This is a genomic window from Roseiarcus sp. (genome assembly GCF_049514155.1).
Classification (GTDB): Bacteria; Pseudomonadota; Alphaproteobacteria; order Rhizobiales; family Beijerinckiaceae; genus Roseiarcus.
In genome coordinates this window covers 1-40,911 of sequence record NZ_JBEKVH010000047.1, presented here as the reverse complement: position 1 = coordinate 40,911, position 40,911 = coordinate 1, and the positions used below count along the sequence as shown (strand labels likewise).

25 protein-coding genes and 2 pseudogenes are annotated in these 40,911 nt (G+C 63.2%); 11 read left to right on the top strand and 16 right to left on the bottom strand.

The window, feature by feature from the left end; all coding sequences use genetic code 11:
* On the bottom strand, positions 1-1,581 hold a 1,581-nt coding region (locus ABSF49_RS09165), incomplete at its 3' end, for a plasma-membrane proton-efflux P-type ATPase (RefSeq protein WP_424112338.1).
* A 452-nt stretch (positions 1,582-2,033) separates the two neighbouring features.
* Entirely contained in the window at positions 2,034-3,116 is a 1,083-nt protein-coding gene (tal, locus tag ABSF49_RS09160) for a transaldolase (RefSeq protein WP_424112337.1), read from the bottom strand.
* 826 nt (positions 3,117-3,942) lie between these two features.
* Between tal and ABSF49_RS09155 the strand changes: the two genes are divergently transcribed.
* The 3 genes from ABSF49_RS09155 to glgC all read left to right on the top strand — a co-directional run bounded on the left by ABSF49_RS09155 (position 3,943) and on the right by glgC (position 10,096).
* The gene (locus ABSF49_RS09155; protein ID WP_424112336.1) at positions 3,943-6,372 is read left to right on the top strand and encodes a phosphoketolase family protein; all 2,430 of its coding nucleotides are present in this window, start codon (positions 3,943-3,945) and stop codon (positions 6,370-6,372) included.
* Positions 6,373-6,564: 192 nt separating this feature from the next.
* The gene (glgB, locus tag ABSF49_RS09150; protein WP_424112335.1) at positions 6,565-8,760 is read left to right on the top strand and encodes a 1,4-alpha-glucan branching protein GlgB; all 2,196 of its coding nucleotides are present in this window, start codon (positions 6,565-6,567) and stop codon (positions 8,758-8,760) included.
* A 52-nt stretch (positions 8,761-8,812) separates the two neighbouring features.
* Positions 8,813-10,096, top strand: coding sequence for a glucose-1-phosphate adenylyltransferase (gene glgC / locus ABSF49_RS09145; RefSeq protein WP_424112334.1), 1,284 nt, complete (start codon positions 8,813-8,815; stop codon positions 10,094-10,096).
* 183 nt (positions 10,097-10,279) lie between these two features.
* Here the strand turns inward: glgC and glgP are convergent, their stop codons facing one another.
* The 3 genes from glgP to ABSF49_RS09130 all read right to left on the bottom strand — a co-directional run bounded on the left by glgP (position 10,280) and on the right by ABSF49_RS09130 (position 16,652).
* A complete protein-coding gene (glgP, locus tag ABSF49_RS09140; protein WP_424112333.1) occupies positions 10,280-12,784 on the bottom strand; it encodes an alpha-glucan family phosphorylase in 2,505 nt (834 codons plus the stop codon).
* Between the two features lie 498 nt (positions 12,785-13,282).
* On the bottom strand, positions 13,283-15,412 hold the full coding sequence (locus tag ABSF49_RS09135; RefSeq protein WP_424112332.1) for an ATP-binding cassette domain-containing protein: 2,130 nt from the start codon (positions 15,410-15,412) through the stop codon (positions 13,283-13,285).
* Between the two features lie 43 nt (positions 15,413-15,455).
* Positions 15,456-16,652, bottom strand: coding sequence for a sugar ABC transporter substrate-binding protein (locus ABSF49_RS09130; protein ID WP_424112331.1), 1,197 nt, complete (start codon positions 16,650-16,652; stop codon positions 15,456-15,458).
* Positions 16,653-17,254: 602 nt separating this feature from the next.
* Between ABSF49_RS09130 and ABSF49_RS09125 the strand changes: the two genes are divergently transcribed.
* On the top strand, positions 17,255-17,524 hold the full coding sequence (locus ABSF49_RS09125) for a hypothetical protein (RefSeq protein WP_424112330.1): 270 nt from the start codon (positions 17,255-17,257) through the stop codon (positions 17,522-17,524).
* 258 nt (positions 17,525-17,782) lie between these two features.
* Here ABSF49_RS09125 and ABSF49_RS09120 read toward each other — a convergent pair whose 3' ends face one another.
* A complete protein-coding gene (locus ABSF49_RS09120) occupies positions 17,783-17,962 on the bottom strand; it encodes a DUF3309 family protein (protein ID WP_424112329.1) in 180 nt (59 codons plus the stop codon).
* A gap of 1,019 nt (positions 17,963-18,981) precedes the next feature.
* Here ABSF49_RS09120 and ABSF49_RS09115 point away from each other — a divergent pair.
* The gene (locus tag ABSF49_RS09115) at positions 18,982-20,325 is read left to right on the top strand and encodes an acyltransferase family protein (protein WP_424112328.1); all 1,344 of its coding nucleotides are present in this window, start codon (positions 18,982-18,984) and stop codon (positions 20,323-20,325) included.
* Positions 20,326-20,365: 40 nt separating this feature from the next.
* Here the strand turns inward: ABSF49_RS09115 and ABSF49_RS09110 are convergent, their stop codons facing one another.
* From ABSF49_RS09110 to ABSF49_RS09100, 3 genes are all read right to left on the bottom strand, one after another.
* Entirely contained in the window at positions 20,366-21,016 is a 651-nt protein-coding gene (locus ABSF49_RS09110; protein ID WP_424112327.1) for an HdeD family acid-resistance protein, read from the bottom strand.
* A 199-nt stretch (positions 21,017-21,215) separates the two neighbouring features.
* Positions 21,216-21,407, bottom strand: a complete 192-nt coding sequence (locus ABSF49_RS09105) for a hypothetical protein (protein WP_424112326.1) — start codon at positions 21,405-21,407, stop codon at positions 21,216-21,218.
* A gap of 304 nt (positions 21,408-21,711) precedes the next feature.
* Positions 21,712-22,647 (bottom strand): polyprenyl synthetase family protein, encoded by a 936-nt coding sequence (locus tag ABSF49_RS09100; protein WP_424112325.1) that lies wholly within the window; start codon positions 22,645-22,647, stop codon positions 21,712-21,714.
* Positions 22,648-22,966: 319 nt separating this feature from the next.
* Between ABSF49_RS09100 and ABSF49_RS09095 the strand changes: the two genes are divergently transcribed.
* From ABSF49_RS09095 to shc, 5 genes and pseudogenes are all read left to right on the top strand, one after another.
* Complete coding sequence (locus ABSF49_RS09095) at positions 22,967-24,142, top strand: glycosyltransferase (protein ID WP_424112324.1); 1,176 nt, start codon at positions 22,967-22,969, stop codon at positions 24,140-24,142.
* Positions 24,139-24,978: pseudogene (hpnC, locus tag ABSF49_RS09090) on the top strand (squalene synthase HpnC); the annotation flags it as partial. The gene ABSF49_RS09095 and the pseudogene hpnC, both read left to right, overlap by 4 nt.
* 63 nt (positions 24,979-25,041) lie before the next feature.
* Positions 25,042-25,857, top strand: a complete 816-nt coding sequence (gene hpnD, locus ABSF49_RS09085; protein ID WP_424112341.1) for a presqualene diphosphate synthase HpnD — start codon at positions 25,042-25,044, stop codon at positions 25,855-25,857.
* A complete protein-coding gene (gene hpnE / locus ABSF49_RS09080; protein ID WP_424112340.1) occupies positions 25,854-27,101 on the top strand; it encodes a hydroxysqualene dehydroxylase HpnE in 1,248 nt (415 codons plus the stop codon). Before hpnD ends, hpnE begins: the two co-directional genes overlap by 4 nt.
* Before the next feature lie 144 nt (positions 27,102-27,245).
* On the top strand, positions 27,246-29,207 hold the full coding sequence (gene shc / locus ABSF49_RS09075; protein ID WP_424112339.1) for a squalene--hopene cyclase: 1,962 nt from the start codon (positions 27,246-27,248) through the stop codon (positions 29,205-29,207).
* 69 nt (positions 29,208-29,276) lie between these two features.
* On the opposite strand, the gene ABSF49_RS09070 is transcribed toward shc, so the two are convergent.
* The 5 genes from ABSF49_RS09070 to dxs form a co-directional block, all read right to left on the bottom strand.
* Positions 29,277-30,119 (bottom strand): DUF2147 domain-containing protein, encoded by an 843-nt coding sequence (locus ABSF49_RS09070; protein ID WP_424112323.1) that lies wholly within the window; start codon positions 30,117-30,119, stop codon positions 29,277-29,279.
* Positions 30,120-30,269: 150 nt separating this feature from the next.
* Positions 30,270-30,497 carry a cysteine rich repeat-containing protein gene (locus ABSF49_RS09065; RefSeq protein ID WP_424112322.1) on the bottom strand — a complete coding sequence of 76 codons (228 nt, stop codon included), beginning with the start codon at positions 30,495-30,497 and terminating at the stop codon, positions 30,270-30,272.
* A 33-nt stretch (positions 30,498-30,530) separates the two neighbouring features.
* Positions 30,531-33,119 (bottom strand): hopanoid transporter HpnN, encoded by a 2,589-nt coding sequence (gene hpnN / locus ABSF49_RS09060; protein ID WP_424112321.1) that lies wholly within the window; start codon positions 33,117-33,119, stop codon positions 30,531-30,533.
* Between the two features lie 95 nt (positions 33,120-33,214).
* On the bottom strand, positions 33,215-34,372 hold the full coding sequence (gene hpnH / locus ABSF49_RS09055) for an adenosyl-hopene transferase HpnH (RefSeq protein ID WP_424112320.1): 1,158 nt from the start codon (positions 34,370-34,372) through the stop codon (positions 33,215-33,217).
* Positions 34,373-34,425: 53 nt separating this feature from the next.
* On the bottom strand, positions 34,426-37,296 hold the full coding sequence (dxs, locus tag ABSF49_RS09050; protein WP_424112319.1) for a 1-deoxy-D-xylulose-5-phosphate synthase: 2,871 nt from the start codon (positions 37,294-37,296) through the stop codon (positions 34,426-34,428).
* A gap of 610 nt (positions 37,297-37,906) precedes the next feature.
* On the opposite strand from dxs, the gene ispG reads away from it, so the two are divergent.
* Positions 37,907-39,184 (top strand): flavodoxin-dependent (E)-4-hydroxy-3-methylbut-2-enyl-diphosphate synthase, encoded by a 1,278-nt coding sequence (gene ispG / locus ABSF49_RS09045; protein ID WP_424112318.1) that lies wholly within the window; start codon positions 37,907-37,909, stop codon positions 39,182-39,184.
* Positions 39,185-39,241: 57 nt separating this feature from the next.
* Here ispG and dxr read toward each other — a convergent pair whose 3' ends face one another.
* Both dxr and ABSF49_RS09035 read right to left on the bottom strand, forming a co-directional pair.
* The gene (gene dxr, locus ABSF49_RS09040) at positions 39,242-40,411 is read right to left on the bottom strand and encodes a 1-deoxy-D-xylulose-5-phosphate reductoisomerase (protein WP_424112317.1); all 1,170 of its coding nucleotides are present in this window, start codon (positions 40,409-40,411) and stop codon (positions 39,242-39,244) included.
* Between the two features lie 296 nt (positions 40,412-40,707).
* Positions 40,708-40,911: pseudogene (locus ABSF49_RS09035) on the bottom strand (ABC-type transport auxiliary lipoprotein family protein); the annotation flags it as partial.

Below are 40,911 nucleotides of genomic sequence, written 5' to 3'. Positions count from 1 at the left end.
GGCGCCGCCGTCGAGAATGTTCGCGCCCATCCCCAGGGTCTTGGCCATCTCGCGCGCGATCGCCAGCGCGTCGCCAGTCACCATCTTGATCTTGACGCCCATCTTGGCCGCCGTCGCAATGGTCTCCTTCGCGTCTTCGCGCGGAGGGTCGAACAGAGGCAACACCCCGAGCAATCGCCATTTCCCGTCGTCCTCGGCTCGCGCGACGCCCAGCGCGCGAAAACCGCGCGCGGCGAAGTCGTTCACGGCCTTGTCGACTGCGTCCTTCACGGCCGCCGCGTTCTCGCACAGGCCTTGGATGACCTGCGGGGCGCCCTTGGACACCTTGAAGGTCTTGCCGTCGGCGCCTTTCACCGTCGCCTCGGTGCGCTTGTGCACGGGATCGAACGGTATGAAGTGCGTGACTTGATAGGGCTTCAAAGCGCCCTTGTCCTTCAGGCCGCCGAGCACGGCCAGATCGATGGTGTCGTCGTTCTCCTGTCGCGAGGCGAGCGCGCCGGCCAGGATGAGATCGTCGGGCGTGATCTTGTCGAGGCAGAAGGGCGCTCCAAGCGTCAGCTTGTTCTGCGTCAGCGTGCCCGTCTTGTCGGCGCAAAGCACATCGACGCCGGCCAATTCCTCGATCGCGACCAGTTTGCTGACGATCGCCTGCTTTTTCGCGAGCTTGCGCGCCCCCACCGCCATCGTCACCGACAACACCGTCGGCATCGCCACGGGAATGGCGGCCACGGTCAGGACCAGCGCGAATTGCAGCGTCGAGAGAATGGCTTCGCCGCGATAGATCGAGAGCGCGACGATCACGGCCACCATGATCAACGCGAGAACGATGAGAAAGTCGCCGATCTTCAGCACGGCCTTCTGGAAATGACTGACCGTGACCGCCGTCTCGACCAGTTCCGCCGTCCTGCCGAAATAGGTTTTCCCACCCGTCGCATAGACGAGCGCGTCGATCTCGCCGCGACGAATGATCGAGCCGGAGAAAACTGCATCTCCCGCATTCCGTGTGATCGGAAGCGACTCGCCCGTGAGCGCCGATTGATCCACGGAGATTTCGTCGCCGTCCAACAGACGCGCATCGGCGGGAACGATATCGCCTAAACGCAGGCGGACCGCATCGCCGGGAACCAGGTCCTTCGCCGGCGGCGTGACCCATTTTCCATCGCGCTTGACGCGCGCCCTGATCGCGAGCCGCGCCTTCAAGGCGTCGATCGCATTGCCAGCCTCGCGTTCTTCCCAGAAGCCGATGGTCGCGTTGGCGAGGAGCAGGACGAGAATGATGAAGAAGTCGGGCCAGTGGCGAACAATGGCGGACAAAATCACCGCGACTTCGATCATCCACGGAATCGGGCCCCAGAAATAGCCGAGGAATTTGAGCAGCGCGTTTGCTTTCTTTTCCGCGATCTCGTTGGGGCCATACTGGGTCAGCCGCTTCTTCGCCTCGGCCTCGCTGAGGCCGTCCGGGGATGAGCTGAGTCTCTTTTCGACCTCTGCGATCGGTAGCTTTTGCAGGTCGTCCTTGGCGACGGGCTTCGCGCCCGGCTTCGTATCGGGCGTTTTGGGAGGATCGGTGTGGGTCGCCATCTCGGAACTTCCTTCTTTGCCAGTCGGAGTCACGCTGGTCGCGAAGCTGTGGATGCGCCGGCCCGGCGCGCTCGATCGCAGCCACGCGAACCCGACCCCGCCTATGAGCGATCTGCGTTCCGGCGCCCTTTGTCGGAAGACCACGGGCGTCGGTGCGATCGAACGAGCGCGCGCCCGACGTCGCAGTTTGCGTCGCATCGGTCGCAGCGAGCCAGCCCCGGAAACTACTCAGGTTTCCTTGTCGCATGCGGATGTGGCGAGGATTCGGCGCCCCATTGCTACGCGCCTGCACGACCTGAGTCGGAGGGGCGCCCTCGGCGCGGAAGCGCTCCGACTGCCCCGGATCGTCAACGAACAGGGCGCGCGATGCACATCCTTGATCTGCGCATGATGCGCCGCGAGCGCCCGTCAGGATGGCGCAGCGGTAAGAGCGGTCATTGCCGTCTTCTAAGTCAGACCAGACTCTTGCTCTTGACGTCGATCGCTCCGAGCAGTTCACGCCAAGAATCGACAAAACCCTTGGCGCCGTCGGATTGCAGCCGCCCCGCCAGCGCCGGAAGGTCGACGCCCGCCCTGGCGTGCGCCGACAGCACCGCTTCCGATTCGCCGCCATCGCGCGGCAGCGCGGCAGGCGCCGCTCCATGATCGGCAAAAGCGAGAAGCGTCGCCTCGGGCATCGTGTTCACTGTATTCGGCGCCGCGAGGCCAGCGATATACAGCGTGTCGGGCGCGTTCTTGTCCTTGACGCCGGTGCTGGCGAACAGCAACCGCTGCGCGCGCGCGCCGAGGTTCTCCAACCGCTGAAATCGATCGCTCTCCAGCACATCGCGATAGGCCTTGTAGGTCTGCATGCCGACCGCGACGCCGAGCGTGTTGCGCAGTTCGGCTGGCCCCTCGTGCGCCACGGCGCGGTCCCACCGACTGACGAATAGCGAGGCGACCGAACGGACATCGGGCGAAAGGCCGGCGACGACTCGCCGCTCCAATCCCTTCAAGTAGGCGTTGGCCGCGGCCAGGTACTGCTGGGCGGAGAATAGCAGGGTGACGTTGACCGGAACGCCGGCGAAGATCGCTTCCTCGATCGCAGGCAGGCCTTCCGCGGTGCCGGGTATCTTGATGAGCAGGTTGGGCCTGTTCGCCTGGGCGTGCAGTCTCTTCGCCTGTTCGATCGTCGCCTGCGTGTCGTAGGCGAGCAGTGGCGAGACCTCCAAGGACACGAACCCGTCTACCCGGTCCGTCAGCGCATGGACGCCAGCGAACAGATCGGCCGCCCGGCTGAGATCCTGGATAGCGAGCGTGAAGAACAGCGCCTCGCCCGATTTGCCGTCTTTCAGGCGCCGGCGAATTTCCGCGTCGTACGACTTGCTGCGGGAAATGGCGTGGTCGAAGATCGTCGGATTGGAGGTGAGGCCGGTGACAAACTTCTCGTCGATGTAGCGCTTGAGCGTGCCGCTATCGAGCAGGTCGCGGGTTATGTTGTCGAGCCACAGGCTCTGTCCGAGTTGGCTCAGTCTCTTGGGCGCATTCGAATCCATAGCTGTTTCCTCATTCGCTCGGCGACTACGACTGCGCCGGGATCGAGCCGGCGCCGGATCGGTTGAAGGGCCCAGGGTGCGTCGAGCGTGGCCGTCGTCGCGACTGGCTCATTTTGGATCCCCCTGCCCGACCGCACGTGGCCGCATCGGGTCGACAGCCCATCATCAGCGAGCGCGGCGATCTTGGCGCCGCCATCGCGTCGCCTCACAGCCGCGATCCGTGCGATGTCGCGGGGCGGTCATAGGGCGCACGAAGACGGGCGGCCCCAAGATAAGGGCGCCGACAAGGGCGACAAGAAGAGCAACAGCATGCATTTGCGAAATCTCCCTCGGTCCGCCAACCGGCGCCGGCCGCCTTTGTGAACTCGTCGGCGGCGACGACTTCGTTCGGATCATACCGGCCGGAAAATCGAGCGCGGAAGACTCGGAATCTACTCGGGTCCAAATTCGCTCGCGTTCAAGCGCGAAGAACCGGTCTCGCGCGAACAGATTGAGCTTCGAGTGCGGCTCTCCGACCTGCTCGGCTCGGCTGACTTGGCTTGCTTCCCGGCGCATTCGGTCTTGCCGCACGCAGCCAAGCCAGCCCGGCGGCATAAGTACTTTCCGAGTCTGCCGCAGGCGATGTCCCGTCAGCTATGTCTGAAACTGGCGAGACCTTGGAGGGGTCGTCCGCCTTCGGCGCCGAGTTATTGGCGCTGTGGCGGCGCGACCGCTGGAGACCTTGCATGCGCTTGGCCAAGAGGCGGAAGGCCGACAATGCAGCCTCCGCGCAGCCCATCATCCGAGTGACCGAAACCCAAACCGGATTACAGAAAGGGTCGCGACAATGAACGTACCGACTTTGACGCTACGGTCTCGAGACGGCGCCGCCGCCGGCGCGATTCCTGTCAAGCAGGCTAGTCTGAATTCGGACGAGTTGCGCAAGATGGACGCCTATTGGAGGGCCGCCAATTACCTGTCGGTCGGACAGATTTATCTCTACGACAATCCCCTGTTGCGCGAGCCGCTGACACTCGCACACGTGAAGCCGCTGGTGGTCGGACACTGGGGTACGACGCCGGGCCAGAACTTCATCTATGTCCACTTGAACCGGGTCATCAAGAAGCACGATCTCGACATGATCTACATCGCCGGTCCCGGTCACGGCGGCCCGGCGTTGGTGGGCAACGTCTATCTCGAAGGCACCTGGAGCGAAGTCTATCCGAACGTCACGCGGGACGAAGCCGGCCTGAAGAAACTGTTCAAACAGTTCTCGTTTCCCGGCGGGATTTCGAGCCATGTCGCGCCGACGACGCCGGGGTCGATACACGAGGGCGGCGAATTGGGCTATTCGCTCAGCCATGCATTCGGCGCGGCGTTCGACAATCCTGATCTGATCGTCGCTTGCGTCATCGGCGACGGCGAAGCGGAGACGGGCCCGCTGGCGACCTCGTGGCAGTCCAACAAGTTTCTCGATCCGATCACCGACGGCGCCGTGCTGCCGATCCTGCACCTCAACGGCTACAAGATCAGCAATCCGACCGTGCTGGCCCGCATCGAGTCCGAGGAGTTGGAGCAGTTCTTCAAGGGCTGCGGTTGGACCCCCTACTTCGTCGAAGGCGACCAGCCGGAAGCGATGCATCAGCTCATGGCCGCCACGATGGATCAGGTGATCGAGGACATCCGCAAAATCCAAAAGAACGCGCGCGACAAAAGTGATGCTTCTCGGCCACGCTGGCCGATGATCGTCCTCAAGTCCCCCAAGGGGTGGACAGGACCGAAGGTCGTCGATGGCCTGCCGGTCGAGGGCACCTTCCGCGCGCATCAGGTTCCGCTGCTCGTGGACGCCGGCCATCCCGATCACGTCAAGCAGCTCGAAGAGTGGATGAAAAGCTACAAGGCGGAAGAATTGTTCGACGACAAAGGCCGCCTGATGCCCGAGTTGGCCGAACTGGCGCCCGAGGGCGCCCGTCGGATGGGCGCCAATCCGCACGCCAACGGCGGAATTCTCCTGCGCGACTTGCGCATGCCCGACTTCCGCGACCATGCGGTTCGGGTCCCCGCGCCCGGCGCCGTCACCGCACAGGATACCCTGGTGCTCGGCAAGTTCCTGCGCGACGTGGCTATGCTGAATCAGGATCAGCGGAATTTCCGTGTCTTCGGCCCCGACGAGACGCTTTCCAATCTTCTCGGCGCGGTATTTGAAGTCACCAACCGACAATGGGACGCGCGCGAAGTCGCGAATGATGAATTCCTCGCGCCCGACGGACGCGTGCTGGACTCGATGCTGAGCGAGCACCAGTGCGAGGGCTGGCTCGAGGGTTATCTGCTGACCGGGCGGCACGGGCTGTTCAACAGCTATGAGGCCTTCATTCGCATTGTCGATTCGATGTTCAGCCAGCACGCCAAGTGGTTGAAGGTCACTCTGGAACTGCCCTGGCGTCGGAAGATCGCGTCCCTGAACTATCTGCTCGCTTCTCATGTTTGGCAGCAGGATCACAACGGCTTCACCCACCAGGATCCCGGCTTCCTTGACCATGTGATCAACAAGAAGGCCGACGTCGTGCGCGTTTATCTGCCGCCGGACGCCAATTGCCTCTTGTCGGTCTTTGATCACTGCCTACGCAGTCGGCACTACGTCAACGTTGTGGTGGCCGGCAAACACGCTCTCCCGCAGTGGCTGACCATGGAGCAAGCGATCGTACATTGCACCCAAGGCATCGGCATCTGGCAATGGGCGAGCAACGATCAGGGGAGCGAGCCGGACGTCGTGATGGCCGGCTGCGGCGATACGCCGATGCTCGAGGTTCTCGCCGCCGTTTCAATCCTGCGTAAGAATCTGCCCGATTTGAAAATTCGGGTGATCAATGTCGTCGATCTGATGCGGCTTCAGCCTCGCGCGGAGCATCCGCATGGACTGAGCGAAGCGGACTACGACTCGCTCTTCACCAAGGATAAGCCGATCGTCTTTGGGTTCCACGGGTATCCGTCGCTGGTCCACGGACTGACCTACCGCCGAACCAATCGCAATCTGCATGTCCGGGGTTACAAGGAGGAAGGCACGATCACGACGGCATTCGATATGCGCGTGCAAAACGAGATCGACCGCTTTCATCTCGTTGAAGACGTCGTCGACAAACTGTCCAATCTCGGCAGCAAGGGCGCCTATCTGAAGCAGGCGATGCGCGACAAGCTCATCGAGCACAAGCAATACATCGACGAGCATGGCGAGGACTTGCCGGAGATCCGGCACTGGAAGTGGAGCGACGCCAAATGAGGGCGCAAAGGCTCATCGAAATCGCGAGGAAGCTCGTCAGCGACGATAAAGGCCTGCTCGCGAGGGACGAGAGCAATGCGCACCTCCCCGCGAGACGCCGGTCGTCGCGCTGTGGAGCGCCGCCCCGAGATCCCTACCCAACAGCCAATCGACGTGGTCCTTTCCGACCCCTCGCTTGAAAGGACGAGCGACATGCTCGAGAATTGGCGAGCGAAAGAAGAGGATGTGGACGCGATCGCCGCGGCGCGACAAAAGGATCCTTTCGCCGTTCTCGGACCGCACCTCACCGCCGAGGGATGGACGATCCGGGCGTTCGTCACCGATGCGCTCAGCGTGCGCGCGATCACGCGCAAGGGCGCTCCGATCGTCGAACTCGGGCGCCGGAGAGGCGATTTCTTCGAGGGCTTGATCCCGGAGGCGACGGAACGGCCAGTCTACCGGCTCGAAGTCGCGCGCGCCGAGGGCGTCGACTCGTATGAGGACTCGTACGCTTTCGGCCCTGTGCTGGGGCCGCTCGATGACTATCTGCTGGTCGAGGGGGCGCACACGCAGCTCTATCGTCGCCTTGGCGCGCAACTCGCCCGCCACGAGGGCGCGGACGGCGTTGTATTCGCAGTTTGGGCGCCAGACGCATCGCGCGTATCGGTCGTCGGCGATTTCAACCAGTGGGACGGACGCAAGTGTCAGATGCGCAAGCGCATCGACAGCGGCCTTTGGGAGATCTTCATCCCGCAGTTGAGCGCCGGGGCCGTTTACAAATACGAAATCGTCTCCGCCGACGGCGTGGTGCAGCCGCTCAAGGCCGACCCCTTCGGCTTCGAGGCGGAAATGCGCCCCTCGACCGCCTCGATCGTCGCCCGCACGACGGATTTCTCCTGGAGCGACGCCGGCTATCTTGAGAATCTCAAGCACGGCGAAGCGCGGCGCCGACCGATTTCGATTTTCGAGGTCCACCTCGGCTCATGGCGGCGCGGCGACGACAATCGCTTCTTGAGTTACGACGAGCTCGCGGATCAACTGATCCCCTACGCCGCCGATCTCGGCTTCACACATCTCGAGCTGCTGCCTATCAGTGAGCATCCGCTCGACGCGTCGTGGGGCTATCAGCCGATCGGTCTGTTCGCGCCAACGCGGCGCCACGGCGAGCCGGAAGCCTTCGCGCGCTTCGTCGATCGCGCCCACGCGGCGGGGCTCGGCGTGATCCTCGACTGGGTGCCCGCGCATTTCCCCACCGACGCGCACGGCTTGGCGCATTTCGACGGCGGCCCGCTCTACGAGTATGCGGATCCGCGCAAGGGCTTTCAACCCGACTGGAACACCGCGATCTACGACTTCGGCCGCCAGGAGGTCGCCAATTTCCTGTACGCCAGCGCGCTCTATTGGATCGATCGCTTTCACGTCGATGGTCTGCGGGTCGACGCGGTCGCCTCGATGCTCTACCTCGACTATTCCCGCAAGCCCGGCGAGTGGCTGCCCAACGCCGAAGGCGGCAACGAGAATCACGAGGCGATCGCCTTCCTCAAGCGCGCCAACGAGCTGGTCTACGGCCTGTTCCCCGGCGCGATGACGATCGCGGAGGAATCCACCGCTTTCTCGGGCGTCTCGTCGCCAACCAATCTCGGCGGCCTGGGTTTCGGCTTCAAGTGGAACATGGGTTGGATGCATGACACGCTCGAATACATGTCGCGCGATCCGATCTATCGGCGCTGGAGCCACGACAAGATGACCTTCGGGCTCCTCTACGCCTTCGCCGAGAATTTCATCCTGCCGATTTCGCATGATGAGGTTGCTCACGGCAAAGGATCGGTGCTCGCCAAGATGCCGGGCGACGAATGGCGGCGCTTCGCCAACGCCCGCGCCTATTACGGCTTCATGTGGGGCCATCCCGGCAAGAAGCTGTTGTTCATGGGCCAGGAATTCGGCCAGACCAACGAATGGAATTGTGACGAGGCGTTGCCCTGGTGGCTGCTCGACTTTTGGCCGCACCAGGGCCTCCAGGCGTTGGTGCGCGATCTCAATCGTCTCTATCGCGAAACGCCGGCTCTATATGCGCGCGACTGCGAGTCGCAGGGGTTCCGCTGGATCGTCGTCGACGACGAAATGCAGTCGGTGCTGGCGTTCCTGCGCATGGGCGAGGAAAGCGATCCGCCGGTCGCGGTCGTTTGCAACTTCACCCCCGAAGTGCGCCGCAACTACCGCATCGGATTGCCGTATTCCGGACGATGGCGCGAAGCGCTCAACACCGACGCGTCGCTTTACGGCGGCTCCAACGTCAGCAATATGGGCGCCGTCGAGGCTGAGCCGCGGTCGCTGCACGGCCTTCCCGCATCGGCCGCGCTGACCCTGCCGCCGCTGGCGACATTGTTCCTCATTTATCAGGCGAGGTGAGCCCCAACTCTGCCAGAAGGGCGAAACGGGCAAGAGTTTGCAGGAGGAGTGTATGAACCCCAGGGATGCGGCACGGATCTCGCACGCTGGCGCGCCCTACGCACGCCAGGCGATGGCCTATGTGTTGGCGGGCGGGCGTGGCAGACGCCTGATGGAACTGACCGACCGCCGCGTCAAACCCGCCGTCTACTTCGGCGGCAAATCGCGCATCATCGATTTCGTCTTGTCGAACGCGCTCAACTCCGGCATCCACCGCATCGCCGTCGCCACGCAATACAAGGCTCACAGCCTGATCCGACATTTGCAACACGGATGGAACTTCTTCCGTCCGGAACGAAACGAGAGCTTCGACATTCTGCCGGCTTCGCAGCGCGTCTCCGAAACGATGTGGTATCTCGGCACCGCCGACGCGGTCTATCAGAACATCGACATCATCGAGAGCTACGCGCCGCAGTACATGGTGGTGCTCGCCGGCGATCACATCTACAAGATGGACTACGAGAAAATGCTTCAGCAGCACGTCGAGTCGAAGGCCGACGTGACGGTGGGCTGCCTCGAAGCCTCGCTCGAGGAGGCCAAAAGCTTCGGCGTCATGCACATCGACGAAGAAGACGCCATTCTCTCCTTCCTGGAGAAGCCTGCTGAGCCGCCGCCAATGCCCGGCAAGCCCGATAAGGCGCTGTGCAGCATGGGCATCTACGTCTTCGAGACCAAGTTTCTCATCGAGGAGCTCAAGCGCGACGCCGCCGATCCCCACTCGTCGCACGATTTCGGCAAAGACATCATTCCCCACCTCGTCGCCAAGGGCAAAGCGGTCGCGCACCACTTCTCGGAATCTTGCGTCGTCGCCAACGAGGAGTCGGTGATCTACTGGCGCGATGTCGGGACGGTCGACGCCTATTGGGCGGCCAACATCGACTTGACCGACATCCTCCCCGATCTCGATCTCTACGATCGCGCCTGGCCGATCTGGACCTATGGCGAGATCACCCCGCCAGCCAAATTCGTCCACGATGTCGACGGTCGGCGCGGCGTCGCCACTTCCTCGCTGGTCTCGGGCGGCTGCGTCGTTTCCGGCGCGGCGATTTCGCGGTCGCTGCTGTTCACCGGCGTATGGGTGCATTCCTATGCGACCGTCCACGAGACGGTCGCGCTGCCCTATTCGCGGATCGGCCGGGGCGTCCGCCTGGGAAAAGCGGTGATCGACTCCGGCGTCGTAATCCCCGATGGTCTGGTCGTCGGCGAGGACCCGGAACTCGACGCCAAGCGTTTCCGCCGCACCGCGAACGGCGTCACGCTGATCACGCAGCCCATGCTCGACAAGCTTGGCCATTGACCGCGCTGGCCGCTCCGTCGACCGCCTCGGAAATCTCCCCGCAAAGATGTATGCGCATGCCGCCATGGGCGCTGGGGGGCTGCATCGGCGTATGTCGAACGACACGGTTCGACGCTTTGCGATCATCGCTGCAGGCCGGAGGTCATCGAGAAACCAATCGCTTCCCGACGGCTGGCGGACGAGTCATCGCTGCCAAAGGATTCGTGCGTCTTCCAATGGGATTGCGACGCCGTCGCTGGCCGATATCACGCGCGCCGTATAGTCCGTCGGTGGGCGGCCCGCAGGCACAAGCGCGCTGAAAACAAAGCAGCCCGGCGCGACGACCGATTGGTCAACGCATTCCATCTCCTGCTGCACAGGATCACTTCCGCCGACGCCGTCGGCGTACAGCTCTACGCGCACCGACTTGGGGTCGAGATCATTGAGGTGGACACGAACCTCAAATACGTGCTGTCCGCCACGTGTCGCGATCTTCGCTTCGCCGAAGCGCAGCGCCGCCCATCCTTGATCCAGAATGTGCCGTCTACCAACTATGTCCGCGCCGATTTTGCCTTTGTTCCCAGCGCGCTCAAGATAGGTTGAGGCGGCCTGCAAGTAGTGTTTCTCGGTGTATTCGCGCACGGCGCGGGTGGCGGAGAAGCGCTGCGTCAACTGCGCCATGCTTTCCCGCATCCGCGCCACCCAGGCGCCAGGAATACCCCTCTCGTCGCGCGAATAGAACTCAGAGATCACCTCATGCTCCAGCAGCTCATAGAGCGCCTCGGCTTCGACCGCATCCCGGGCCGGATCATCGCCATGTTCCCGTCCATCCCCCAGCGCCCACCCGACTTCGGGCGTGTAGGCCTCCGCCCACCAGCCGTCCAATTCCGAAAGGTTGATTCCCCCGTTGACGAGGACCTTCATGCCGCTTGTTCCGCAAGCTTCCCAAGGTCGACGCGGCGTGTTGAGCCAAACATCCACCCCCTGCACCAAGCGCTCGGTTAGAAGCATGTCGTAGTCGCTGAGGAAAATCACATGCGGGCGCGCCTCGGGCCGCCGGATGAAATCCGTCCATTTCTGGATCAGCGCTTGGCCTCCCTGGTCCGCAGGGTGAGCCTTGCCAGCCATGATGAGCTGCATCGGGCGCTGAGAATTGGTCAACAGGCGCAGCAGTCGCTCGGCGTCGTGCAGCAGCAGGTCTGGTCTTTTGTACGATGCGAAGCGGCGTGCGAAGCCCAGCGTCAATGTGTTGGGATCAAACAGGCGCCTGGCGTCCTCAACGGCCTCGGGCGACGCGCCCGACGCGGCAAGTTGCTGGGACAGCCGCTCGCGAGCGTATTCGATCAGCGACATGCGGGCGTCGTTGCGAAATTGCCAGAGGCTCTCGTCGGAGACGCGGCGAATGTCCTGCTCCAGGGTTTCCGTCGTCCCCAGCCAACGATCCTTGCCACATGCCTTCGTCCAAAGCTCATCGGCCTCCGACGAGTCCCAGCTCGGCGCGTGAACCCCGTTGGTCACGTGTCCCACGGGGACTTCCGCCGTCGGCCAACGCGGAAAGAGCGGCTCAAAGAGGCGCCGGCTCACCTCGCCATGCAGGCGGCTTACGCCATTCACCGCCCCGCTTCCCCGGATCGCTAGGTACGCCATGTTGAAGTTTTCCGCCGGGTCGTTCGGGTTTTCGCGGCCCAGCGCCAGCAAATCGTCGAGCGCGATGCCGAGCTTCTTCCGGGCGTAGCCGCCCAGGCAGCGTTCGATAAGGGCGGGTGCGAAACGATCAAATCCGGCGGCTACCGCGGTGTGGGTGGTGAAGAGATTGCCCGCTCGCGTGACCGACAGTGCGACCTCGAAGGACTGGCCTGTGGCCTGCATGAAACTGCGCGCGCGTTCCAGCACCGCGAGCGCCGCATGGCCTTCGTTCAGGTGGCACACTTGCGCTTCGATCCCGAGTGCGTCGAGCAACCGCCATCCGCCAATCCCAAGGATTAGCTCTTGCATGAGGCGCACTGACTGCCCGCCGCCATAAAGCTCGCTGGTGATCCCGCGATACGGCGGAAAGTTCGCGGCGTCATTGCTGTCGAGCAGGTAGAGCTTCGCTCTGCCGACCTGAACCTGCCAGACGCGAATCCAGATCGGGTAACCCGGCAGGTCGAGCTGCAACCGCAGCCACTCCCCATCTTCATTGCGCAATGGCGTGATCGGCAATTGTCCCGGGTCATTGTAGGGGAAGATGGCCTGTTGCGCTCCGTCCCGGTCGATCACCTGGCGAAAATAGCCTTGCTGGTAGAGCAGGCCCACGCCGATGACCGGCACGCCCAGATCGCCGGCGGCCTTGAGCTGATCGCCGGCCACGTTGCCGAGCCCGCCTGAGTAGATCGGCAAGGCTTCGCTCAACATGAATTCCATACTGAAATACGCGACGCAGTTCAGCGGAGATTGTGGGTGGGCTTGTTGAAACCATGCCGGCGCCGCCACGGCGTCCCGTCTGGCTTGCACCAGATCGTCGACGATTTTGCGGAAAGCGGGATCGGCTAAATCACGCCGGAGCGTTTCCCGCGAGACCGTCTGCAGCACGGCCCAAGGGTTATGCGTGATCTGCCACAGCACAGGATCCAATTGTCGCCATATCTGGTCGGTGGCATGGTTCCACGACGAACGCACATCCAGGGCAAGCTCCGCCAGGGCGTCAAACCCTTCTACGTTCGTGGACAAGAGAGGCTCCTTCGGGGGACCGATCCGGGTTCGTTCGCTCATAGCCTTTCTCCAAAATTTGTCCTGAATTCGCTTCCTCCGTCCGTCCTCGTGAAGGCCGGACTCTAATTCTCCATGGAGGAAATCCGCGCTGGCAGGTCATCGTCTATCGTCGCGCAGGAAGCCTTCACCGCCGCAATGCCCGCGCTGGTTGTCGCATGCGCGAAATAGATCGTCGACATTTTGGCTTCGATCGTTGAGCCGTCGGCAAGGACCGCCACGACGCGAGAAGCTCGCATTGCGACGCATTCTCGGCGAGAATCGGGCTCTACCCACGAGGCCCCGTCGCGTGCGTCGTCAGCCTTAATCTTCGCGCCGCTACGTCGATGAAAGTCGACGGTGTGGTCAATATTCGGAGTCAAAACACATTCGAGACGAGCAACATGCGCCGAAGAGTGGCAAAAAAGCGGAGATTGCCGCCGTCTAGCCGCGATCTTGCGCAGACGCGCGGACGCCGGGTCAATGGGAGGTCTCGCCTCTCCGGCGCACGACGACGTCGACGCTGATCGAGGCGAGCAGCACGAGGGCCGTAGCCATGAACTGGATCGCGGCGCTCAGGCCCAGCAGGGCCATGCCGTTGACGATCCCCGCAATGACGACGCCGCCGAGGACCGCGTGCAGCGGATGCCCGCGGCCGCCAAACAAGCTGGTGCCGCCGATCACGGCCGCGGCGACCACGTAGAGCACAATCGTGCCGCCGTCGAAGCTGGTGGAGGTCGAGCGCAGGCGCGACGCGTAAATGATGCCGCCGATGCCGGCGATCAGCGCGCCCATCATGAACGCCATCGTGCGGACTCTTGCGAGCCTGATTCCGGCGCGCCGCGCGGCTTCGGCGTTGCCGCCGATGGCGTATACGTAGCGGCCGAAGCGGGTTCGCCCCAGCAGGAAGGAACAGGCGATAAGGACAACGAACACGATGGGGATGACCCACGGCATACCGTTCAAGGGGAATGCGGGTACGCCCCGATCGACATTGCACAACAGCACCAACGCCACGCCCGCCACGGCCACCGCGAGAACCTTCAGGGCCGTGACGCCCGGCGGCGGGGCTGTCAGCCCGCTCCGCCTGTGCCGCTGGTCGCGGAACACGGTGACGATCGAATAGATGACCACCGCGAAGGCGGTCAGAATCCAGCCCTCGCCACGGCTCAGGGTGCCGTTGGCGAGATTATTGATGGTATCGTCCGCAATCGGGATGGTGCCGCCGGCGCCGAGCAGTTCGATCATGACGCCCTCGAAGAACAGCAGTCCGGCGAGCGTGACGATGAACGAGGGAATGCGAGCCCTGCTGATCAGCGTGCCCTGCAGCGCGCCGAGCGCCGCGGTGACGGCTACGGCCGCAAGGATCGCAGCCCACCACGGCCAGTCGACTTGCGGCTGCACGAGTTCGGTCACCACCGTGCCGCCGATCCCGGCCATAAAGCCAAGGGACAGGTCGATCTCGCCGAGCAGGAGCGCGAACACCTCTCCCATCCCGATCAGCATGAACACCGAGCCCTGGACGAGCAGGTTGACGACGTTGCCGGCGGACAGGAACTCAGCGTTCTGGCTCTCGAAGACGAGACTAATCAGGATCATGCCGAAAAGCACCGGCAGAACCCCACTCTCCCCGGCGAGAATTCCGGTCCACACGCTCCGCGCATAGTCCCCGAAGGTCTGGGCGCCCGCGTCGGGCGCGGTCACAGCCATCGCGCCGGCCTCGTTGGTCGCCGCCATTCCCCTCGGCGCGGCTTCCGGCTGCGAGGACGGCGTAGAGCCCGCGCCGGCGCCCGGCTCGTCGGGCGCCGTCGAATATATGGTTTTGGCGGCAATCCGGCTCGCGGGGTCCGCCTGGCGCGTCGAGCGGCCCATCGTCATGTACTCGACGGCGCGCTGTGGGTCGAACTCAGATATCTTGCCCGCGCCGACAAGTTGACCTAGGCGCATGATCGCGAGGCGGTCCGCGGCAGCGAAGACATCGTTCAGGTTGTGCGAGATCATAAGGACGGCGAGGCCCTGATCGGCCAATCGCCTGACAAGCGCGAGCACCTGCTTCGTCTGCGCGACGCCGAGGGCGGCCGTCGGCTCGTCGAGGATCACCAGCTTGGAGTTCCACATCACCGCCTTTGCGACAGCGACCGACTGACGCTGGCCCCCGGAGAGGAACGCCACCGCCTGACGGACGGATTGCACGGTCGTGACGCCCAGGCCCGAGAGCGTGCCCGCCGCGGCCCGCTCCATGTCGTCCTCGTCGAGCAGGCTGCGGCTCAGCCGTTCCCGTCCGAGGAACATGTTCTCGACCACGTCCAAATTGTCGCAGAGCGCAAGGTCCTGGTAGACGACTTCGATGCCCAGGGCGGCCGCTTCGCGTGGGTCGCGGATGCGGACATGGCGGCCCTCCCAGAAGATCTCGCCGGCATCCGGTTCATGGATGCCGGCAATGCACTTGATGAGGACCGACTTGCCGGCCCCGTTGTCCCCCACGAGGGCAGTCACCTGGCCCGCCGGCACATCGAGATCTACGCTGAGGAGGGCCTGCACGGCTCCGAAGTGCTTCGCAATGCCCCTCAATCGGAGGAGCGGCTCTACGACGGTCCCGGATTCAGTCATGCTCCGCCCCTCCCGAGGCGCCAGTAGGCGATTACTTGGCCGATTACTTGGAGATGCCTGCGGCGACGCACTGCTTCTTGAGGCCGCTCACACACAACTTCGAGGCGTCGACGAAGCCGTCCTTGACCACGGTCGAGGCTATGTTGGCCGGCGTCGTCCAGATCGGGGTGAGCAGCACCGACGGGACCTGCTTGTTCTCTTTGGAATCCATCGTCTCTCCGTTCACCAGGGTCGACGGGGGCTGGACGCCCGCGCGAAGGTACAGCGCGAGAGCCGCGGACGCTTGCGCCTCGAGATAGATGGGCTTGTAGACGGTGCCGCATTGATAGCCTGCCAGCACGTTCTGCAGCCCGGTCAGCGTGGCGTCCTGTCCGGTGGTGGGGAATTTCTCGGGCGGGACGCGCAGGGTCTTGAGATACGAGATGACCGCGTTGGAATTGTCGTCATTGGGCATCACGACCGCGTTCATGTTGGAATGGGCGGTGTACTGCTCCTCGAAGGTCGTGCGGGCCACCGAGGGATCCCAGGTTCCCGCGGGCTCCCCGACCTTGACGTATTCCTTCGAGTCGAAGTGCGGTTGGAGCACGCCGTCGTAGCCCTGGGCGAAGAGGGTCGCGTTATTGTCGGTCGCAGCCCCGCGCATCACGAGGATCTGCGGGCTGCTGACTTTCCAGGCCTTCAGGCACTCGACCATGCCCTGCCCGATCAGCTTGCCGACCTCGAGATTGTTGAAGCTCACATAATAGTCGCGACTGCCGCCGAGCGCGAGGCGATCGTAGTCGATGACCGGCACGCCGTGCGATTTGGCGTAGGTCTCAATCGCCGCGCCCACACCGGAGGAGATCGGGTCCATCAGCAGGACGGTCGCGCCTTGAGAGATGTCCGACTGCGCCTCGGTCAGCTCTGTCGCCTCGCTGCCCTGCGCGTTGGTGATGATGAACTGATCAGCCGTCAAGCCCGCCGCCTCAAGAGCCTTCTGGAGGTAAGGGGCGTCGAAGGACGTATAGCGAGCCGAGGTGGCCGTCTCCGGGAGCAAGATTCCGATCTTGCCTTTTCCCTGGGACGCCAACGTCTTGAGCTGCGCCATGGCGGAGAAGTCGCTGGTGAACGAGCTGGCGGACAGAGAGGGGGCTGCGGCCCCTTGCGCGAACGCGCCGCTTCCCAACACGCCGACCGCCACCGCCAGGCACGCGGAAGCGCTGACGCCCGCGAGCGACTGCTGCAATGCGAATGCTGACATCGAAAATTCCTCCTTGTTGACTGTCTTGGGGCGAGCACTCCATGTATAGGCTCGCGACAGCTCAAGCTTTATTATCGCCGATCTGCACAACCGTGGTAATTACACTTTGTCCAGTCGAGCGCGTCCACGGCCTCGGGACGCAGTTCTAGCGTTGTCATCGGTCGGCGAAAGGGTCGGAAAATACCTAGTATCGGCGCGGCTCAGACGCGGGGGGACGGGAGACGACGCGTAGAGGCGCGCGTCCGGATCGGCTGACTTCCATTCTCCGAGAAAAAGGAGATGCAAAAGATTGGGGAGACGAACTCGTGAGCCGGTCCCAGAGCGTCGACCTCGCGTCTCAGCGCCGGAGAGAGTGCGACGGGAGACCACATGAACAAGCCGTCGCTCGACAATTTGGTCACCGCCGTGCGCGTCGGGTAGGGAAAGCCAAGATGTAATCTGTCTCCGAGATCTTGACCCAACGATGACCAATCGTCTCAATGCGTTGCAACGCCGATCCGCGTCCGGACCCCGCTTCGAGTAACAGCCAGGCGGCGATCCCGCCCGTGAGTTGTCCGAAAGTTCCGAACAAATGCGCGCGACCTACCCCTGGAGACAAACCGATGAACGTCTATCGCCTGGATCCGATCGAGCCCGGCCATCCCAGCTGGCGATTTTCTGACGAAAAGGACACGGTTTGGGCCTGCGCTCCGACGGCGAAACAGGCGCGCGACTTGGTCGCCGCCAAGTCCGGCTTTGCCAAATATGGCGCGGAGGGGGACCAATCGCCGTGGCAAGACGAGGCCGTCACCTCGTGCGTCCCTCAGCCGACCATGTCCCTGATGAGCCCGGAAACCGTGGTCAGGGAAGACGGCAGCCTGGTCGACTTCTAAGGCAAAGGCGCCGCAGCGCCGCCGCCCCCCGCGTTGCCGCGGCGTTCAAAGGCGACCGAGACAATGTCGGCGATTGTCCCGAGCCGCCGCTTGGATGAAATGACGCCGGGTCGTACGCGGAGTTTGGACCGCCCGCCGCGGCGACTCTGCGGCCCTCCCGCACATGAGCGCGAAAGATTCGCGACCGGCGCGATCACGGAAACGAGCGACGCCGACGCGGCGCCCGCGAATGAATCCGACGGGAGCTGAAGCCGAACGCTAAAGGCGCCCCATGAGCGCGAGGACGACGACGACGATCAGGATGACGCCGACGACGCCGACGCCGCCGTGGCCATATCCATAGCCGTAGCCCCAATAGGGGAGGACGCTGCCGCCCCCAAGGCCTCCGAGTAGAAGCAAGAGAAAAATGACGACTAGGATGAAACCTACAAGTGACACGGCGGTCTCCTCCGGGCTGAGAAACTCGAAAGAGCCGGCGCAATCACGCCAGCGCCTGTCGAGCAGGGGCCGATCTTGGTGGACACGAAAAGAGAAAGGGGCGGTCGCATTGGATTTAGGGGCCGTTGCGACCGCCAGTCCGCAAGCGCCGGTCTACTGGGGGGACAAAGAGACTGGCGCTCGATGCGCTTACTGATGCGGCAAACCGTGCTCGCACGAAAGGATCGGATTCTACCTACTCGGCGCGATCGGCGGCCACTCGCTGGCGATGAGAATGTGTTCGGCGACGCGCCGGTCTGCGTCAATCTCCCGCCCGGGTCGCGTCTCAGTTCGAAAAATTGACGCGAACTGACAAACGCTGCGCAGCGCATCCGTCCCTTGATACGCCCAGCGCAATGCAGGAGGTGGGCGCACGCATGACGCCCGAACCGCCCGGTATTGCGGATCATCGGAAGCATACGCTCGAAAGGCGAGAGACCGCGGCAGCAATGTTGCCGAGTGGCCGCGCCTCGCCAACGAAAGGGAGAAACTGGCGCGTGAACAAGCGCTGTGGGTTGCCCCAAGCATGGCGTAGTTGATCGAGACGTTATCACGCTGATCGGCGTCCGGACCCTGCGCCGAATGACATACAGCGCCCTTAAGTCCGGTGGTTGCAGGCGCGCCGCAACGGCCGATGCGCCAAGATCGCCAACGGCTATCTCAACCGCCAGATCGACGATCTCCTACCGTCGGCCGACGTGCAGGCGGAGCCGCCTGGAGACTTGGCCTGAAGTCATTGCTTCCGCCAAAACCGTCGGCCGACGGGAAGCTGTCGGCTAGGTAGTTTCCGAGCCTATCCCGTCGAAGCGCAACGCTCCACATTGTCCGACTTGCGGCAATATCGAGCGATTTAGGCAAACAGGGGGCTACCTCTCTTGTCTGGGGGCGACGATCAATGTGGGGGCGACGGCCCCGCCATCGGAGGCAAGCGCACTGCCGCCCGTCCGGCGGATTGCGCGACCCCGGCGTTAGATATCGGGATGCATCCGGCGCCGGGCGAACGCCAATTTCACACGGCGGACCGGCTCGAGCGGGCGGATGGGCGCGGAATCGAGAAGATCAGCGACGTCGCGCCCAGCCTGGCTCTGCGGAATCTGCGGGGCCTTGTGATTCTTATCGTGCTCGCCTTCCATTCCTTTCTGCCCTACCTCCGGTACGCTAGGTCAGCCGCGGTTCCTTTCGACCAGCCGCCTTACGAATGGCGCGCCTTTCCCATCGTCGACAGTCAGCGCTGGTTCGGATTCGATTTGTTCTGCGCCTGGCAAGACGTTTATCTGATGTCTTTGATGTTTTTTCTCTCGGCTGTATTTGCGTCGCCGAGTCTCGCCCGCAAAGGAAGCCGGAAATTTCTAGGCGATCGATTGCTGCGGCTGGGCGCGCCATTTGTTTTCGGCGTGACCGTCGTCGCCCCGATCGCGCTTTATCCCGCCTACCGCATGATCGCGGTCGATCCAAGTCTGATCGCCTATGGGCGGAGCTTCCTGGCGCTGCCCTTCTGGCCCAACGGGCCGATGTGGTTCTTATGGCTGCTATTGGCTTTGACCATCGCGCCTGCCGGACTGCACCGTTTCGCCCCCCATTGGGTCGCGTTTCTCGGCCGTTTGTCGTCCGACGCCACTGCGCGTCCGGGCCGGTATTTTATCGGCCTGACGACGGTCGCCGCCCTCGCCTATGTTCCGCTGGCGATTGCCTTCACCCCTTGGAATTGGTCCGAACACGGACCGTTTTCGCTCCAGCTCAGCCGGCCGCTGCTCTATGCCGTCTATTACCTAGCGGGTCTCGGGGTTGGGGCGCACGGCCTTGCGCGCGGCCTGCTCGCCCCCGAGGGAATGCTGGCGCGGCGCTGGAGCGTCTGGCTTCTATGCGCGCCCGCTTCGCTGCTGCTGTGGATGGGGCTCACCGGGCTGACATTGACCTATGCGACACCCGTCCCGTTGATGCTGCAAATCGCCGCCGGCGTCAGCTTTGCGTTGGCTGGCGCGTGCAGCTTCTTTTTCGTGATGGCGGCTTGCCTGCGCTTTGGCGCTGTTCGTTCGCGATTGTTCGACGGCTTGTCGAAGAACGCCTTCGGTATTTACCTGTTGCACTATGCGCCGTTGGTCTGGCTGCAATACGCCTTGCTGGACGCTCCGTTCTCGGCCATCGCGAAGGCCATGATCGTGTTCGGCGGCACGCTGCTCCTCTCCTTCGCGGCGACCGCCGCCATCCGATTCGGTCGGTTCGGGTCTCGACTCATCGGCGAGGCGCCGCGGGCGTTGGCGTCACGCCCGCAAGGCCAGAGCCCTGCCCCCACATCGCCGGTGGTCGACGCGCGCGCGGCATAAAGCGCCAAGTTGTCTATCGCTTTGATACGGCCGAAAGCGATCACGCGTCGCGCAGAGGAATTGCGTTCGAGCCGGCGCGTTGCGTACGAGCGTGCAATCCCATCGCGAGCAGGGCGACGCCGCCGAGAATCATGTTGATCCCGACGAGGAGGCCCATCGTCCACGCCGAGGTCCCCGGAAGACCGAAAATAATGATGCTCGCCAAGCCAATGTCGACGACGCCGCTCGCCAACATCCAGGCCCAGCGCCCGGAGAACTGACGTCGGTGTTCGAAGGCGAACATGATCGACGCGCCCCCTTCGACCAGGAAGAACAGAACCAAAATCAGCCGCATTGGGCCGACGTTCTCAAACGGCCATCCCATCAGACCGCCATAGAGATCCTGCGATTTGTTCGCGATCAGGACGACGCCGACAGAAATCGCGAGCAAAGCCGAAACGAGCGACCACCAGAACCCCGGCGCCTGTCGCGCCCAGTACGTTGTCGCTAAGCCCAAGGCTCCGCTGACCAGAAAGAGCCAACCCAGAACAACCGTCACATTCAGGCTGGCGATCGATGGAACGACGATCGCCAAAAGGCCCAGAAAAATGAGGGCCGCTCCTTCGACAAGAAAAAGAATCCAATGGTCATGGACCGATCCTTCGACCGTTCCTGGAACGCGAACGCCGTCGGAGTGTTGGTCCCTAGCCATTGGAGGGCGCATCCCTGCGATGAGACGATAGCGTCATTGGGCGGGATCAGATTTCGTGCGGAGCGCTGCGCTTTCCGCGGGCAGCGAGCTTCACTGCGAGCGCCATAGCGCCGAGGTCAGAAGATCTCGCCGTGCAACTTGCCGCCGCGCCGCGCCAGCTTGTCTCGTCCGATTGGAAACGAGACAAGCCTTACGCGCTCTAGCGGTACCAGCAATGGCCATTCCGGCAGACGCGCTGGTGTGGGTAGAGTTCGGGAGGGCCGGCGCAGAAATGATACCAATGATATCCGGTCATGCCGAGCCGGTAGCAACCAGCATCGGCCGTGGTCGGCGTCAGGGCTACGGCCGACAACGTCGCTATGGCGGCGGCCAGCAAAGCAAGCTTACGCATCTTTTCCCTCCGATATTGGGTTTGGTAGGCCATGTCACTTAGTAGCCGCCCAGATTAGACAAAGGCGCGCGTCAGCGGCAGTCTCGGAATCTACTCACGGTCGCGAAGTCGGAGGAGCGCCAGCCTGTTTGCCTGTCGATCCGACATTCGCCAGATCGCGCCAAGTTCCGGCCCAAATCTGCGACGCTCTGGCGTTCCTGCCGATCCCGAGCCGTCGCGGCGCGCTGTCGACGGGCGCCGCGGCGGCCCGCCGGCGCTTTCCTTGCGACGCGCCGCGCGCTGCGCCGTCTCGCAGCCCCCGTCCCTACTTCCCTCGTTCCGCGATAAATTTAGCCGTCTCCACGAGCGTTCGCGCCCGCTCTCCGAACGACGCCAGAGCCGCGCCGGCTTCGCTAACGAGGTCCTTGAGGCGCGCTTTGGCGGTCTCTACGCCAAGGATCCCGACCAGCGTCGCCTTGCCGGCGGCCGCATCCTTGCCGGCGGCTTTACCGAGGGTCGCGCTGTCGCCTTCCACGTCGAGCAGGTCGTCGGAGATTTGAAACGCCTTGCCGATGGACGCGCCGTATCGATCGAGCGCGTCGCGCTCCGCGGCGCTGGCCTTGCCGAGAATGGCGCCGGCGGCGCAGGCGAATTGCAACAGCGCGCCAGTCTTCATCGCCTGCAATGCGCCGATCGCCGTTTCGTCGAGAGGGCGCGGCTTGCCGTCGGCGAAACGTCCTTCCGCGTCGAGGTCCAGCAGTTGACCGCCGACCATGCCGTCGACGCCGGCGGCGCGCGCCAGCGCGCCGACCAGATTGACGCGCACCTCAGCCTCCGGATGGACCGCAGGACGCGTGGCCACGTCGAAAGCCAGGGTGAGCAAGCCGTCTCCGGCAAGGATGGCGGTCGCTTCGTCGAAGGCCTTGTGAGTCGTGGGACGGCCGCGCCGCATATCGTCATTGTCCATGGCCGGCAGATCGTCATGAACGAGCGAGTAGCAATGGATGAGTTCCAGCGCCGCTCCCGCCATCAGCGACCGGCGCCGCGGGACGCCGAACAGATTGCCGCTCGCGACGACCAGCAGGGGGCGGATGCGTTTGCCGCCGCTCAGGCTGGAATAGCGCATCGCCTCGAGCAGACGCGCGGGGCGTACACGCCCGCCTGCGGCAGGCGCCTGCGCCAATAACTCGCTCAGCATCGCCTCGGCGTCGCTCGCCACACTCTTCAGCAGCGACGAAAAGGCCTCATGGGAAACGCTCATCAATAGCCTCCGTCGACCACGGCATGTCCTCTCGGATCGAACGAATAGGGCGCCGCCTCCAATTCACATAACGTGTTTCCCCGACTCGTTCATAGTCTCGCCTGAGCCCCTGCGTTTGGGTCAAACGAACGATGCGTTGACGCTCCGGCCTCGGCAATGCCGACAGCGCTCGCATAATTGCCCTAAACAGCCCGTCGCGCCCAAGGACGGCGAGGCGCTATGGGCCGTTCATCGCCAGCGGGCGACCTTCCTGGCTCGCGACAATCCTGAAGGCGTTTGACTCTTTGCCACTGCTTCGGCGCTAGTGGTACAATGGATTTTGGCGCCCGCCGAGAGCCTGCCGATGGTTGCAAGTCTGGTCGCCGCCGTTGCGCTCGTCATCTGGATTTACTTGGTGGCGGGGCGCGGCGGTTTTTGGCGCGCGGGAGAGCGCGACGGCGGCGGCCCTTCTTCGCCGGTATGGCCCGACGTAATTGCCGTCATTCCGGCGCGCGACGAAGCCGACGGTGTCGGCCACACTGTCGAGTCTCTGTTGCGTCAAGACTATCCCGGGTCGCTCTCGCTCATTCTGGTTGACGACGAAAGCGCCGACGGCACTGCAGACGTAGCCAGGCTTGCGGCCGCCGCGATTGGCCGCATGGACCGATTGACGATCATTCCCGGCGCCGCGCTTCCGGCCGGCTGGACTGGAAAATTGTGGGCCATGAAGCAAGGCGTCGAGCGCGCGGACGCGGCGGCGCCCGAATTCCTGCTTCTGACCGACGCCGACATCGTTTATCCGCCCGACACGTTGCGCCGCCTGGTTTCGCAATCGCTGAGCGAGGGTCTCGCACTCTCCTCCATGATGGCCAAGTTGCGTTGTGAGAGCTTTGCGGAGCGCGCGCTCATTCCGGCCTTTATCTTCTTCTTTCAGATGCTCTATCCCTTCTCCTGGGTAAACGACCGACGCCGCGCGACGGCGGCGGCGGCAGGCGGTTGCATGCTGGTGCTCCGCGAGGCGCTTCAGGCCGCCGGAGGCATCGAAGTCATACGCGGTTCGCTGATCGACGATTGCGCCATGGCGCGCATCTTGAAGAAACAGGGGCCGATACGCCTCAGCCTCAGCGAGCGCGTGATCAGCATTCGACCTTATTCGACAATGGACGAAATCCGGCGGATGGTCGTTCGCTCTGCCTACGCCCAGCTTCGCTATTCGCCGCTGCTGCTTGCGGTCGCCTTGGCTGGCCTGACGTTCGTTTTCGTCGTTCCCGTTCTTGCGGCGCTTTTCGGTCACGGCGCCGCTCAGATTTTCGGGCTTCTGACTTGGGTCGTCATGGCGGCGGCATTTCAGCCGACGCTCCGATTCTATGCATTGTCGCCGCTGTGGGGACCAATCCTGCCGGCGATCGCGCTCGTTTACATGGCCTTCACGTTGGAATCCGCCTATCAATCCGTGCGGGGACGGGGCGGTCTTTGGAAAGGCCGCGTTCAGGCGCGCGCGGCTAGGACCCCATGACGAACGCCAGCGACTTGCGGTCGGGCAAGACCCGTCGGGACGAAAACTTCCCGGTGGCGTCTTTGCTCGTCCGAGCGCAGCACCGTCGGCCAATTCTGGCCTTCTACGAATTCGCACGCGTCGCCGACGATGTCGCGGATCACCCCTCGTTGGCGGCTGCGGAGAAGATCGCGTTGCTCGATCGCATGGAGGCCGACCTCATCGGCGACGATCGCCCAGACGCCAATCCGCAGTCGGCGGCCTTGCGGCGCGCGCTCGCAGAGCGCGGACTCTCGCCCGACCACGCGCTGGACTTGTTGCGCGCCTTTCGCCTCGACGCTTCCAAGCGGCGCTATAAAGACTGGGCGGAATTGATGTCCTATTGCGCCCTCTCGGCCATGCCGGTCGGTCGCTTCGTGCTGGACGTGCACGGCGAGAGCCGTTCGACGTGGCCCGCTTCAGACGCAATATGCGCCGCGCTGCAAATCAACAACCACCTTCAGGACTGCGGCTTGGACTACCGCAATCTCGACCGAGTCTATTTGCCTTTGGACGATCTCGCCAAATACGGCCTTCGCGTCGAAGCGCTCGGCGCAGAACGGGCCTCGCCGGCGTTGCGTCGCTGCATCGCGGAACTCGCGCGCCGCGCCGAGACAATGCTGCACGAAGGGGACAGACTCGAGACCGCGATTGCAGATTGGCGTTTGGGGCTCGAGATTTCAGTCATTCATGCGCTGGCGTTGCGGGTCGCGCGCATGCTGACCGTGTGCGATCCTCTCAGCGCGGAGACCCATTTGGGCAAATGGCGCGCGGGGGGCATCGGTCTTCTTGCCGCTCTCAATAGCGCTTCGCGCCGCTTCGGCCCGCTCGAACGCCCGCCGGTCTCGACCGCACGCGCGAACGCGACACGTTTCGCGCCTGTGCCCGACGCTCGCGTGAGCGCCTCCGGCAGTTCGTTCTATTTGGCGATGCGGCTCATGCCGCCCGAGCAGCGCCAGGCAATGTTCGAGATCTATTCGTTCTGTCGCGCTGTCGATGACATTGCCGACAATGGCGGCCCTCGCGAAGCCCATCTTATTCAATTGCAGCGCTGGCGTCACGACGTTGATGCAATTTACGCCGGCGCCGGGCCTCCCCGCTTGCATGCGCTGGCCGAGGCGATCCGCGCTTTCAATCTGCGCCGCGAAGACTTCTTGGCCGTCATCGACGGCATGGAAATGGATGTGATCGCCCCGATCCGCGCGCCCGATTGGGCGACGCTCGACCTCTACTGCGACCGCGTGGCGAGCGCCGTGGGTCGCCTATGCGTTCGCGTATTCGGAATGGCTGACGCGCAAGGCGTCGCCCTGGCCCATCACCTCGGCCGCGCCCTCCAGCTGACCAACATCCTGCGCGACATCGACGAAGACGCCGCCGTCGGGAGACTCTATCTTCCGCAAGAAGCGCTGCGCGCCGCCGGAATTGCATCGAGCGAACCTCTGGACGCGATCGCCAATCCTGCGATTGACCAGGCCTGCGCGCCGGTCGTCGCGCGCGCGCGGCGCCATTTCGTCGAATCCGATGCGATCATTGCTGAGAGCCCTCGCCGGGTCGTGCGCACCGCCCGCATTATGAGCGCGGCCTACCGCTCGATCCTCGAGCATCTCGTCGCGCGTGGATGGCTTCCGCCACGCGCGCCGGTCAAACGGCGCCGCGCGCAACTCATTTGGATCGTTCTGTGTCACGGCATCTTGTGACGCCGCGTCGAATCCACGTCGTCGGCGCCGGATTGGCGGGGCTGTCAGCCGCCGTTCGGTTGGCGTCTCGCGGCTTAGCGGTCATTGTTCATGAGGCGACCAACCAAGCGGGCGGCCGCTGCCGTTCGTATTACGATTCCACACTCGGCATGGAGATCGACAACGGCAATCATCTTGTATTGTCCGGCAACAAGGCCGCCCTCTCCTACCTCGATCTCATCGACGCGCGCGCTGGTCTTGGCGCGCCGCCTTCTGCGAGTTTCCCCTTCATCGATCTTGCGACTGGCGAGCGCTGGACGGTGCGCGCCAACGACGGATTCGTGCCGTGGTGGATACTCGATCCGGCGCGTCGCGTCCCCGGCGCGCGCCTGCGCGAATATCTCGCGCTCGCCAAGCTGTTGCGGGCCAAAGCCGGCGCGACGATCGGCGAGACGATTTCGTGTTCGGGGCCGCTTTACGCGCGGCTGATCGAACCCTTGCTGATGTCCGCGCTCAACACCGAGCCGCGAAGCGGTTCGGCGGCATTGGCGGCGGCGATCGTCCGGGAGACGCTCGCCGCCGGCGGGCGCAACTATCGCCCGTTGATCGCTCACAATGGTCTTTCCAACGTTTTCATCGCGCCGGCGCTTCGCTACATCGCCGACCATGGCGGCAGCGTGAACTACGGTCGCCGGCTTCGCCAGCTTGCGCTCGGCGCCGGCCGTGTGACGGCGCTTGACTTCGGCGACGCGTCTATTCCGGTAACGTCGAGCGACGCGGTCGTTCTCGCCGTGCCGCCAACGGCCGCGGAGTCTCTCGTACCGGAATTGCTGACGCCGACGGAATTTCGCGCCATCGTCAACGCGCATTTCCGCATCGATCCGCCTAGGGGCCTTGCGCCCATGATCGGCGTCGTCAACGGCTTGGCGCAGTGGCTCTTCGCGTTCCCTGGGCGCCTATCGGTCACGATCAGCGCCGCAGACGATCTGCTGGACCTGTCGCGGGAGGATCTCGCCTCCCGAATCTGGAGCGAAGTCGCCGTAATCGCCAATCTCGCGGACGCCATGCCGGCGTGGCAAATCGTGCGCGAACGTCGTGCGACGTTCGCCGCCTTGCCGCGAGAAGAAGCCAAGCGCCCCGCCACGGAGACAGCCTGGGAGAATCTCGTCCTCGCTGGCGACTGGACCCGAACCGGGTTGCCCGCGACGATCGAGGGCGCAATCCGCTCGGGCGCAAAGGCGGCGGAAAGATTGGCGCCGCTGTGACAGCGATTTTCAGCCGAATTGCGTTGTCTTGGCGTTGAGAAGACAGTGAGCGACGGCGTCGATTGATCCTGGAGCGGGACCTATATCAAACGGCCGCAATTATGCGCAAAGCGAATGAGAGGCACATCGATGCGCGAGACCACGATGGCGTCCGGCAAGGTTCCGCCCTCGACCGAAGATGGCCGGCAATCGCTGGATCGAGCGATCTCCGCGGCGACCGAAGCCTTGCTGGCCGCTCAGCGCCCTGACGGACATTGGCTGTTCGAACTCGAGGCGGACGCCACCATCCCGGCCGAATACGTACTGCTTAGACACTACCTCGGCGAACCGGTCGACGCCGAGCTGGAAGGCAAGATCGCCAACTATTTGCGCCGCATCCAGGCCGCACACAACGGCTGGCCGCTGTTCTACGGCGGCGACTTCGATATGAGCGCCAGCGTGAAGGCGTATTTTGCGCTGAAGATGATTGGCGACGACCCCCAGACTGCGCACATGCGCCGAGCGCGCGAGGCGATCCGCGAGCGGGGCGGCGCGGCGCAGAGCAATGTCTTCACAAGGGTGTTGCTGGCGCTATTCGGCGTCGTCAGCTGGCGAGCGGTTCCGGTGATGCCGGTTGAGATCATGCTGTTGCCGAACTGGTTTCCGCTCCATCTCAACAAGATGTCCTATTGGGCGCGCACGGTCATCGTGCCGCTGTTGGTGTTGGGCGCCCTGAAGCCCCAAGCGCGCAATCCAAGCAGGATTGGCGTCGACGAGCTCTTTCTCGAGCCGCCCGAAACGATCGGCCTGCTGCCCAAGGCGCCGCACCAAAGTCTGATGTGGTCGAAGTTTTTCAATGGCCTCGACGCAATTTTGCGCGTTGTCGAACCGCATTTTCCGAAACGATTGCGCCGGCGGGCCGTCGACGCGGCCGTCGCGTTCGTGAAAGAGCGCCTCAACGGCGAAGATGGTCTTGGGGCGATTTTTCCCGCCATGGCCAATTCAGTGATGATGTACGACGCGCTGGGCCGCGATCGTCTGGATCCGGATTACCTCGCCGCGCGCCGCTCGATCGACAAACTTCTCATCGTCAAGTCCGAGGAAGCCTATTGCCAACCCTGTGTTTCCCCGGTGTGGGACACAGCGCTGACGTGCCAAACGTTGCTGGAGGTCGGCGACGAGCGGGCGATGGAGGCGGCCGCCGCCGGCCTGAAATGGTTGCTGCCCCGCCAAGAGCTGGACGTCGTGGGCGATTGGAGCGCGCGCCGGCCGAACGTGCGTCCGGGCGGCTGGGCGTTTCAATTCGCCAATCCGCATTACCCCGATCTTGATGACACCGCCGTCGTCGTGATGGCTATGGACCGGCAGCAAAGAGCGCGCGGCCATCAATCGTTTCATGACGCCATCGAGCGCGCGAGAGAGTGGATTTGCGGCCTGCAGAGCGGCAATGGCGGTTGGGGGGCGTTCGACGCCGACAACAACTACCTTTACCTCAACAACATCCCGTTCTCCGATCACGGCGCTTTGCTCGATCCCACTACCGAGGACGTGACGGGCCGCTGCGTGTCGATGCTCGCGCAACTCGGCGAACAACCCGAGACCAGCTCTGCTCTGCGCAACGCTTTGCGTTATCTTCGACAGACGCAGTTGGCGGACGGCAGCTGGTTCGGCCGCTGGGGTATGAACTACATCTATGGCGCCTGGTCGGCGCTTTGCGCGCTCGACATGGCAGGAATTGATCGGAACGCGCCGGAAATGGCGCGAGCCGCCGATTGGCTCGCAGCCATCCAAAACCAAGACGGCGGCTGGGGCGAAGATGGCGCAAGCTACAAACTCGACTATCACGGCCACGAGCCGGCGCCGAGCACGGCTTCCCAGACAGCTTGGGCGCTCCTCGGTCTTATGGCGGCGGGGCGAAGCCGCGATCCGTGCGTAGCGCGTGGCGTGAAGTTCCTGCTTGAAACCCAAGGAACGCACGGGTTTTGGGACGAGGAACGGTACACAGCGACTGGGTTTCCCCGCGTCTTCTATTTACGCTACCACGGCTATTCGAAGTTCTTCCCGCTCTGGGCGCTTGCCCGATACAAAAACTCGATATCCGGTCCGATCATCAAGTTTGGAATGTGACGCAGGCGGCTGATCGAACGCTTCGGGATGTCATAGGCGGCGGCGCGTTCGGGGCGACCGGATGAAGTTTCACTTCGGCGTCGCGTCCGGCCCGACGGAGTCCTCGGGAATGTCTTCTGGCGCGATCGCATCGTCCGGCAGCCGGGTCCAGATTTGTGTCTGGCCAAGAAGCGGAATGCCCAGATAGCCCCGCACCGAGAGTTGCTGCCCGTCCGCACTTAGCTCCATCTGAGCGTGATAGACCGTGCCGTCGCGGGGATCGAGGATGGCGCCGTCGGCATATTTGTTGCCGTAGCGTTTCATGCCTTTGACGATCGTCAGGCCCATCATCGGCGCATCTTTTTGGTCCCCCGTGCATTTCTGGCAGGTTAGGATCAGCTCTTGTTCTCCAGGCTCTTTGAACATCTTGACGAACCGCCCTTCGTAGAGCCCATCCTTCTCAACGAACAGAAACCAGGCTCCGGGACGGCCTTGGTCGTCGGTCTCCTGCCAGAACCCGGCGGCGGTGTTGTGGTCGTAAGCCGCCGAGGCTTCGGTTTTGGATGGGCTCGGCGCCGGAGCCGAGGCCTTGGATGGATTCGGCGCCGGCGCCCCGGCCTTGGATGGATTCGGCGCCGGAGCGGCGGTATCGGATGGGTTCGGCGCCGGCGCCGCGGTCCTGAATGGGTTCGGCGCCGGAACTGGGATCGCGTCTTGAGCAGCGGTCTTGAATGGACTCGGCGCGGGAGCCGCGGCCTTTGCAGGGCTCGGCGCCGGAGCCGCCGTATTGGGTGGGCTCGGCGCCGGAGCCACGGTCCTGAATGGGTTCGGCGGCGGAACTGGGATCGCGTCTTGATTCGACGCCGAACGAGCATAGCCCGTCGTCAACATCGCGATCGCCGCCGCGACGGCGAACCTGAGCCTAGTTCTCATCTTCCATCTCCCGAAGCGGCGATGGAAACATGCCCGTCGCTGCGACCAAGGCATGCCGTGTTGCGCCGTTCGCCGACGCGACCGACCGATCGAGAAACCCCGCCGCTGGAGCGCCGATTCGGGTTCTCTTGGTCGGACCGCTCAGCGAGGTCACCTGCCATGGTCCTTCAGCACGTCTCTGCAGGCCGTGGACAGGTTGTCGCGATGAAGCTCGAGGCAGGCGAGAAAGGCATCATCGCCGTCTTGTTCTTTGACCGTATGGCAGAAGCGACGGACATCGGGACGGCATGCGGCTTGTTCTTGCGGCGTGCCCGATTCGGCGAACGCCACAGACGAGAGGGCGACAAACGCCGCGGAGAGCAAAACCTTGGAAAGCATCGTTGAATTCTCCCTTCGCGTGATCGAGGATGGTCAGATCTCTGATGGCGCTTTTCGCGGCTTGCCCATCAGGATTGGTTGAAACAACACGGCCGCCGCCAACGTGCATACGAGCGAAAGGGCCAGCAGCTTGCCCATGCTCGACGTGCCCGGATGACTCGAGAAAATGAGACTGCCGAACGCGGTCGCTGTCGTGAGCGCGCTGTAGATGACGGCGCGGGTGAGACTGGTCTGCAGAAGGTTCGTTTGCCCTTCGCGCCAGGCCATAATGTAATAGATCTTGAACGCCACGCCGACGCCGAGAAGCAACGGCAAGGCGATGATATTGGCGAAGTTGAGCGGCAGACCCACCAACACAGTCAGTTCCAACGTCACCACGCCGGCGAGCGCCAGAGGAATCAGCGTCAACAGAACGTCGCCGAGGCGCCTGAGCACGAGCCACAACAGGATCGCTATCGACAGCAGCGCTAATGCGCCGGCCTCGACGAAGGCGTGGACGACCAAGTCGCCCGCCTCCAGAATGGTGATCGGCCCCTCAGTGGCGCTCGGCTCGACAGCCAGCACCGCGCGCGCGAAACGACGCATGGCGTCATTGTCGTCCGGATCGTCCTTTGGCGCGATTGAAACGCGAGCGCGGCCGTCCGACGTCACCCAATCCTGCGTAAGGTCCGGCGGCAGAGACAGTCGCGTGACCGGTGGGGTCTGGAGCGAGGCTTGCAACGAGTCCAAGACCTGTCCCAGCGACCATACGAAACTGTCCGTCGCCTTATCGCGAGCGGCCTGAGTCGCAAGCGCCAAGTTGGAAAGGTCGAAAGCAAGTCGCCGCGCCGCGTCGGCCCCAGATCCCGTCAGATTGCTCGCCGCCTCCGTCAGTCGCTGCGAGCCCTCGTTCAAGGCGTCGATATTTTCGACATCGGTCGGGGCAGGCTGAACGTTCTTGGGATCGAAGGCGGCGGCAAGCTTATTCGCGGCGTTTTGAATGACGGGGAGCTTTTCCGCCTGATCTTCCGGAATGAAGCTCGACAACGTCACGACGTGCGAAACCTCCGGCAGCTTCGAAACGCGCGCGCCGATCGCATTTCCCTGTTCGAGCGACGGCGCCAGCACCTGGATGGCGTTGGTGTCGGTGCTGGGATCGCGACTGAGTTCGAGATAAGTCGCGATCGACTCTGTTTTAGGACTCTGCAGATTGATCGGATTGAAGTCGAAACTGAGCCAATGCAGTAGCGGCAACCCAGCGACCACGACGATCGCGGTGCCAGCAATAATGCCGATCCGGTGTCGATTCATGTACGCGTCAACCGGCGCGAGCGACGAGTATCCGAGCGGCTCCGGTTCTCCGGGTGGGTTCAGCAGGACGATCAGCGCCGGCAGAAGCGTGATGGTGGTGGCGAATGCGATCAGCATGCCGCAACCGGCGATCTGGCCCAATTCAGACACGCCCTTGTAGTCGGTGGGCAGAAACGACAGGAACCCCGCTGCGGTCGCGAACGCCGCTAGAGTCAGCGGCGCGCCGACACGAAAGCTCGCATTTTGAATCGCCTCGGCGAGATTGTCGATATCGTGCCGTTCGGAGCGATAGCGGACGCTGAATTGGATGCCGAAATCGACGCCAATGCCGACGAAAAGCACGGAAAAGTAGACAGAAATGAGATTGTACGCGCCGACCATGAACAGCCCCAGAGCCGCCGTCGCGGCGAGGCCGACAAAGAGATTGATGGCTATTGCGGCCATAAGCCGCCCCGAGCGTAACGCGAGCCAGAGAATGCATGCGACGATCGCCAAAGTGACGAGACCGTTTCGAACCGCATTCTCCTTGATTGTCCCAAACTGTTCATCGTTCATCGTCACCACACCGGTGAGACGCATGCTCGCCTGATATTTTGGCAAGATGTCCGCCGCGATCCGGCGAATGGCCTCGCTCGCTCGAAGGCCCGGCTGCAGGGCGCTGAAGTCGAGCGCGGAATGGACTTCGATGAAGCCGCGAAGATCGTTCGGGGCCGCGGGTTTGCCTTGCATTAGGACCCGCCACGAAAAACTCGCCGGCCGTCCCGCGAGCACATTGTCCAGCGTATCGGACACTTGGTTCAACGGGTGACCGAGATCGTCGAGTTTCAAATGATTGGACTGAAGGCCGAGAAGCACGTCCTCGAGCCCCGCAATCAGCCCACGCAGGCTGCGGTCGGAGGAGAGATCCTGAATCAGCGCTTCGCCCTGAATCAGTCCTCCGAGATTCTTCTCCAACGCCTCCTTCGGCAAGAACAGAAGCCCGTGCCGGGCGAAAAACTCCGTGGCGCCGGCGTTCGAGACATCGGGAAGCAGCGCCTTCTCCTTGGCGAGCGCCCGCGTCAATTCCACAGTGGCCGCTCCGGTCAACTCGGGCGTCGGCGCCGCGACGATCACGTCAATGATTCCGAAACGGTCAAACGCGCTTTCAAATGCGATGTCGCGTTTGCTCCAGTCGAGTTTGTCCGAAAGCAGAGCGCTGACGTCCGAGTTTAGGCGGAAGTGGCTTGCCGTGTAGACGCTCGATCCAGTAGCGATCAGCAAGCCGACGCCAACGACCATCCAGGCGCGACGAATGCAAAACTCGACGATCCGAACGATGATGGACGTGAGCATGATTTACGATAACCGCCTCATCTCGCGGCCGCCTCGCAGCAAGCGGAGAGTTTCTTGATCACCGAGTCCGCCGTGCGAGGAAGTCGCCTTGCCGATTATTGAGCCGGAGTCGAAGTCTCCGACTCCGAGGCTTTGATCGAGTCGTCTTTCCGTCGAACTTTGGCCAGCAACGTTTCGACATGGCGGGAATAGACGAAATCCGCCGGCCTCTGGTGATCGAGCGGGATCTCCGGCGCCATCGGGCCGTCCGTTCGCACGCCGCGAATCGCCGTCCAGATCGCCGACCAGGGACGGCTCATCGTTACGTTCGCGGCTGTCGGTTCATAACCGCAATGCGCCATGCAATTGGCGCACTTTTCATATCGGCCAGTTCCGTAGCTGTCCCAGTCGGTCGTCTCCATCAATTCTTTGAACGAACCGACGTATCCCTCGCCCAGGAGATAGCAGGGCTTCTGCCAACCGAAGACGTTGCGTGTAGGCATGCCCCAAGGCGTGCAGTGGAACTCGCGATTGCCAGCGAGAAAGTCCAGGAAGAGAGTGGAATGCATCAGCTGCCACTTCTTGCCTTTGCCCAGCGAGAAGACCCGACGAAACAATTCCTTGGTCTTGCGGCGATTGAGAAAATGCTCCTGGTCGGGCGCCCGCTCATAGGCGTAGCCGGGCGAAATCGAGACGCCGACTTCCAGTTCTTTCGCCAAATCGAGGAAGGCCGCGATATCTTCCGGCGCATGGCCGTCGAAGATCGTCGCATTGACATTGACGGCGAATCCCTTGGCCTTGGCCTTCTTGATCGCCGCGACAGCGATGTCGAAAACGCCGCTGAGCGACACCGACTTGTCGTGGTGGTCCTTCAGTCCGTCCAGATGCACTGAAAAGAACAGGTAAGGCGAAGGCTCGAACAGGTGGAGCTTCTTCTCGAGCAAGAGCGCGTTGGTGCAGAGTGAAACGAATTTCTTGCGCGCCACGATCCCCTTCACGATGTCGCCGATATCGCGATGGATCAAAGGTTCGCCGCCGGGGATCGCCACCATCGGCGCGCCACATTCATCGACCGCGTCGAGACATTCTTGCGTCGACAATCGCTGATTGAGGATCGGATCTGGATAATCGATCTTGCCGCAACCCACGCAGGCGAGGTTGCAGCGGAACAACGGCTCGAGCATGAGCACGAGAGGATAGCGCGTCCTGCCCGCTAGTTTCTGCTTGAGGACATAGAGGCCAATTTTCGCTTCCTTGAAAAACGGTATCGTCATAGCTTGCCCTTCGGTCGCTCGTCGCATCGCGCGGTTTTGGAAGCGAGAGCCAATCACGCTCGCGCCAGCTGCACAGGCAACCGAAACTCTACGGATTCATCGGGACCATCAAGAGTCGAGATTTCGACAGGACCAAGGCGGCCGAGCCATTGAACGACGCCCTGCACGAGCTGCTCGGGCGCGGATGCGCCGGCGGTGACGCCGACGGCGTGGGCGTTCTCCACCCATTCGTGACGAAGATCGGCGCTGTCGGCGATGAGATAACTCGGCACTCCCATTTCCGCGCCGATCTCACACAACCGATTTGAATTGGAACTGTTTTTTGCGCCGACGACTATGATCACGTCAACCTCTTTGCACAAGTCGCGGACCGCCATCTGACGGTTTTGCGTCGCGTAGCAAATGTCTCGCGTGTCAGGACCGACGAGATCGCTGAACCGCCGATGCAAGGCGGCAATGATCCCTTTGGTGTCGTCGACGCTCAACGTCGTCTGCGTCACATAACCGACCGGCGTGTCGGCGGGGATCGTGAGGTTTGCGACGTCGCTCTCGGTCTGAACGAGCACGACCGGAGCGGAAATCTGCCCAAGCGTTCCCTCGACTTCCGCATGGCCCGCGTGACCGATGAGGATAAGCGTTCGTCCCTGCATCACGTAACGCTTGGCCTGGATATGAACCTTGGTGACCAGTGGGCACGTGGCGTTGTGGACGACGAGTTGCCGCGCCGCCGCCTCCTGCTCCACCTTTTTCGGCACGCCGTGCGCGCTGAATATTGTGATGGCGTTATCGGGGATTTCGGACAGCTCCTCGACGAAGCGGGCGCCTTTGGCCTTCAGGCCGTCGACGACGTGCTTGTTATGAACGATCTCATGGCGAACATAGACCGGCTGGTCGTAGATCTCCAGCGAGCGTTCGACGATTTCAATCGCGCGCACGACGCCAGCGCAGAAGCCCCGCGGCTGAGCGAGGATCACTCGCAAGGGGGCGCGATGCAGCGGCGCCACGGCATGCACGTGTGCATTTGCCGGGGCTTCGACCGGGCGGATCTGATTCGCGCCGCCGCCAAGAACATCGAGCGCCTTGGCGACGATCCCCTCGGCGTCGAGCCCAGCCTTGGCGTACATCGCCTCCGAGGTGTCGTGCGCTAGGAACACGTCGGGCAACACCATGCAGCGGACTTTGAGGCCGTCGTCGAGCCGCCCGTGCTCGGCCAGCGTTTGCAGCACGTAAGAGCCGAATCCGCCGATAGATCCTTCTTCGATCGTAATGAGGATTTCGTGCTCGCGAGCGAGTTTCAAGACGAGATCGACATCGAGCGGCTTGGCGAAGCGAGCGTCCGCGACCGTGGTGGAAAGACCAAATTTGGCGAGTTCCACTGCGGCCTTTGAACATTCCGCAAGGCGGGCGCCAAACGAAAGGAGTGCGACCTTGTCGCCTTGGCGAACAATTCGTCCCTTGCCGATTTCGAGCGGAACGCCGACTTCCGGGATCGCCACGCCGACGCCGTCGCCGCGGGGGTAACGAACCGCCGAGGGGCGATCGTCGATCGCGACGGCGGTCGCAATCATATGGGTGAGCTCCGCCTCGTCCGCCGCCGCCATAATTACGAAGCCTGGCAGGCAGCCGAGATAGGCGACGTCGAATGAACCGGCGTGCGTAGGACCATCGGCTCCGACAAGCCCAGCCCGGTCGATCGCAAAGCGCACGGGCAACGATTGAATCGCCACATCGTGAACGACTTGATCGTAACCGCGCTGCAAGAACGTCGAATAGACGACGCAGAACGGCTTGTAGCCTTCCGCGGCGAGGCCGGCGGCGAACGTCACCGCGTGCTGCTCGGCGATACCGACGTCGAACGTTCGTGTCGGGAAGGCCTTGCCGAAAATATCAAGCCCGGTGCCGGCCGGCATCGCCGCCGTCACTGCGACGATGCGATCGTCCTTCGTCGCCTCTTTGATGAGACTTTCTGCGAAAACCCTGGTGAATGACGGCGCCTTCGCCTTGGCTTTCGATTGTTCTCCCGTCGCGACGTCGAATTTTGCGACAGCATGGTATTTGTCGCTGGAGGCTTCCGCGGGCGGGTAGCCTTTGCCCTTCTTCGTTACGACATGCACGAGGATCGGGCCATTGCGGGCGTCGCGAACGTTTCGCAACACTGGCAGGAGGTGGTCGAAGTTGTGCCCGTCGATCGGCCCCACATAAGAGAATCCAAGTTCTTCGAACAGCGATCCGCCGGTCCAGAAGCCGCGCGTAAATTGATCCAGGCGCTCGGCTTTGATTTCCAAGGATTTCGGCAGTCGCCGGGCAAGTTGCTTGCCAATATCGCGCAGGGAACGATAGGTTTGGCTCGAAATCAGGCGCGAAAAATATCCGGACATGGCGCCGACAGGCGGCGAGATCGACATGTCGTTGTCATTGAGGATCACGATCAGTCGGCTATTCATCGCTCCGGCGTTGTTCATGGCCTCGTAAGCCATTCCGGCCGACATCGAGCCGTCGCCGATCACCGCTATGATATTGTGTTTCTCGTTTCTCAGGTCGCGCGCCACCGCCATGCCGAGGGCGGCTGAAATCGAGGTCGAGGCATGTGCGGCTCCGAACGGGTCGTACTCGCTTTCGGATCGTTTGGTGAAGCCCGAAAGGCCTCCCCCGGTCCGCAGCGTCCGAATCCGATCTCGTCGACCGGTCAATATTTTGTGAGGATACGCTTGGTGCCCGACGTCCCAGATCAGCCGATCTTTGGGCGTATCGAAGATGTAGTGCAACGCGATTGTCAGTTCGACGACGCCAAGACCCGCGCCCAGGTGGCCGCCGGTGACGGAAACCGCCTCTATGGTCTCTGCCCTGAGTTCTTTCGCGATTTGTTTGAGGTCCGCCGGCTTATGGCGCCGCAAGTCACTCGGGCTGTTTATGCCTTGGAGCATGTTGCCTCCCAAATGTGAGCCTCTAACCACAAGCGGTTAGAACAAAGGCGCTTCACTGGCGGCACAATTGGCCAACCTGTCTCTCGGCCAATTACCGAGGAGTCACGGATTGGTCAGGCAATCGCCAGACCGATCGACCAATCGTAGCCAGCTTCGGGCTCGCGAAGGCAGACTCGGAATCTACTCATGCCGGCCCGCAGGCGTTAGGGCGACCAGCGACGGCTCGCCTCCGTCCGAGCTGCAAAGCCGGGGCTCTGCGGGAGCGGACCGCAGCAGCCGCATCTCGAAATTCGGCGGGCGGCGGCAAGACGCCGCCATCGTCGCAGGGCGGCCGCTCGAATTCGCCGCGCGGCGAGTCTCGAGCCGGCCGCGAGGGTCTTTCAGACGCGATCTTCCCAAGGCGACGGCGCGATCTAAATAGCTACCCGGGAGTGCGCGGCTGTTTGCGCGCCATTTCAGAACTCATAGAGGGGGTTGAGGACTTTTGCGGACGAGAATTCTGGCGATTTCCAAATTCATCGTCGGGCGATCGAAAAGATCTAGAAAATCCAGAATGCGTCGAAGCGTAAAAGCGCATAATTCGAGAGGGATCCGTTCAGAGATGGGAACCATGCCGTTGCATAAGGCCGATTCCGATATCGCCTTTGGATCTCGCCCGCGCCGGCTGAGCGTCGGCGTGCGGGTCGGAGAAGGCGGGGGGGCCGTCATCGTCGGCGGCTCCGCGCCAATCGTCGTGCAGTCGATGACCAACACCGACACCGCCGACGTCGAGGCGACGGTGCGACAAGTCGCGGCGCTTGCGCGCGCGGGTTCCGAACTCGTGCGAATCACTGTGGATCGCGACGAAGCGGCGGCCGCGGCGCCTCACATTCGCGATCGCCTGGCGCGTATGGGCGTGAGCGCGCCGCTCATCGGCGACTTCCATTACATCGGCCATAAATTGCTCGCGGATCATCCCGCTTGCGCCGAAGCGCTCGACAAATATCGCATCAATCCGGGCAACGTCGGTTTTCGCAATAAGCGCGACTTGCAATTTGGACAGATCGTCGAAATGGCCATCCGTCACGGCAAATGCGTGCGCATCGGCGCCAACTGGGGCTCGCTCGACCAAGAATTGCTGACGCATCTCATGGACGAAAACGCGGTCGCGCCGAAGCCGCTGGAAGCGCGCGCGGTGATGCGCGAAGCGATGGTTCAGTCGGCGCTGCTGTCCGCCGCGCGCGCCGAGGAGATAGGGCTCGCGCGGGATCGCATCATTCTCTCTGCGAAGGTGTCGGCGGTGCAGGATCTGATAACCGTCTATCGAACGCTGACTGCGCGCTCGAACTACGCGCTGCATCTCGGTCTCACTGAAGCGGGAATGGGCTCGAAGGGCATTGTCGCTTCTTCGGCCGCGCTGGGGGTTCTGTTGCAGGAAGGAATCGGCGACACGATTCGCGTTTCGCTGACGCCTGAACCAAACGGCGATCGCAGATTGGAAGTGAAAGTCGCGCAGGAAGTCTTGCAGACCATGGGCTTTCGCACGTTCACGCCGCAGGTCGCCGCGTGCCCGGGCTGCGGACGCACGACTTCGATCGTATTTCAGGAATTGGCGGGCGAAATTCAGAGCTATCTCGCCGACGCCATGCCCGTTTGGCGAAAGAAATATCCAGGCGTCGAAACGCTCAACGTCGCTGTCATGGGCTGCATCGTCAACGGTCCGGGCGAGAGCAAGCACGCCGATATCGGCATCTCTCTGCCGGGAACCGGCGAAACGCCGGCGGCGCCCGTTTTCATCGACGGCGCCAAAGCCTTGGTTCTTCGTGGCCCGACCATTGCGGCAGATTTCAAGGCGCTGGTGGCTGACTACATCGACAAACGGTTTGGGGGTGAGAAGGCGCCGCCGTGACGAACGGGTCCGGGAGTCATCCTGCGCCAATTCGATCGCAATGACGCGTCGGCGACCCTAGTCCAGGAGGACGAGCGCCCTTTCTCGCGCGGTATTGTGAATCGCCAGCGCCTGCGCAACCGTTGTTGGGGCAGAAGAGGTCTCGCCGGCCGCGCGCATCGCCCCGAGAGTTCGCTCGACGATGCGGGAAAGCGCGCTGAATCCAATGCGGCCGGCAAGAAAAGCCTCTACAGCGACCTCGTTGGCCGCGTTGAGCGCCGTCGGCGCGCCGCCGCCCTCGCTGAGCGCGTCGATCGCCAGCGCCAGCGCGGGAAACCGGACAAGATCGGCTTGCTCGAAGGTCAGCGCGCCGAGCGCGGCGAGATCCGGCGCCGCCACGCCCGAAGCGATCCGCTCGGGATAGGCCAAGCAGTGAGCGATCGGCGTGCGCATGTCCGGCGAGGCCATGCCGGCGATCAACGACCCGTCGACGAAAGCGATGAGGCCGTGAACGATCGATTGGGGATGGACGACGACCGCCAACCGTTCGGCGGGAACGCCGAAAAGATGATGCGCCTCGATGAGTTCGAGACCCTTGTTCATCAGGCTCGCGGAGTCGATGGTGACTTTCGGGCCCATCGCCCAGTTGGGATGGGCGAGCGCCTCGGCGCGCGTCGCGTTGGCGATGCGCTCGACGCTCCATTGCCGGAACGGACCGCCGGAGGCGGTTATGGTCATCTTGACGATCGTCGCAGGATCGCGTCCGCCCATCGCCTGAAAGATGGCGTTATGTTCCGAATCCACCGGCAGCAGACGCGCCCCGGAGCGGCGCGCCGCCGCGATCACCGCCTCGCCGGCGCACACCAGCGTTTCCTTGTTGGCGAGCGCGACGAGGCGACCCGCCGAAATCGCCGCGTAGGTCGGGGCAAGGCCGGCCGCCCCGACGATCGCCGAGACGACGAGATCAGCCTCGCGAAGCGCCGCCTCGACCACCGCCTCGGGACCACAGGCGATTTCGACGCCGCTTCCCGCAACGCCCGCTTTCAGCTCGGCGTAGCCGGCGGGATCGGCGAGCGCGGCGAACGAAGCGCCGAGTTCCAGCGCCGAGCGCGCGAGCGCCGCGCCATTGCGGCCGCCGGCTACGGCGACGACCACGAAACGCCCCGACGCCTGGGCCACGACCCGCGCGCAGGAGCGTCCGATCGAGCCGGTCGCGCCGAGGACGACAAGACGTTTGGGTGCGCTCATGCCGACTTGCGCCATGGCGACCCGTTTGAGCCGGGACGGAGCGACCGACTGCGTCACGCGCTCACCCGGCATTCTCCAGACGGCCGCGAGTTTCGATCGAACCTGCTCCGTTTTCGGGTTCCCGACAAGCCTGAGCCACCGCGCCAAAGGGTCCCACGGCCCAACCGGCGCGCGATTTCGCGGACTCTGCTAAAAAACCCCAGTCGGGTCAACATTCGGCTCTGACGCGCAGACGCGGCCAACGGCGAGCAGGCGACGACTTGTCGTTGAGGGCGGATGTCCTTCACGGGACAGCGTCATATCGTCGCCTGCGCCCAGACCACGATGTCGCGAGCGATCGTCTGGAACGCGTCGTTCAGCGCCGCCGCCGCCGCAGGGCTTTCGACTCCCGTCGCCGGAGCCGTGGCGCGAAAGCTGCGTTCGACCGCGATTTTGCCGTCGGCGCCGAGGAGCTTGGCCGAGATCTCGATCTGCGCCGCCGGCGGCGCCGCAAGCGAGAC

Excerpts from the sequence above, each read along its gene's own strand:
- tal (WP_424112337.1), bottom strand. The coding sequence starts at position 3,116 with ATGGATTCGAATGCGCCCAAGAGACTGAGCCAACTCGGACAGAGCCTG.
- ABSF49_RS09155 (WP_424112336.1), top strand. The coding sequence starts at position 3,943 with ATGAACGTACCGACTTTGACGCTACGGTCTCGAGACGGCGCCGCCGCC.
- glgB (WP_424112335.1), top strand. The coding sequence starts at position 6,565 with ATGCTCGAGAATTGGCGAGCGAAAGAAGAGGATGTGGACGCGATCGCC.
- glgC (WP_424112334.1), top strand. The coding sequence starts at position 8,813 with ATGAACCCCAGGGATGCGGCACGGATCTCGCACGCTGGCGCGCCCTAC.
- ABSF49_RS09135 (WP_424112332.1), bottom strand. The coding sequence starts at position 15,412 with ATGACTGAATCCGGGACCGTCGTAGAGCCGCTCCTCCGATTGAGGGGC.
- ABSF49_RS09130 (WP_424112331.1), bottom strand. The coding sequence starts at position 16,652 with ATGTCAGCATTCGCATTGCAGCAGTCGCTCGCGGGCGTCAGCGCTTCC.
- ABSF49_RS09125 (WP_424112330.1), top strand. The coding sequence starts at position 17,255 with ATGAACGTCTATCGCCTGGATCCGATCGAGCCCGGCCATCCCAGCTGG.
- ABSF49_RS09115 (WP_424112328.1), top strand. The coding sequence starts at position 18,982 with ATGCATCCGGCGCCGGGCGAACGCCAATTTCACACGGCGGACCGGCTC.
- ABSF49_RS09110 (WP_424112327.1), bottom strand. The coding sequence starts at position 21,016 with ATGGCTAGGGACCAACACTCCGACGGCGTTCGCGTTCCAGGAACGGTC.
- ABSF49_RS09105 (WP_424112326.1), bottom strand. The coding sequence starts at position 21,407 with ATGCGTAAGCTTGCTTTGCTGGCCGCCGCCATAGCGACGTTGTCGGCC.
- ABSF49_RS09100 (WP_424112325.1), bottom strand. The coding sequence starts at position 22,647 with ATGAGCGTTTCCCATGAGGCCTTTTCGTCGCTGCTGAAGAGTGTGGCG.
- shc (WP_424112339.1), top strand. The coding sequence starts at position 27,246 with ATGGCGTCCGGCAAGGTTCCGCCCTCGACCGAAGATGGCCGGCAATCG.
- ABSF49_RS09070 (WP_424112323.1), bottom strand. The coding sequence starts at position 30,119 with ATGAGAACTAGGCTCAGGTTCGCCGTCGCGGCGGCGATCGCGATGTTG.
- ABSF49_RS09065 (WP_424112322.1), bottom strand. The coding sequence starts at position 30,497 with ATGCTTTCCAAGGTTTTGCTCTCCGCGGCGTTTGTCGCCCTCTCGTCT.
- hpnN (WP_424112321.1), bottom strand. The coding sequence starts at position 33,119 with ATGCTCACGTCCATCATCGTTCGGATCGTCGAGTTTTGCATTCGTCGC.
- hpnH (WP_424112320.1), bottom strand. The coding sequence starts at position 34,372 with ATGACGATACCGTTTTTCAAGGAAGCGAAAATTGGCCTCTATGTCCTC.
- dxs (WP_424112319.1), bottom strand. The coding sequence starts at position 37,296 with ATGCTCCAAGGCATAAACAGCCCGAGTGACTTGCGGCGCCATAAGCCG.
- ispG (WP_424112318.1), top strand. The coding sequence starts at position 37,907 with ATGCCGTTGCATAAGGCCGATTCCGATATCGCCTTTGGATCTCGCCCG.
- dxr (WP_424112317.1), bottom strand. The coding sequence starts at position 40,411 with ATGAGCGCACCCAAACGTCTTGTCGTCCTCGGCGCGACCGGCTCGATC.